The following is a 56,694-nucleotide window of genomic DNA, read 5'->3' as shown; positions in this document are numbered from 1 at the left end:
GCTGCGACGGCCTGTTCACCGCCGGCAACGACCTGGACGATTTCCGTGCCCGGGCGACCGATCCGGATCCCAAACCGTCGGCGGGTCTGGCGTTCATCGAGCGACTGATGCGTTGCGATACGCCGGTGATTGCCGCCGTGGAAGGCATTGCCATCGGCATTGGCACCACCCTTCTGTTTCACTGCGACATGGTGATCGCGGCTGCCTCGGCCCGTTTTCGCACGCCGTTCGTCGACTTGGGCCTCTCGCCGGAGGCCGCCTCGACAGTGATGGGCCCGCTGCGCATGGGTTACCGCCGCGCGACGGATCTGCTGGTGTTTGGCGAGACGCTGGATGGCAAGGCCGCCGTGGAAGCCGGACTGGCCACCGGTTGTGTGCCGGACGGCGAGGCCGAAGCCGTGGCCCTGACCGAGGCCCGTAAGCTGGTGGACAAGCCCCGGGACGCCTTGCGGGCCAGCAAGCGGCTGATGCATGCCCCCTGGGAAGACCAGGCATTCGCGGCCCTGGAGCGGGAACGCGATGTGTTTGCCGGGCGGCTGCGGTCGGATGAATGTCGGGCGGTTCTGGACCGGATGGGGAAGCGATAACCCCCGAAGTTTAATAGCAATGTAGCAGACGCTTCAGCTTCTGAGCCGCCCAAAGGGCGGCCATTGACGCTCCGAATTTGAGGCGTATGCCCATTGGGGCATCGTAGAATGCACTCAAAACACACATCGGGAGTCTGAAACCAATGGGTACCATCGCTTCCGTCGCCTAAGAGGGCCGTCCATGGCCGCTGATGCGACGAGGACATCCTGTCCTCTGCTCCAGCGATGGCACCCATTGGTTTCGATCAGGCTTTCTTGCCATACCCTCATCCAACTTTTGGGATGCCTATGCTTGGAATAGGGATGAGGTTAGCGATGAGCATGTAGCCGACGCTTTAGCTTCGGAGGGCCCGTCAGGGCCCTTTTGTTGACGTTACGTCTGGGGCAGGAAGGCCGCCCGTTGGGCGGCTCAGAAGCTGAAGCATCTGCTACATGTGTGTGGGGGATCACTGCTTCCAGTAGGGCGCCCGCAGTTCCCGTTTGAGCACTTTGCCGATGGTGCTGCGGGGCAGCTCATCGCGGAATTCGATGCCGGCCAGCCGTTGCGATTTACCCTGCCTGGCGTTGGCCCATTCCAGCAGCTCGCTTTCAGTCAGGCTCTCGCCCACCTTGCGCACCACCAGTCCCAGTGGCGTTTCGCCCCAGTGCTCACTGGGGATGCCGATGACCGCGGCATCCGCCACGGCGGGGTGTTCCAGAAGGACCTTTTCCAGGTCCACCGCATAGATGTTGAAGCCACCGGAGATGATCATGTCCTTGCGGCGGTCGAGGATATAAAGGAAGTCGTCGGCGTCGAGCCGGCCCATATCGCCGCTGCGGTAGAAACTCAGACCCTCCGGGCTGGTCCAGAGCATGGCGTCGGTCTGCTCCTGGCGATGGTAGTAGCCGCGCATCATCGCGCCGGCCCGGCCCACGATTTCGCCGATCTCGCCCTGGGGTAGCTCATGCCCGTCTTCGTCGATGATCCGCACTTCGGCACCTTCGGTGGGCTGGCCCACGGAATCCCACTTATCCGGGAATGCACCGCAGTCGAGGCTGGTGGAGATGCCACCCTCGGTCAGCCCATAGACCTCACGGATATTGCCCGGCCAGCGTTTCATGGCCTGTCCGATAACGTCGGCCCGTAACGGTGCGCTGGTGGACAGCTTCAGCTGGAAGCTCGACAGGTCGAAACGGTCGAAGTCCGGCTCCGCCAGGATTCGCTGATACTGCACCGGCACCAGCATGGCGTGGGTCACCCGGTGCTGCTCCGCCAGTTCCAGGAACCGGTGGGCGTTGAATTTGCCCATCAGCACCAGCGTGCCCCCGTGGAACAGGGTGGGCAGGGCGGAGACCAGCGTGGTGTTGGAATACAGCGGGGTGGACACCAGGTTGATGGCCTCGCTGTTCAGCCCGTAGCTTCCCATGCGCCGCATCTGACGGTAGCGGAACCGATGGTCATGGAGGATGCCTTTGGGTGTGCCGGTGGTGCCGGAGCTGTAGATGATGTTGAACGGATCATCCAGCGACAGCGGGGCCGGGTTGGCGGTGTCGTCAATGTCGCCCAGCCAGCTGTCGAGCGTTACAGCATTGTCAGACGGTGCGTAGTCGATGCCAATCCGCAGGTCGGCCGTGACGTTTGCGAGCTGATCGCGAATCTCGTCATATAAAGACGCGTTCTTCTGTGAAACGAACAGGAAGCGGGCGTCGCAGTCGTTCACCATCAGTGCCAGCGTTTCGCCGCTCGCCATGCCCGACAGCGGCACCATGCAGCCACCTGCGGTCAGCACACCCAGATACAGCATCATGTAGTCGGCGCTGTTCTCCGAAAGACCCGCAACCGTGTCGCCGGTTTTCAGTCCGGACGCGCGCAGCCGGTTGGCCATGCGGTTCACGCGGGACACCAGGCCGGCCCAGTCGGTGTCGCCTTTCTCGTCGATCAGGGCGATTTTGTCGGGTTGGGTGCGGGCGAAGGTCTGGATCTGTTCCCCGATAGGCAGGAGGGTTTCGTCGGCTACCAGCGGGGCATGTTGGGGCATGCTTTTCACATAGTCGTTCATTTTGACACTCATGATGATTGTTGTGTTTTAACTAGTGAAATTAACTTCCGAATATATTGACTCAAAAGTGTCAGGCGTGACAAATTAAAACCCGAATTCCTATTTGCGGTTCCCGGCTTCGTGATCTGGCACAGCTGGGAGGCCCTTTATAAGGGTGACCAAGAACAACAAAAGGAGCATCCGCATGATGCGTTTCAAGAGACGGGTGGCGATGGTCACCGGCGCGGGTAGCGGTATCGGACGAGCCACGGCCCTGCGACTGGCGCGGGAAGGAGCTTACCTGGTTTTGGTGGATCAGGCCGAAGCCGGGTTGATGGAAACCACCAGCGCTCTGCCGGAAGGTACCGAGTACCTGCGCAAAGTCATGGATGTGTCCGACGAGGCGGCTGTCGAGGCGCTGGTCAAAGACACCATCAAGCGCTGGGGGCAGATCGACGTCCTCTGCAACAACGCTGGCGTGGCGGGTTCGCACCCGCCGATCACCGACCAGAATCGCGACGAGTGGGAGCGCATCCTGGGGGTGAACCTGATCGGGCCGATGCTCTTCATCAAGCATGTGGCACCGCACATGCAGTCCCGCCGTCTGGGCAGCATCGTCAATACGGCATCCGTAGCGGGGATCCGCTCCGGCGCGGGCGGCAATGCCTATAGCGCGTCCAAAGCCGGCGTGATCAACCTGACCCAGACTGCTGCCTGCGACCTCGGTGGCGACAACGTCCGCGTCAATGCGGTGTGCCCGGGCCTGATCGAAACCGGCATGACCCAGCCCATCTTCGATTACGCCCGCGCCAACGAGAAAGCCCACAAGCTGGGCGCGCGCTGTGAACTGCGACGCTACGGCAACCCCGAGGAAATCGCCGCCGCCATCCTGTTCCTGGCCAGCGACGATGCCAGCTACATCACCGGGCAGGCGCTGCCCGTGGACGGAGGCAATACCGCCTCCCTGAATCTGCCGGGAATGAAAGTCTGATGTCTGACGTCACCACCCCTGAATATCTGGATAGCAAGGATCTGCCGGGTTTCCACAAGGTGCTCGGCTATGAGCAGGCCTCCTGGGAAGAAAACGAAGCGGTGATCACTGTAAAGCTGCAGCCGCATCACCTGAATCTGGCCGGCGTCATCCACGGCGGGGTGCTGACCTCGCTGCTGGATATCGCCCTGGCCCAGGCCGGTACCTATTGCCCGTATCCCGGTCGCATGCGCAAGGCCATTACCCTGTCGCTGACCACGTCGTTCACCGGTCAGTGCAGCGGCGGCACCATCACCGTCACCGGCACCAAGCGTGCCGGCGGCAGCCGCATTTTCAACAGTACCGGCGAAGTCCGCGATGACCAGGGCAACCTGCTGGCCATCGGCGAAGGCACGTTCCGTATCCGTTCCGGCAGTGAATCACCGGAAGGCGTGCCCATCTGACGGCGTCACCACCCCTGAACTGCCCCAACAACGACAGCAAGAGGCACAACGACATGTTTGAACTTTCCGAGAAAGCTCAGGCTCTGCGCGAGCAAGTGCTGGCCTTTATGGACGAGCACATCTACCCGAACGAGCACCTGCACCACGAGCAGATCGAGAACGCGGAAAACCGCTGGGCGCCGACCGCGATCCTCGAGGAGCTGAAAGGCAAGGCCAAGGCCGCTGGCCTGTGGAACCTGTTCCTGCCGGAAAGCGACTACGGCGCTGGCCTGACCAACTTCGAGTACGCCCACCTGTGCGAAATCATGGGGCGCTCCCACATGGCTCCGGAAGTGTTCAACTGTTCCGCGCCGGACACCGGCAATATGGAAACCATCGCCCGTTACGGCTCGCCCGAGCAGCAGAAAGAGTGGCTGGAACCGCTGCTGGCCGGTGAGATCCGCTCCTGCTTCTCCATGACCGAGCCGGCCGTGGCCTCGTCCGACGCCACCAACATTGGCTGCGAGATTCGTCGCGAGGGCGACGAGTACGTCATCAACGGTCGCAAGTGGTGGTCCTCCGGCGCCATGACCACCACCTGCAAGATCGCCATCGTCATGGGCAAGACCGACCCGTCGGCGGAAAAGCACAAGCAACAGTCCATGATCCTGGTGCCGCTGGACACCTCGGGCGTGAAGATCATCCGTCCGTTGACCGTGTTCGGCTACGACCACGCGCCGCACGGCCACGCCGAGATCGAGTACAACAACGTCCGCGTGCCGGCCAGCAACATGCTGCTGGGCGAGGGTCGCGGTTTCGAGATCGCCCAGGGTCGTCTGGGGCCGGGCCGGATTCACCATTGCATGCGCACCATCGGCGTCGCCGAGCGCGCGCTGGAAGCCCTGTGCCAGCGGGTCAACGAGCGGGAAGCCTTCGGCAAGCCGCTGGCCCAGTTCGATTCCATCCGCAAGGACATTGCCCGCTCCCGTCTGGAGATCGAGCAGTGCCGTCTGCTGACCCTGAAAGCGGCGCACATGATGGACACCGTCGGCAACAAGGTGGCCCGTCAGGAAATCGCGATGATCAAGGTCGCCGCACCGAGCATGGCGCTGCGCATTCTGGATCGCGCGATCCAGGTCCACGGCGCCATGGGCGTGTGTCAGGACACCTTCCTGGCGGCGGCCTGGGCCCAGGTCCGTACGCTGCGTCTGGCGGACGGTCCGGATGAAGTGCATCTGGATTCGATTGCCAAACTCGAACTGCGTAATTACCCGAAAACACACTGATCAGGAGGCCCGAGCATGAGCAATCCATTGTTTGATATGACCGGCCGGGTGGCCCTGATCACCGGTTCCACCAAGGGCATCGGCCGCTCCATCGCCGAGGAGATGGCCCGCGCCGGCGCGAAAGTCGTGATTTCCAGCCGCAAGGCCGAGGTCTGCGAACAGGTCGCCGGCGAACTGAAAGAGCAGGGCTTCGAGGCGATTGCCGTGCCCTGTCACGTAGGCCGCAAGGACGACCTGCAGAACCTCGTGGACAAGACCCTGTCCACCTGGGGACGCATTGATGTGCTGGTGTGCAACGCCGCCACCAACCCGGTCTATGGCCCCACCCAGGACATGACCGACGACGCCTGGGACAAGATCATGGACACCAACGTGAAGGGCACCTTCTGGCTGACCCAGATGGTGCTGCCGCACATGGCCGAGCGCGGTGATGGGCAGGTCATCCTGCTGTCCAGCATCGCCGGCATCCGCGGCAACACCGTGATCGGTACCTACGGCGTGTCCAAGGCGGCGGAAGCGGCCCTGGCCCGTAACCTGGCGGTCGAGTGGGGGCCGAAGGGTATCCGGGTCAACGCCATCGCCCCGGGCCTGGTACGCACCGACTTCGCCAAGGCGCTGGTGGAAGATCCGGAACGGCTCAAGCGGGTGGAAGAGAAAACCCCGCTGCGTCGCATCGGCGAGCCGGTCGACATCGCCGGGCTGGCGGTCTTCCTGGCAACACCGGCCAGCGCCTACATCACCGGTCAGGTGATCGTGGCGGACGGCGGCGAAACCGCGGGGTGAGGTGACGATGTCTGTGCACGCGAATCTCGACCCGGAGCTGGTGGACGTCCTCGACGCCCACCGGTTCGACGAGCAACAACTGAAAGCCTGGCTCCGGCAGGCGATGCCGGACATCGGCGATCGGCTTGAGGTGAAACAGTTCCAGGGCGGGCAGTCCAACCCCACCTTCCTGCTGGACACCGACAGCGGGCGTTATGTCCTGCGCAAGAAGCCACCGGGCAAGACCCTGCCGTCCGCCCACATGGTGGAGCGGGAATACAAGGTCGTCCGGGCGCTGTCCGACCACACCGATGTGCCCGTGCCGCAGGCGCGGGTGCTGTGCGAGGACGCGTCCGTCATCGGCACACCCTTCTATATTATGGACTTCACGCCGGGCCGGGTGGTCAGTCACCCGGCGTTGCGGGCGCTGGACCGGGAAGAACGCCGGCCGGTGCACGAGGCGGCGATGGACACCCTGGCCCGGCTCCACGCGGTGGACGTGAACGCCGTCGGCCTGGGCGACTTCGGCCGTCCTGAGGGCTACGTCGCGCGCCAGGTATCCCGCTGGACCAAGCAGTACCTGGCGGCCAAGACTGACGAGATGCCGGCCATGGACAAGCTGATGGCCTGGCTGCCGGATCACCTGCCGGCCACCGACGAAACGGCCATTGCCCACGGCGACTATCGTCTCGGCAACCTGATGCTGGCCCCGGACGAACCCCGGGTGGCGGCAATCCTGGACTGGGAGCTGTCGACGCTGGGGCACCCCCTGGCGGACTTGGCCTATTACTGCCTGCCTTATCATTTGCCCATGGACCTGGAAGGTTCGCGCGGTATCGTTGGTGAGGATCTGGAAGCCCTGAACATTCCCGACGAGCAGGAAACCATCGAACGCTATTGTCGTCAGTCCGGTCGCTCCGGCATTGCCGACTGGCACGTGTTCCTGGCGTTTTCCCTGTTCCGTCTGGCGTCCATCGTCCAGGGCGTCTACGCCCGGGCCTTGCAGGGGAATGCGAGTAACGCCGATGCCCTGCAAGTGGGCAAGCGGGCGAGCATGCTGGCCGACGCCGGCTGGCGGATCGCCCAACAGGGCAACCGGGGAGTCGCGGAATGAGTGAACCCATTGTACGTCGCATCCTGATCACCAACGATGACGGCATCAACGCGCCGGGGCTGGCGGTCCTGGAAAAGATCGCCCGTCATCTGGCGGAAGAAGTCTGGGTCGTTGCCCCGGAGCACGATCGCAGTGGCGCGGGGCAGAGCATTTCCCTGCATTCACCGCTGCGGCTCTACGCCCAGGACGGCAGCGAACGCCGGTTTGCCCTGTCGGGGACGCCGGCGGACTGCGTGCTGTTTGCCATGGCGGAATGGTTCGGCGAAACGCCGCCGGACCTGGTGCTGTCGGGCGTGAACTGCGGCGCCAACATCAGTGACTCGGTGCAGTATTCCGGCACCGTGGGCGCGGTACTCACCGCCCAGCATATGGGGGTGCCGGCGATGGCCCTGAGTCAGGCCTTCCTGAATCGCGATGGCATTGACTGGTCGCCGGTCGAGCAACATGGCGAATCCGTGATCCGATCCTTGTGGGCGCCGGACGAGCACCCGCAGCCCTGCTGGAACATCAATTTCCCGGCCTGTGCAGCCGGGGATATCAGCGAAGTGCGCTGGGCGCGCCAGTCCAGCGGTTCCATCCAGCGCACGCGACTGCTGCCCGGCCAGGACGGGCGCAGCCTGCCCTACTGGTGGCTCAGCTTCGAGCGCAGTTCCAAGCATATTATCGCGCCGGATATGGACGTCACCGTCCTGCGCGACCAGGCCGTGGCCGTCACACCACTGCGTAGCCAGGCACCGCTGCCCGGTGGTCCGGCCGCGTTTGCCATTGAATCGGTTTAACAGACGATAGTTGGTCCGGCTGTCCGGCCGGAGAGGGGAGAACAACACTATGTTTACACGACACCACGGGGTCTGGCCGAGCGATCTGCCCAAGACCATGACGCTGCCCAACACCAGTGTGTTTACCAACCTGGCGATTTCCGCCCTGCGTTATCCGGATCACCCGGCCATCATCTACTACGACACGGTGATCACCTACCGGGAACTGCTGGATGAGGTCGAGGCCCTGGCCGGCTACCTGCAGGCGCAGGGCCTGAAGAAAGGCGACCGGGTGCTGCTGTACATGCAGAACTCGCCCCAGTATGTGATTGGTTACTACGCCATCCTGCGCGCCGATGCGGCGGTGATCCCGGTGAACCCGATGAACCGGGCCGCGGAGCTGGAGCACTACATCAGCGACACCTCAGCCGAGTTCTGTCTGGCCGGCCAGGAGCTGGCAGGCTTCATCGCGCCGCTGGTGGGCGAGACGCACCTGAAGGAAGTGGTGGTCACCGCCTACAGCCGCTACCTGCGTGAAGAAACCGACCTGAACCTGCCGCCGGAAGTGGCGGCGCCGGCCGAGCCGGTGGAAGGCACCGGCCTGACCGACTGGCAGGACGCCATCCGCGCGAACAAGGCGCCGGCGCCCCATACGGCCGGTCCCGACGACATCGCGGTGATCCCGTTCAGCTCCGGCACCACCGGTGCCCCCAAGGGCTGCACCCACGTGCATCGGGGCGTGATGGCGACTGCCGTTCACCGCGCGTTCTGGAACCTGAGCACGGCGGATACCGTGCAGCTGGCGACGCTGCCGTTCTTCCACGTGACCGGCATGACCGGGTCCATGAACAGCCCGATCTACAGTGGCTCCACCTCGGTCATCATGACCCGCTGGGACCGCAATACCGCCGCCAGACTGATCGAACGCTACCAGGTCACCGGCTGGACCAACATCGTCACCATGGCGGTGGACTTCCTGTCCAACCCGGAACTGGGTAACTACGACATCAGCAGCCTGAAGACCATCGGAGGCGGTGGCGCGGCCATGCCGGCGGCGATCGCTGACAAGCTGAAGAAACTGACCGGCCTGGACTACATCGAGGGCTACGGTCTCTCCGAAACCATGGCGGCCACCCACATCAACCCGTCCGATGCCCCCAAGGCCCAATGCCTGGGCATTCCGGTGTTCGACGTGGACTCCCGCATCATCGATGTGGAAACGCTGCAGGAGAAAGGCCCGGGTGAGGTCGGCGAGATCGTCAGCAACGGCCCTCAGGTGACCATCGGTTACTGGAACCGTCCGGCCGAAACCGAAGCGGCGTTTGTCGAGATCGATGGCAAACGGTTCTTCCGCACCGGTGACCTGGGTTACTACGACGAGGAAGGCTACTTCTTCATGGTCGACCGGGTGAAGCGGATGATCAACGCGTCCGGCTTCAAGGTGTGGCCGTCGGAAGTGGAAAGCCTGATATACCGCCATCCGGCCATCCACGAATGTTGTGTCATTTCCGCGCCCGATCCCAAGCGGGGCGAGACGGTCAAGGCGTGCATCGTGCTGACGCCGGAGGCGGAAGACACCACCACGGTCGACGACATCGTGAGCTGGTGCCGTGAGGAGATGTCCGCCTACAAGGTGCCCCAGCATGTCGAATTTGTCTCCGAGCTACCCAAGTCCCCCACTGGCAAGGTGATGTGGCGGGCACTGCAGGAGCAGGAGTGGCAAAAGGAGGCCTGACCGGGCGCTGAATGCGTCCAGAATTAGGCTCTATCCCATCCCTAAACGGGTCTTTCCCCGGAATGACCGGTTTTGCCGGCCGTTCCGGGCTATGGCCCCTTTTGCCCCGATTCAGTTTCACTATAACGGTAAAAAACTTATCAATGGTCCGCACAGTGGAATTGCATTCTGTATATTGACAGAGTTTCTGCTGAGTGTACTCTTGATAAAAGGTGAAACAAAAACTAAAACGTCTCAAAACAAAAAACCAAACCTGCGGTTCCAATTTTGATAACAACTTCCGCTGGTCAAAAAACCTGCGGCATCCAATAACAACAACTTGCCAGGAAGGAGGCTGATTTGAACCTCTTTTTCCAGAACATCGTAAACGGGCTGACACTCGGTAGCATCTACGGACTCGTGGCTCTCGGTCTGACGCTGGTCTACGGTATCCTGCATATCCCCAACTTCGCCCATGGCGCGCTCTATATGGTCGGCGCGTTCATGTCCTACTTCTTCATGGTGGATCTGGGTGTCCATTACTGGGTCGCCATGCTGGGCTCGGCCGCCGTCGTCGCGGTGCTGGCGGTTCTCTGTGAACGCCTGGTCTTCCATCCCCTGCGCCACTCGCCACCGATCCACGACAAGATCGCCGCCATCGGCATCCTGCTGTTCCTGGAAGCGGTGGTGCAGATGTTCTGGGGCGCGGATTTCCGCCGCATGTCGTCGCCGTTCACCGGCATCATGAACTTTGACGGCCTGATCATTCCCGAGCAGCGGGCCCTGATCATCGTCGGCGCCATCGTACTGGTCGTAGCGCTGCAGCTGTTCCTGCGCAAGACCATGACCGGCGCCACCATCATCGCCATGGCGCAAAGCCGGGAAGGGGCCTTCCTGGTGGGCATCGACGCCAACCGCGTGGCGATGATGACGTTCGCCATCTCCGGCATGCTGGCCGCCTTTGCCGCAACCCTCTACGCACCGATCAACCTGGTCTACCCGGCCATGGGACACGTGGTGATCATGAAAGCCTTCGTCATCATCATCCTCGGTGGCATGGGCAGCATACCCGGCGCCATCGTCGGCGGGATGATCATCGGCTTCGCCGAGGCCTTCGGCGGCTTCTACATCTCCAGCAGCTACAAGGACATCATCGCGTTCGGTCTGCTCGTGGTGATCCTGTCTGTACGTCCGCAAGGCCTGTTCGCGAAGGGGGCGCACTGATCATGTTGAAACTGGCTTCCTTTATGACCCGTCCGGCGGCGAAGTACCTGCTGATCGTGCTCGCCCTGGTGTTCCCGTTGATCGCCAGGAACGAGTACCAGGTGTACGTCATGGCGTCGGCCTTCATCTGGGCAATCGCCGTCTACGGCCTGAACATCATCACTGGTTACTGCGGCCAGCTGAACCTGGCCCACGGGGGCTTCTTTGCCCTCGGGGCCTACACCCTGGGGCTGCTGACGGGGGATTACGGCTGGAGCTTCTGGCCGGCGTTCGTCGGGGCTCTGCTGATGACGGCGTTCATCGGCTTCCTGGTGGGCGTGGTATCCCTGCGTTTGAAGGAACATTACTTCGCCATCTTCACCCTGTGCGTCGGCTTCATCATGTACATGCTGACCGACAAGTGGGAGGAACTGACCCACGGCCCGATCGGCGTACGTGACATCGCCGCGCCGCACGGCTTCGGAATCGTGGACTTCACCGAGACCACGCCCTTCTATTACCTGGTGCTGGCGTTCCTGATCTTTGCCATCTGGTTCATGGGCAAGCTGTCCCGCTCGCTGCTGGGCCGCACCTTCATGGCGATCCGCAACGGGGACGATCTGGCGCAGTCGCTCGGCATCAACCTGATGCGCAACAAGACCCTGGCGTTCGTGCTGTCCACCACCTACGCGGGGATGGCCGGAGCGCTCTACGCGGGCATGGTGCGCTTCATCGGGCCCGAGGACGGCAACATCCTCCACACCTTCGACATGATCACCTACCTGCTGGCGGGCGGTATCGGCACCCTGTCCGGTCCGCTGGTCGGCACCGTGGGCATCGTCTGGCTCACCCAGTCCCTGCAGTTCCTGGAGGAGTACCGGATGATCCTGTTCGGCCCGCTGCTGGTGGTGCTGGTCATCTTCTTCCCCCGCGGCATTGTCGGTTCGTTCCTGGGCTGGCTGCACCGCAAGACGCTGGACGCCGGTTTGCCGGCGGCCAAGCAGAAAGAGAGCCGTATCGCCACGGGTAAGGGGGTCGAGAACAATGCTTAAGATCGAGAACCTGACCAAGATGTTCGGTGGCCTGGCGGCGGTGAACGACGTGTCCGTCGAGTTCGAGGCCAACCGCATCAACGCCATCATCGGGCCCAACGGCGCCGGCAAGAGCACCTTCTTCAACCTGGTGGCCGGCACCCACAAGCCCACCTCCGGGCGCATCATCCTTGACGGTGAGGACATCACACCGCTGCGCTGCGACTACATCGCCCAGCGCGGCGTGGGCCGCACCTTCCAGACCACCAACCTGTTCGAGCAGGCCTCGGTGCTGGACAACCTGATCGTCGGCCACCGGCTGCGCACCAAGTCCGGTCTGTGGGACGTGCTGATCAACTCCAAACGCCTGCAGTGGGAGGAGAAAGCCTGCCGCGACAAGGCGCGGGAAGTGCTCGACTTCGTTGGCCTGAACCATGTGGAAAACCGGCTGATCGCGGACATCACCCAGGAAGAGCGCAAGCGCGTGGCCTTCGCCCTGGCGCTGGCCACCGATCCCAAGATCGTGCTGCTGGATGAGCCCGCCGCCGGGGTGAACCCGGAGGAGACCGAAGGGCTGGCCGACCTGATGCGCAAGATGGTCGACCACGGCCTCACGGTCTGCCTGATCGAGCACAAGATGGACATGATCATGGGCTTGGCCGACAAGATCATGGTGCTGGATCACGGCGAGAAAATCGCCGAAGGCACCCCGACGGAGATCCGGGAAAACCCGGTTGTGATCGAAGCCTACCTGGGGAGTGACGAAGATGCTGCAGCTTAGGAATGTGGATGTCTGCTACGGCAGCTTCAAGGCGCTGACCAACGTCTCGATGAGTGTCGACTCCGGCGAGCTGGTGGTGCTGCTGGGCGCCAACGGTGCCGGCAAATCGAGTCTCTTCAACGCCATCAGCGGCCTCAACAAGCCGGCCGCGGGCGAAATCGAGTTTGAGGGCAAGCGCCTGGACGGCCTCAAGCCCAGCGCGATCGTGTCGTCGGGCGTCGTGCAGTGTGCCGAAGGCCGCAAGCTGTTCCCGATGATGAGCGTCCAGCAGAACCTGATGATGGGCGCTTACGTCCATCGCCGGGACAAGGCCGGCAACCGGCAGCGCCTGGAAGAGGTGCTGGAGCTCTACCCCATCCTGCGGGAGAAGGCGGACCAGCCGGCGGGCTCCCTGTCCGGCGGCCAGCAGCAGATGGTGGCCATCGGCCGCGCGCTGATGAGCCGTCCGCGCCTGCTGATGCTGGACGAGCCCTCGCTCGGCCTGGCGCCGCTGATCGTGCGCCAGATGTTCGAAACCATCCAGAAAATCAATCGCCTCGGCACCACCGTGCTGCTGGCGGAACAGAATGCGTTTGCCGCCCTGAAGATTGCCACCCGGGCCTACGTGATGGAGAACGGCCAACTGGTCATGGAAGGCGACCGGGACACCATGTTGGGCAATGAAGAGGTGCGCAAGGCATACATCGGCGCCTAGTGTGCCGACGACACAACGTGATCTACCTGGACAAGCGATAAATCCAACAACAAGACAGACGCAATACCCTAGGAGAAAACAATGAAAATGCTGAAAACTCTTGGTCGTGCGGTCGCAGTCGCGGCACTGGGTGCGGGTCTCTCCACCGGTGCCATGGCGGAATCCACCGTCAACATCGGCTTTACCGGCCCGCTCAGTGGCGGTGCCGCCCTGTACGGTGAGAACGTCCTGTCCGGCCTGCGCATGGCCGCGGGTGAAATCAACGACAACGGCGGTTTCAAGATCAACGGGGAAACTTACAAGGTCAATCTGATCTCCCTAGACGATCGCTATTCCCCGGCCCAGGCGGCGACCAACGCCAAGCGCCTGAAGCAGGAATCCAACGTGCCGGCCATCTTCGTGCCGCACTCCGGTGGCGTCTTCGCGCTGCAGGACTTCAACGAGAAAGACGACTTCATGGTGATGGCGTACACCAGTGTCCCGACGGTTACCGAGAAGGGCAACAGCCTGACCATCCGGATTCCGCCGACCTTCGACGGCTACGTCCGGGCATTCAGCAGCTATGCCCTGAAGCATGAAGGCAAGGGGTGGCGCAACCCACGAGTACGCCAAGATCTGGGCCAAGATGATCAAGAACGAGTGGGAGTCCAGGGGTGGCGAAGTGGTGGCCGAGAATGCCATGGACTACAACAAGTCCGCCGATTTCTACACCGGGGTCAGCCGCCTGGTGGCGTCCCAGCCGGACGTGATGTTCGTTGGCGGCGCTTCCGAGCCGACCGGCCTGGTGGTGCAGCAGGCGCGTCAGCTGGGTTTCCAGGGTGGCTTCATCGTCATGGATCAGGCCAAGTTGGATGAGATGGCCGACGTGGCCGGCGGTGTCGACCAACTGGAAGGCGCTATCGGCGTGGTGCCGCTGTCGATCTACGGCACCGACGCGGCGAACGACTTCATCAAGCGCTACAAGGCCGAGTACGACAAGACGCCGGGCTCTGAAGCAGCCTACAACTACTCCGCGATGTACGGTCTGGTGAAGGCCATGCAGCTGGCCGGCACGACCGATGCCAAAGCGGTTCGTGGCAAGATGAGCGAGGCCATGCAGAAGCTCAACGAGGCGCATAACCCCTATCAGGTCTCCGAAGTGACTGACAAGGGCGGCTTCGTCACTGAAACCACGCTAGCTGTGGTGGAAGACGGCAAGATCGAGCAGAAGCCGATCGAGGAGTAAGTTGCCTAAGTGAAAAAGGGGCCTTTCGTGGCCCCTTTTTTGTGGACGCTGAGCTGCGGTTGATGGGGCGGGCAGCCTTGCAGGCTGCTCCGAAGCTAAAGCGTCGGCTACACCGTTACGTTAACTCGAGTCTGTAGCAGACGCTTCAGCTTCTGAGGCGCCGCAAGGCGCCCCCGGTCGACATCTAATAGGGCTCAGCGCACGTACATCACCAGATTTTCCGCCACGCAGGCCGGCTTGTCCTCACCGTCGATCTGCACCGTGGTGGTGTAGGCGGCCAGCACACGCTGATCGTCCACGGCGGTGACCTCTTTCAGGGTCACTTCCGTACGAATCGCAGAGCCGGACTTCACGGCGGCGGGAAAGCGCAGCTTGTTGAGGCCATAGTTGATGCTGGCGCTGGTGCCGGTCACGTGGATGACACCCTGGTTGAGCAGGGGAATCAGCGATACGGTCAGGAAACCATGGGCGACCGGGCTTTTCCAGGGCGCCTCCCGTTTGGCACGCTCCACGTCCACGTGGATCCACTGATGGTCGCCGGTGGCGTCGGCAAAGGCCTGGATCATGTCCTGGGACACGGTTTTCCAGGGACTGTGGCCGATCAACTGGCCGGTGTATTGAGAGAGGTCAGCCAGGGCAATCTCTTTCATGTCACGTCCTTTTTGTTGGAGTTAGTTTCGCACTGTAATACTTGATTTCAAATTCATTCTCGCCAACCCGCCAGCCGGGTGCAACCGGTTTGGCGTCATCGATAAAGGAGAATATGACCATGGCCACGAATCAGCAGATTATCCTCGCCGCCCGCCCCACCGGCATGCCGGACGAGCGCCACCTGGTCCTGCAGGAGGCGCCCATGCCGGAGCCGACGGAGGGTGAAGTGCTGCTCAGGACGATTTACCTGTCGCTCGACCCCTACATGCGGGGGCGCATGTCGGACGCGGCCTCCTACGCGAATCCGGTGTCTGTGGGCGATGTGATGACCGGCGGCACCGTCAGCGAAGTGGTGGAAAGCCGTTTCGATGGCCTCGAACCGGGCGATATCGTCTTCAGCCATGCCGGCTGGCAGACCTACGCGACAGCTCCGGGCAAATCGTTGCGCAAGCTGGATCCGAAGGCCGCACCGATCAGAACCGCCGTAGGCGTGATGGGGATGCCCGGCTTCACCGCCTACGTGGGCCTGCTCGACCTGGGGCAGCCGAAGGCGGGTGAAACCGTGGTGGTTTCGGCGGCGGCCGGTGCCGTTGGGCAGGTGGTCGGGCAGATCGCCAGGATTAAGGGCTGCCGCGTGGTCGGCGTGGCCGGCGCCGAAGACAAGTGCCGGCACGTGGTCGAGGCCTACGGCTTCGATGCGTGTGTGAACTACAAGGACGATGACTTCGAAGCGCAGTTGGACAAGGCCTGCCCGGACGGCATTGATGTCTATTTCGAGAACGTCGGCGGCAAGGTATTCGATGCGGTGATGAAGCGGGTGAACGTGTTCGCCCGGATTCCGGTCTGCGGCCGGATTGCCCACTACAACCAGACCGAACTGCCGGAAGGGCCGGACCGCCTGATTCCGTTCATGGGCAAGGTGCTGGTCAAGCGGCTGATGCTGCGCGGCTTCATCCAGACCGATCACATCGAGCGTCAGCCGGACTTCCTGAAGGACATGGCAGGCTGGATACAGAGAGGTCAGGTCAAGTATCAGGAGGACATCGTGGACGGGCTGGAGAACGCGGTGAGTGCGTTCCAGGGGCTGCTGGAAGGGAAGAATCGGGGCAAGATGCTGGTTCGGGTGGCTGAGGACCCGACTCGCAAGGCCTGATCATAGCTTTTAATGTAGCCGACGCTTCAGCTTCGGAGCGGACGACAGTCCGCCGGGGTCATTCGGGAGCCTGGCGGCTCCTCCGAAGCTAAAGCATCGGCTACACCCTCGGGAGCGCCTTAAACGGCGTACCCCGGATTCTTGCTGTCCAGCATCCGCAACAGGGCCGGCCAGGTCAGCCTGGCCGCCTTACCCAGCGACTGGGACTGCTCGCGGGTGGTCTCGATCGCCGTATCCGACGGCATGAAGGTCGGTCCACAGGCCTGCGCCTTCACCTGGATTTCACAGGCCTTCATCAGGAAATAGAGGTAGGTGAAGGTCTCCGGCACGTCGTGACCGGCGGTTAGAATGCCGTGATTGCGCAGGATCAGCATCGATTTGTCGCCAATATCGTTGATCAGGCGATCGCGCTCGTCCAGGTTCAGGGCGACACCCTCGTAGTCGTGGTAGGCCACGTGATCCAGGCACAGCATCGCGGTCTGGCTCAGCGGCAATAGACCGTCGCGGTGGGCGGATACGGCCACGCCATCGGCGGCGTGCAGGTGCATGACCGCACCGGCGTCTTCGCGGCCCATGTGAATCGCGCTGTGAATGGTAAAGCCCGCCGGATTGACCCGCGCCAGTCCGCCGGCTTCCACCACATTGCCGTCCTGATCCACTTTCACCAGCGAGGACGCGGTGATCTCGTGGAACAGCAGGCCATAGGGGTTGATCAGGAAATGGTGCTCCGGTCCGGGCACCCGCGCGGACAGGTGGGTGAACACCAGATCGTCCCAGCCAAACAGTGCCACCAGACGATAGGCGGCCGCCAGATCGCAGCGGGCCTGCCATTCCTGCTTCCGTAATGCCTTGTCTTGCTCTTGTTCTTGATGGACTTGCATAAGGCCTCCTTCATGAGGTGGAGCCGGAGTGTCTCCGGCTATATCACTTTGATTGTGATTCGGTCATTTCATGATGAACGGAGTCGCTCTATCTCGTCAGCCGGGAAGAAGCGAAGGGATGTTCATGCTGAAGGAGGGACATGGACGTCCCGGCCGTCTAATGCAACGTAGGCAAGGGCATCCCTTCGCTTCCTGCACTGAACTCAGCAGGCTACAAACCACCTGTCACCGCCATGATTAAAAAAGGGCAGCAAAAGCTGCCCCGAAATGGGTCTCTAAGGGGTATGACATCCAGAGGATGTCTGAGACCCGGCTCCTCGCACAGAGAACGTGCCTGGTTACGAGGCCTGCAGCAGGCTCGCGTACTGTTCCAGGTGGAAATCGTCATCACCGAACTGGTGATTGATCATGATCAGACGCTTGGCGTAATGCGCCAGGCTGTATTCCCAGGTCATGCCGATACCGCCGTGCAGTTGGATGGACTGCTCGGCGATGAACTGACCGGCGCGGCCGATGACGTTCTTGGCCGCGGCCAGGATGCGGTCGCGCTCGTCGCTGGCGTCATCGTTAGCCACGCTGGCGGCCAGGATCGACATGGAGCGGGCCTGCTCCAGTTCCGAACTCATGTCCACCATGCGGTGTTGCAGGACCTGGAACTTGCCGATGGGCACACCGAACTGCTTGCGGGTCTTGAGGTAGTCCAGGGTCAGCTTGATCGCTTCTTCCATCGCGCCCACCGCTTCGGCACACAGTGCCGCCACGGCACGACCGGTCTGGTAGTGGATGGCTGCCCCTGCCTGGCCTTCCTCGCCGATCAGCGCGTCAGCACCGACCTGGACGTTGTTCAGGAACACATCACAGCCCTTGGCGCCGTCCATGGTCGGGTAGACCCGACGCTCAACGCCTTCGGCGTTGGGATCAATGGCAAACAGGGACAGGCCGTCCGCATCGCGGCTGTCGCCGCTGGTACGGGCAGAGACCAGGATCAGGTCGGCCGCGTGACCGCCGATCAGGACGCCCTTGCGACCGTTCAGAACGTAGCCGCTGCCGGATTTTTCAGCGCGGGTCTCGACGTCGTTCAGGTTGTAGTGACTCTGGGGCTCGTCCAGGCCCACGGCAATCTTGATCTCGCCGGTGGCGATGCGGCTCAGCCACTCTTCTTTCTGGTTGTCGTTGCCGGCCTGGCTGATCAGGCCGCCGCCGAGAACCACCGTCTGCATATAAGGCTCCAGGCACAGGCCGCGCCCCAGTTCGGTCATGACCGACTGCACGTCCACCCCGGAGCCGCCGAAGCCGCCCAATTCTTCCGGGAAGGGCACGGCGCACAGGCCGAGTTCGCCCAGCTGCTTCCAGAACTCTTCGCTGTAGCCCAGCTCGCTTTCGCTGTACTTCAGACGCTTTTCGAATTCGTACTCACCGCGGACCAGGCGCGCCACGGTGTCCTGCAGCATCTGCTGCTCTTCATTCAGGTTGAAGTCCATGGGTGCCTCCTTACAGTCCGAGAATCATCTTGGTGACAATGTTCTTCTGGATCTCGTTGGATCCGCCAAAGATCGACAGCTTGCGCATGTTGAAGTACTGCGGTGACAGCGCAGCGCCGTCCGGATCGGACAGGTGGTCGCCTTCAAATTCCAGAGCCAGCTCTTCTTCCACGAACGGCTGGGCGTAGGGACCCAGGGCGCGACGGGACAGATCGGTAATGGCCTGACGCAGTTCCGTACCACGGACTTTCAGCATGGAACTCTCGGCACCCGGGACACCGCCGCCTTCGACAGAAGCGATGATGCGCAGGTTACTGATGGAGGCCGCCATCAGGTCGATTTCCACCTGGGCCACGCGCTGGGCAAAGGTCGGATCCTCGATCAGCGGACGGCCGTTCTTCTTCTGGCGGCCGGCAATGGCTTTCAGGTGGCTCAGGGCCGCCTTGGAAGCACCGATGCCCGCCAGACCGGTGCGCTCGTAGGTGAGCAGGTACTTGGCGTAGGTCCAGCCTTTGTCTTCGTCACCGACGAGGTTTTCCACCGGCACTTTGACGTCGTCGAAGAAGACTTCGTTGACCTCATGCTCGCCGTCCAGGGTGATGATCGGACGCACGGTCACGCCCGGGGTTTTCATGTCGATCAGCAGGAAGGAAATGCCTTCCTGGGCCTTCACCTCGGTGTTGGTGCGCACAAGGCAGAAAATCATGTTGGCGTGCTGACCCAGGGTGGTCCAGGTCTTCTGGCCGTTGACGATGTAGTGGTCGCCCTCGCGCACCGCACGGGTCTTCAGAGACGCCAGGTCAGAACCGGAGCCGGGCTCGGAGTAACCCTGACACCACCAGTCCTCACCGCTCAGGATGCGCGGCAGGTAATGCTGCTTCTGCTCTTCGCTGCCGAACTTGATGATGACCGGGGCGACCATGTTGACCCCGAACGGGATGGAGCGGGGCGCGCCGTAACGGCAAGACTCTTCGTCCCAGATGTGCTTCTGAACGGCGGTCCATTTCACACCACCGTACTCTTCCGGCCAGTGGGTGGCGTACCAGCCCTGCTTGACCAGGATCTGTTGCCAGCGCTCGTGGTCGGCCCGGCTCATCCGGCGGCCCTCTTTGACCTTGGCAGCAATATCGGCCGGCAGTTTCTCCTCGAGGAAGGTCCGGACTTCATCCCGGAAGGCCAGTTCGTCGGCCGTGTAGTTCATGTTCATTGATCAACCTCTCGGTTCATTGTTCTGTCTGTCGACATCTTCACGCCGTCGATGGCGCTTATTTGTGTTGTGAAAGATGGTACCGCATAGCAGAATTAAACGAAGGATGAATCATGATTGTTCTTGTGTCAATCGCTGTGAATGTGCCAAATCGTCGATACCTATACGTCGATCAGCAAAATTTAGTTTTAAAAGGTTGTGAATGGAAACTGCTTTGTCTATATTCGGAATTGCAGAAGCTGGTATTGCTAGGCGAAACTAGTGCTCACTTAGATACCGCTTGGCGAAACATAACGTTGAATAACAAACCAAAAGCCAGCCGAAGTAATAAAAATAAAGACGCACCCAAGGGAAGCCCGTCCATCGCTGGTGGCAGACAGGCTGCCGGAAGCTGGCCGGACTCCGGGTTTCCAAACACAACAAGACATAAAACGAGGTTTGCAATGACAATAAGAAACGCGTCATTCAGCGCACGTCTCCTCACCCGCGCCATTGCCCTGGCAGGCCTGCCGCTGATGGCCGTCATGTCCACCGCCACTTTCGCCCAGGATTCCCAGAGCGCACAAAGCGATGAAGTGGAACAACTGCGCCAGCGCGTGGACCAACTGGAAAAGACGCTTAAAGGTGCCGTGGCATCGGCTCCGGAGCTGAATGAAGACAATCCCTATATCCTGCGTGAGGGCGACGGCCTGAAGATCGGCGAGACCACGATTTCATTCGGTGGTTTCATCAAGGCCGATGTGATTACCGGCTCTGGCGGCGATGGCACGCTGAACACCTACTCCGTTGGTCTACCCAGAACCTTTGCCAAGGCTGCGGCGTCCGATAACAACAGCTGGAAGACCGGCTTCTCGGCGCGCGAGTCGCGTCTGAGCATCGGTACGGAAACGGACGATGTGGCCGGTCACGACTTGCGCACCTATCTGGAGATGGACTTCAACCAGGCCATCGACGCGCCGGGCAACGAAGTCGTTTCCAACAGCTACGCGCCCCGCCTGCGCCAGGCCTACGGTAACTGGAACGGATGGGATTTCGGTCAGACCTATACCACCTTCACCGATCTGGCGGCCCTGCCGGAAATCCTGAACCAGGGTAAGATGGCGGCGTTCATCTACACCACCCAGCCGATGATCCGCTACAGCATGGCGGCGCCTGGCGGTAAATTCATGGTGGCCCTGGAAAACCCGGAAGACGGTTACGGAAGCAATTCCTACGATGACCAGTCCTATCCGGACCTGACGGCCCGTTACCAGATTCGCGGTAAGTACGGCTTCTACTCCGTCGCCGGTGTCCTGCGCAACCTGGAAGACGATGCATCCGATGACGAGCAACTGGCCGGTGCCGTCTCGCTGAGCGCCCGTATCCCGACCATTGGTCGTGACGATCTGCGTATGCAATACAGCTACGGTGCACTGGGTCGCTACATGGGTCTGTTCACCTATCCCGACGTGGATCTCGCGGCCCAGGGCGGCGGTGAGGTCAAGGCGCTCAAGAGCTACGGTGCCACGGTGGCCTATCGCCACTACTGGTCTGCGACCTGGCGTTCGAACCTGGTGGGTTCGCACACGGAAATCGTCAGCGACCTGACCAATCCGGTGGCCACACCCGGGGCCAACGGCACGCTGAGCTATTTCGACACTTCCACGTCGGTTCACGCCAACCTGATCTGGCAGGCGAATCGCAAACTGCAACTGGGTCTCGAGTACGCCTATTGGGACTTCGGCAACATTGCCGACGGCGGCAGCAGTCAGTACGAGCAGGTCATGGCCTCGGCCAAGATGTCGTTCTGATTCCGGCCGGACTGGAGAAAAACGTCTAACGGGCCGGTCCGACCGGCCCACCTTCAGGTTACTCTGTTGTTTTGCCTATTGCGCCCCGACTCTGCCTCGGGGCTTTTTTATGCCCGGGGCTGCGGTATCGTCGACGCCATGATGCCCCGCCGTGGGGTTAGCGTCGCAGTGCAAACGCCACGGTCTTCACCAGCACCGTCACTTCCTGCCCCGCGTCCAGTGCCAGTTCCTCAAACGATTTCCGGGTCAGGCGCGCCCGCAACGACTGGTTGCCCAGTTGCAACCGGACTTCGATGGCGGTCGGATTATCGGGTAGCACGGCCGTGTCGGTGATGGTGGCCTGCAACTGGTTGCGGTAGGAGGAGCCGGAATGGGGGGCGAGTGCCAGGGCGACATCGCGGACCGGTATCCGCAGTCTCAGCCGTTCGCCGACAGCGGCATCCACCGCCGGGATGGTCAGATGCTGGCCATCGTTCAGCGTCAGCAACGTCAGGCCATAGTTGACATCCTGCCCGACCACTTCAGCCTCGATCACCGAAGCCGCATCGAACCCACCCAGCTCCGCCGTGAGATCGAACCGCATCAGCAGGTCGTCCAGCGGCCCGCTGGCCAGGACCCGGCCCTCATGCATCAGGACCAGGTGGTCGGCGATCGCCGTCAGTTCTTCCGGGTCGTGGCTGACATATAGGATGGGAATTGCGATCTCGCGGGTCAGGCGCAGGATGAAATGCAGCAGTTCTTGCTTGCGTGGGCCATCCAGGCCGGTCAGGGGCTCATCCATCAGCAGCATGCGCGGTTCGCTCAGCAGGGCGCGGCCGATGGCAACGCGTCGGGCCTCGCCGCCGGACAGGGTTGCCGGGAAGCGATCCAGCAGGTGGTCGATACCCAGCAGGGACACGATGGATGCAAACCGCTCCGGATCCGGTCGGGGCATGCCGTAGGTCAGGTTGCCGCGGACCCGGTAATGCGGGAACAGGCGGGCTTCCTGGAACACCACCCCCAGGCGGCGTTTGTGGGGCGGCACGAAGGTCCTGTTGCCGGTATCCACGAGGCAGTCGCCACCGATGTGGAGGGTTCCGCTGTCCGGCCGGTCCAGGCCCGCGATCAGTCGCAGCAGGCTGGTCTTGCCACTACCGGAAGCCCCGAACAGGGCGGTGACACCGTGGGCAGGGAGGTCCAGGGCCGTTTGCAGGTGGAAATCGCCGGGGCGATGGTCCAACTGAAGACGCAGTCCGGCATCCTTCGGTTGCCTATCCGTCATCCCGCCCCCGCAGTCGTTGCCGCGCCCGCCGCGCAAGCCATTCTGAAATCATCAGTGACGCCATGGCGATAGCGATGGACAGGATGCACAACCTGGCGGCGGCGCCCTCGGCTCCGGGCGTCTGTATCAGGGTATAGAGCGCCAGCGGCAGGGTGCGGGTCTCGCCGGGAATGTTGGCGGCGAAGGTGATGGTGGCACCGAATTCCGACAGGGCACGGGCGAATGCCAGCACGGCGCCGGTCAGCAGGCCGGGCAGGGTCAGTGGCAGGGTGATCGTGCGGAACACCCGCCAACGGCTGGCCCCCAGTGTGCTCGCGGCTGCTTCGAGCTGTGTGTCCACGGCCTCCAGGGATAGCCGGACGGAGCGTACCAGCAGGGGGAAGGCCATCACCCCGGCCGCCACGGCTGCGCCCTGCCAGGTAAAGGGCAGTTGGATGTTGAAGGTCTGGTCGAGCCATTGCCCGATAACACCGCGCCGTCCCAGGGCGAGCAGCAGCAGGTAGCCAACGACCACCGGTGGCAGCACCAGCGGCAGGTGCAGCAGGCCGTCCAGTGCTGACTTGCCGGGGAAATCCCGCCGCGCCATCAGCCAGGCCAGGGCGATACCGGGCACGATGATCCAGGCGACGGCACTGCCGGCGACCTGCAGGCTGATGCGGATGGCGTCCCATTCGGCGGCGCTCAGCATAACGGTCGGTCAGTGGTCTTTGGCCGGCGCCGGCGAGAAGCCGAAGCGCTGGAAGATGGCCATGGCCTCGGGGCCGGCCAGCCACTGGCGGAAGTCGTTCAGGGCGCTGCTGCGGGCCGGGACGATCAGGGCGGCCGGATAGGTAATGGTCTTGTGGCTGTCCTCCGGGAACAGGCCCAACTGGCGGACGGCTTGGCTGGCTTTGGCGTCGGTCTGGTAGACGATGCCAACCGGTGTTTCGCCACGCTCCACCAGCGCCAGGGCGGCGCGGACGTTGTCGGCCCGGGCCAGGCGGTCCTGCAGTTCGTGCCATTCTCCCAGGCTCTGCAGGGCCTGTTCGGCGTAGATGCCGGCCGGTACGTGGGCCGGATCGCCGGTGGCGATGCGCTCCCCTTTTTGCAGCAGCGAGACGATGGGCTTGCCAGTACCCGGTGTGAAGTTGTCGACCGGGCTGTCTTGCGGGGCAATCAGGGCCAGCCGGTTTTGCAGCAGGTCACCGCGTTCGTTGAGTTCGATACCCTGCTTGCCCAGCCAGTCCATCCACTTTTCGTTGGCGGAAACGTACAGGTCGGCCGGTGCGCCATTGGCGATCTGGCGGGCGAGGGTGGAAGACGAGGCGTACACCGGCACGATATCCACGTCGTGCTTGGCTTCATAGGCGCTGGCCACGGCGTCCATGGCGTCAGTCAGGGAGGCGGCGGCATAGACGCTGATGCTTGTCGCGGCCAGGGTCGGCGTCGCCAGAAACAGGCTGGCCAGGAAGAGCAAAAGAGCGCGAACGAACATGTTGGATTCCGTTATGTATAAATGGAAATAGCGGGATCACTATAGCCGCTCATGTCTTCAGCGCCAAGCCGGGGTTATGGATCCGGTGCATCCGATGGCGCGAGGAGATTCAGTAATGCCTGGGTTTCGGGGGCGTTTTCGGCGGTGAGGCGAGTCTGCAAGGCCCGGTACTGCTCCAATACCCGGTGACCGAAATCGGTCAGCTCGGCACCACCCCGCTGGCTGCCGCCAGAGACGGTGGCAATGACCGGCGCGGCGAAGTGCTCGTTCATGGTGTTGATCAACTGCCAGGCTTTCTTGTAGCTCAGGCCCATTTCCCGGGTAGCGCTCGATATCGATCCGGTGCGGCCGATGGCGTCGAGCAGGTCGGCCTTGCCGGGCCCGATCACGACATCCTTGCCGGACACCAGGCGGAGCTGGAAGCGGGGATGTTGATGATGCGTACGAGTCATGGGGGTGTCCGCGTTGGAAATGTCTGGTTCTAACACGGATGGGAAGGGATAGACAGGGGGAAGCCAGTCGCTTTGATTTTCTCGACGACGGATAGAGAGCTCGTGCAAGGGAGCGGATGAACAGCCTTGCCGAAGGAGGGACAAGGACGTCCCGGTCGCATTAGCCGGCCAAGGATGGCCGTCTAATGCAGCGAAGGCAAGGCTGTTCATCCGCTCCCGGCAAACTTTGCAGTTAACGCTATTTGGTCTAACCCGCGACCCGCTCAATCACCGCCGCAATTCCCTGGCCGACACCAATGCACATGCTGATCAGGGCATAGCGGCCGCCGGTGCGTTCCAATTGGCGGGTGGCGGTGAGGGCGATGCGGGCGCCGGAGGCTCCCAGCGGGTGGCCGACGGCGATGGCGCCGCCGTTCGGGTTCAGGCGGGAGTCGGTCGGGTCGATGCCCAGTCGGGTGGTGCAGCCGAGCACCTGGGCCGCAAACGCCTCGTTGATTTCGATGACGTCCATATCCGCGATGGTCAGGCCGGCACGGGCCAGGGCCTTCTCGCTGGCGGGGACCGGACCGTAGCCCATCACCCGGGGCGAAACGCCGGCAATGGCAGCGGACACGACCCGCGCTCGGGGCTGTACGCCCGCCTTCTCGCCGGCTTCCCGGGATCCGATGATCAGGGCCGCCGCGCCGTCGTTGACGCCGGAGGCATTGCCCGCGGTGACGACGCCGCCTTCAAACAGCGTGCGCAGGCCGGACAAGGCTTCCAGGTTGGATTGCGGGCGCGGGTGTTCGTCTTTGTCTACGGTGACCGGGGGCTTCTTGCGGCCCTGTGGCACACCGATGCCCAGGATTTCCTCGTCGTAGAAGCCGTCCTTCAGGGCGGCGTCATAGCGGGCCTGGCTCTGGGCGGCGAAGCGGTCCACGACGTCCCGGGACAGGTCCAGCTCGCGGGCGATGTTATCCGCGGTCTGGGGCATGGTGTCGTTGCCGAATTCGTTCTCGACCCGTGGGTTGGGAAAGCGGGCGCCGATGGTGCTGTCGAACAGGCGGAAGTCGCGGCTGTAGGGCGCTTCGCTCTTGGCCATGACAAACGGCGCCCGGCTCATGCTTTCGGCGCCGCCGGCGACGAACAGTTCACCTTCGCCACAGCGGATGGCCCGCGCGGCGTCGATGATGGCGGCCAGGCCTGAGCCGCACAGCCGGTTCACGGTCAGGCCGCCGGTTTCCACCGGGAGGCCCGCCATCAGGCCGGCGTGGCGGGCAATGTTGCGGGCGTCTTCCCCGGCCTGGTTGGTGCAGCCGGCAATCACGTCCTCATAGAGGGCCTTGTCGAAATCGTTCCGTTCGACCACGGCCTGGATCACGCTCGCCAGCAGGTCGTCCGGCCGGACTTTGGCCAGGGCACCGGCGTGGCGCCCGAACGGGGTTCTCAGGCCGTCGTAGATATAAGCGGACATGACGTCTCCCATCATCTGCGCCCCCGTCCGGCCGAAGGAACCGGAGAGGGGCTTGTATCATCGTGAATGTTGCTGTAATTGTTGATATGGTTTCATTGAGCGAAACTTAGTTTTGTATTTTGATCAGATTAAAGCGGAGGCTGCCTGAATGCAAGCGCTGGCGATGGCCGTTAAGGGCCGTAGATGACGGGGTATTTCCTGGCGTTTGCCGTGGTCTGTGAGCTTATGGCGCTGCTGACTGGCTTTCAGAGACTGAGCCTGCTTTCCGGGGCGGTTTTCCTGTTCTATTTCCTGCTGCATGTGCCCCGTCTGGAGGGTTATGCCCGCTACCTCATGCTGGTGACGGTCGCCGTGCTGACCGGGCTCACGGTAACGGGGCGCCTGTCGGCCGGGGAACTGGCGGAGTCCGCCCGGGCGGCGGCGTTCTATGGGGCCTTCCTGGGCAGCCTGGGGACCATGCAGTGTCTGGTGCGGCGCTTCGAGGTCCTGCGCCGGATCCATGACGTGCTGTTGGGTGGGCGCATGGCCTGGCTCTATCCGAAGTATGCCCTGACCAGCTGCGGCATCGCTTCGGTGCTGAACTTCGGTGTCATGAACCTGCTCTGTGGCTCGCTGGCGGACACGCTGGACCAGCGCGGTATGACCGGTGAAGCGCGTTTACGCTGGCTGCGCTCGGTGCTGACCAGTACCCTGCGTGGCTTTGCGCTGGTGCCGCTGATCGCGCCGACCAGTGTGGCAGTGGTGATCATCACCCGGGAGGTGACGACCCTGACCTGGTCCCAACTGATTCCGTTCAGCCTCTGTGCCGCCGTGTTACTGATCGGTGTGGGCTGGTGTCTCGAGTATCGGCGGTTCAGTCAGGTCAGCGCCGAGCGGGTGCGTCTGGACGGCTGGCCACCGGGAAGCGCCCGGCTGGTGATGGTCATCGGCGCGGTGTTCGCGTTGATGGCGCTGCTGGTGCTGTTCACGCCGCTGAACGTCTCCCGTGCCGCCATGCTGGCGGTGCCGGCGGTGACCGGCCTCTACATGTGGCACCAGGAGGGGCGTGTGCGGCCGGTTGTGGCCGAGGTCACGGAGAACATGGCGGGCCTGCACAACGAGATCTGCATTTTTGCGGCATCCGCCGCCCTGGGAGTTGCCCTGTCGAGCCAGGTGCCGCCGGAAATGCTGGCGCGGCTGCTCGACGGCCGGACCAACGAGTTCATGCTGATCGCGGCCGGCGTGCTGATCCTGCCGGCCTTTGCCTCGGCAGGCATCGCGCCGATTACGGTGCTCAGTTTCCTGTCGGGGTTGCTGGGGCAGTTGGTGGCGACCGGGCTGGATCCTTTGCTGTGGTGGCCGTGGCCCTGGTGATCGGCTTCTCGCTGGCGATGATGCTCTCGCCGTTCGGGCCGTCCGTCATGCTGTTGTCCCGCTTTGGCCAGATTTCCCGTTGGGTGGTGGCGTTCGGCTGGAACGGGCGCTACGCGTTGATGGCGGTGCCCCTGATGCTTGGGTTCCTCTGGGTATGCCTCACGGTGCGCTCGATGTAAGGGGTTTGCCGGACTGGAAAGGTTGTTGAAGTCAGCTAGCCTGTTTCGCGTGACAGAATAAAATATCGGCAATAGCTGTTTGTATATCGCAGTGGCTTCCTGGCGGAATCGTAATGAAACAAAAGGGAAGAGTGTTTCATATTTGGCACGACTTTTGATTAAAAGTCGGTGGTACTTGAATGGGACTCACCGTAAAATAGGACAAATTTCCAAACATCGGAGCACGTGAACCACCGTAGCTGCCGGACGTTGGCGCCAAGGGGCCCGAGTGGCGGTCCAGGCTGTGGCGACCATCGGCAAGGAAGAGGTTGCATCGGTTGCGACAGCGTGTCGATTCAGGGTGCATCCCTTAGGCTGTGGGAAACACAAGGCTATTTATGACTGCAAAAGAAAAGATCAAGCCGGACCTGAGCATTGACGGCAAACCGACGGGCCCTGAAAAGGATCGTAAATTCGTCGAGGCCCTGTCTCGTGGTCTGGATGTGCTGCGGGCATTCAGTCAGGGATCGGTGATCCTGGGGAACCAGGATATTGCCCGGTTGACCGGCCTGCCCAAGCCGACCGTGTCGCGGATGACCTATACCCTGACCAAGTTGGGTTACCTGAGCTACAACCCGCTGCTGGAGAAATACCAGCTCAGTTCCGGCGTGCTGGCCCTCGGCTACGCCTACGTGTCGAACCTCAAGGTGCGCCAGCTGGCCAAGCCCTACATGGACGAGTTTGCGCGTCGCACCAACATGTCCGTGGGCCTGACCTGCCACGACCGGTTGCACATGATCTACGTCGAAAACCGCATGCCGCCGGAAGCCACCCTGCTGCGGATGGAAATCGGTCTGCGCCTGCCCATGGCGACCACCTCGGCCGGCCGCGCCTACTGTGCCGCCGTCAGCGAAAGCCAGCGCAAGATCCTGATGGACGGCATGGCCAAGAAGTACGGCGATCAGTGGCCGGAGAAGCGGGAAGGTCTCGAGCGCGCCATGGAAGAGTACAGGACCTCCGGGTTCTGTCTGTCCCTGGGGGAATGGGATCGCAACATCAACTCCGCCGGCGTGCCGGTCCACCTGGAAGACGGCACCATCATGGTGCTGACCTGTGCCGCGCCGTCCTACCTGATTTCCGGCGAGAAGCTGCGCGACTCCATTGCCCACCAGCTGGCCATGCTGGCGAGCGATATCGAGGCGCTGGGCGTGTAAACCGCTTCGGTATCTCGTCATAACAGAAAACCGCAGGTTCCGGTCTGCGGTTTTTTTGTGCCTGAATGTCCGATAACCGCGTGGGTTGGGGCGTCCTGCGTCAGTCCGCTTACCCGGCCTCATCGACGGCGTGACGCGTTGTCTACGCTTCCTTAATACCGACTTGCCCGATTCGCCTTTCGATGCTGTGTCTCAATTTTCTGTTGAAACATCCGCTGAAAATGGTTTAAATCGTATTCAAGTTTCGCTTAATAAAACTATATTCCATGGAAAAGCGTTTGGACACGTATAAGGAGAACGCTATGTCAGAGGTCGTCACCTACCAACGCGAAGGCGCTGTCGGCGTCATTACCGTGAACTACCCGCCGGTCAACGCCCTCGGTCATGCCGTGCGCTCCGGCCTGCTGGCCGCGCTGGAACAGGGGCAGCAGGATGCCGAGGCCAAGGCGCTGTTGCTGGTCTGCGAAGGCCGTACCTTTATTGCCGGGGCCGACATCCGTGAATTCGGCAAGCCGATGCAGGAGCCGGGGCTGCCGTCGGTGGTCGAGGCCTTCGAGAGTTCCGACAAGCCGATCATCGCGGCCATCCATGGCACGGCCCTGGGCGGCGGCCTGGAAATGGCGCTGGGCTGTCACTACCGCGTTGCGCTGGAAAGCGCCAGGGTGGGGCTGCCGGAAGTGAAGCTGGGCCTGCTGCCCGGTGCCGGCGGTACCCAGCGCCTGCCGCGTCTGGCCGGTGCCCAGGTGTCGCTGGATATGATCACCTCCGGTAACTTTGCCTCCGCCGCTGAAGCGCTGCAGGACGGGATCGTCGACGCGGTCGAGTCCGGTGACGATGTGAAGGCCGTCGGTCTCGCTTTCGCGCAGAAGGTCATAGACGAAGGCAAGCCGGTCCGCCGGGTTCGCGACCTGAACGACAAAGTTGAAGCCGAGAAAGGCAGCGGGATTTTCGACCAGTACCGCGCCGGCCTGCAGAAGAAGGCCTGCGGCCTGTTCTCGCCGTTCAAGTGCGTGGACGCCGTGGAAGCCGCGTTCCAGCTGCCGTTCACCGACGGCATGAAGCGCGAGCGTGAGCTGTTCATGGAATGCATGGAATCGCCCCAGCGCGCCGGTCTGGTCCACGCCTTCTTCGCCGAGCGCGAAGTCTCCAAGGTCCCGGGCTTGCCCAAGGATACGCCGGTGCGTGACGTGAATACCGTCGGCATCATCGGTGCCGGTACCATGGGCGGCGGCATCGCCATGAACTTTGCCAACGTCGGCATTCCCGTGCGTCTGCTGGAAGTGAAGCAGGAAGCATTGGACAAGGGCCTGGCGATCATCCGCCGCAACTACGAGAACACCGCCAGGAAAGGCCGTATCACCCAGGCCCAGGTGGAAGAGCGCATGGCGCTGATCCAGCCCACACTGAGCTATGACGACTTCGCCGATGTCGACCTGGTGATCGAGGCCGTGTTCGAGAACATGGGCGTCAAGAAAGAGATCTTCGGCACCCTCGATAAGGTCTGCAAACCGGGCGCGATCCTGGCGTCCAACACCTCGACGCTCGACATCGACGAGATCGCCTCCGCGACGAGCCGTCCGCAGGACGTGGTGGGCATGCACTTCTTCAGCCCGGCCAACGTCATGAAGCTGCTGGAAAACGTCTGCGGCAGCCAGACCGCGGACGACGTGAAGGCGACCGTCATGGCCGTGGCCAAGCGCATCAAGAAAGTCGGCGTGCTGGTGGGCAACTGCTACGGCTTCGTCGGCAACCGCATGCTGCACCAGCGCGGCGCCGAAGCCACCAAGCTGGTCAACGAAGGCGCGTCCCCGCAACAGGTGGACAAGGTGCTGACCGACCTGGGCTTCCCCATGGGTCAGTTCGCCATGTCTGACCTGGCCGGCATCGACGTGGGCTACCGCATCCGTGAAGAACGCCGCAAGGCGGGCGAAGACGTGCCGGCAAGCTGGATGGACAAGCTGGCGGAAGAAGGCCGACTGGGCCAGAAAACCCAGGCCGGCGTCTACCTCTACGAGGAAGGCAGTCGCAAGCCGGTGGTGGATCCGAAGGTCGACGCCCTGATCGCCGAGTTCCGCAAGGAGCAGGGCATCGAGCCGCGTGAGATCAGCGACCAGGAAATCCTGGAACGCTGCATGTACGTGATGATCAATGAAGGCGCCAAGATCCTGGAAGAGGGCATCGCCGCCCGCGCCCTGGACGTGGATATCGTCTGGATCTACGGCTACGGCTTCCCGGCCTACCGCGGCGGCCCGATGTTCTGGGCCGACCAGGTGGGCGTGAAGGAAATCTACGACACGGTCAAACGCTTCCACGACACCCTCGGTGGCGACCAGTGGAAGCCGGCCGCTCTGCTGGAGCGCCTGGCCGGCGAAGGCAAGACCTTCGGCAGCCTCTGATTCCCCAGGCCAACAACGACAACGCGTTATCCCCCGGGGTAGCGCGTTTCACGCTAACAACCAGAAAACGCTTCTCAGGAGGCTCTCATGTCAGATGCCGTTATCGTCTCCACCGCCCGCACCGGTCTGGGTAAATCCTACCGGGGTGCCCTGAACAATACCCACAGCGTCGACCTGGCCGGTCACGTGATCCAGCACGCCGTCCAGCGCGCCGGGATTGATCCCGCCATCGTCGAGGATGTGATCCTGGGCGCGACCTTCCATGAAGGCGCCCAGGGCAAGAACATGGCCCGCCTGGCGGCGATCCGCGCCGGTCTGCCGGTCACCACCGCCGGCCTGTCCATCAACCGCTTCTGCAGCTCCGGCCTGCAGTCCATCGCGCTGGCGTCCCAGCGGGTGCTGTCCGAGAAGGTCCCGGCCATGGTCGCCGGCGGCGTCGAGTCCATCAGCCTGGTGCAGAACGACAAGATCAACCAGTTCCACGCCACCAACGAATGGCTGATGCAGAACAAGCCGGAACTGTACCTGTCGATGATCGAAACCGCCGACGTCGTGGCCCAGCGCTATGGCGTCAGCCGTGAAGCGCAGGACGAGTACTCCCTGATCAGTCAGCAGCGCACCGCGGCCGCGCAGGAAGCCGGTAAGTTCGACGACGAGATCGTCCCCTACGACGCCACCATGCTGGTGAAGGACAAGGAGACCGGCGAGGTCAGCGAAAAGCAGGTCACGCTCACCAGGGACGAGTGCAACCGTCCCAACACCACGTTGGAAGGTCTGGCGGGCCTGAACCCGGTACGCGGTGACGACCAGTTCGTGACCGCCGGCAACGCCAGCCAGCTGTCCGACGGCGCGTCGGCGTGTCTGGTCATGGACAGCACCTACGCCGAGAAGAACAACATTGAACCGATGGGCATCTTCCGCGGCTTCGCCGTTGCCGGCTGCGAGCCGGATGAAATGGGCATCGGTCCGGTCTTCGCGATTCCGCGTCTGCTGGAGCGCACCGGCCTGACCATGGACGACATCGACCTGTGGGAGCTGAACGAAGCGTTCGCATCCCAGGTGGTCTACTGCCGAGATCGTCTGGGCATTCCGATGGAGAAACTGAACGTCAACGGCGGCTCCATCTCGATCGGCCATCCGTACGGCGTGACGGGCTCCCGTCTGACCGGCCACGCGCTGATCGAAGGCAAGCGCCGCGGCGCCAGGTATGTGGTGGTCACCATGTGCATTGGTGGTGGCCAGGGGGCGGCCGGGTTGTTTGAGGTCGTTTAAGACCTGGGTAACCAGAAGGGTTAAGGTGCCTGACGACGCCGCGGTGATGGCCGTCGCGGGCGCCGATGGCGCCTCAGAAGCTGAAGCATCTGCTACATGCTCGAGTGGGCGGCCCAATGTAGCCGACGCTTCAGCTTCGGAGCAGCCCGAGAGGGCTGCTGTTCACACCCTCGAGCGCCCGGGTGAAAACGACTCAAGAAATCCACGTCTTTGCAGCAACACCAAAAATAACAGGTCAACGCCATGCAGCAGCGCATCATCAATCCCCACGATCTCGCCTTCCAGCTGTTCGAACTGCACCGCACGGAAGATGTCCTCCAATACGACCGCTACGCCGACCACAGCCGCGAAACGCTTGAGGCGGCGCTGGATCTGGCCCTGAAAGTGGCCGCGGAAGAATTCGCGCCCCACGCCCGTCTGGTGGATGAGGAAGAGCCCACCTTCGAGAACGGCCGGGTCGAGATGCGTCCGGAAGTGAAAAGGGCGCTGGACGTGCTGCGCGAGACCGGTCTGATGGCCGCCGGCCAGGATTATGAACTGGGCGGTATGCAGCTGCCCGCGGCCGTGGCGCAGATGTGTGTGGGCCTGCTCAAGGGCGCCAATGTCGGCACCCAGGGTTATGCGGGCCTGACCATCGCTGCGGCCAACCTGATCCTGGCCCACGGCAGTGAGGAGCAGAAGGAGCGCTACGCCCGTCCTATGCTGGCGGGACGCTTCTTCGGCACCATGTGCCTGACCGAACCCCACGCGGGCTCGTCGTTGGGCGACCTGAAAACCCGGGCCGAACCGGCCGGGGACGGCAGTTATCGTCTGAAGGGCAACAAGATCTTCATCTCCGCCGGTGACCACGAACTGAGCAAGAACATCGTGCACATGGTGCTGGGTCGACTGCCGGACGCGCCGGCGGGTGTTAAGGGCATTTCCCTGTTCCTGGTGCCCAAGTTCCTGGTGAACGATGACGGCTCTCTGGGCGAGCGCAACGATGTGGCGCTGGCCGGATTGATCCATAAGATGGGCTATCGTGGTACCACGTCCACCATGCTCAATTTTGGCGAAAAAGACGGCGCCATCGGCTACCTGGTGGGCGAACCCCACAAAGGCCTGGCCGCCATGTTCCACATGATGAACGAAGCCCGCATCGGGGTCGGTCTGGGAGCGGTCATGCTGGGCTATACCGGTTACCTGCACGCGCTGGACTACGCCCGCGACCGCAAACAGGGTCGCCCCATCGGCGAGAAGGATCCGAATACCGGCCAGGTGCCGCTGACCCGGCACGCGGATATCCGGCGTATGCTTCTGACGCAGAAGGCCTATGTCGAGGGTGGCCTGTCCCTGTGCCTGGAAGGCGCGCGCCTGGTCGATGAGAAGAAATTTGCTGACAGTGACGCCGCGAAAGCCGAGGCGGCCGGCCTGCTGGATCTGCTGACGCCGCTGATCAAGTCCTGGCCGTCCCAATTCTGCCTGGAGGCCAACAGCCTGGCGATCCAGGTGCACGGCGGCTATGGCTATACCCGGGAGTACCCGGTGGAACAGTTCTATCGCGACAACCGCCTGAACCCGATCCACGAGGGCACCCACGGTATCCAGGGTATGGACCTGCTGGGTCGCAAGGTGATGCAGGCCGATGGCCAGCACTACCGGGCGCTGCTCAAGCGCATTCGCCGGACGATTGACGAAGCGCTGGCGGTGCCGTCGCTGGCGGACAACGCGGTGCGGCTCGACAGGGCCCTGGCGCAACTGGTGCAGGCGACCGATGCCATCAACGTCGTGCGTGTCTCCGGTGCCACCGAGCGAGCCCTGGCCAATGCCTCCCTCTACCTGGAGGCCTTCGGCCATACGGTGGTCGGCTGGCTGTGGCTGCGCCAGGCCCAGGTGGCACTGACCGGAATCGACAACGGCGGCCCCCAGCCGGAAGCTTTCTATCGTGGCAAGCTGCGGGCCTGCGACTATTTTGCCCGCTATGAACTGCCACGGGTCAGCTCCCTGGCCGGATTGTTGGCCGAGGTGGATACGACCGCCCTGGACATGACGGAATCGGAGTTTTAACAGTTGACGTCGGGGCCTGACGCCGCGTTTACCCCCTAAGATAGCGGGGCGCGAATGGTCACCCTGGCCGGAGGAAGCACAAGGACGTGCTGGTCGGAATAGCGGCCAGGGACGGCCGTCTATTCCAGCGTAGGCCAGGGTGACCATTCGTGTCCCTGGCACGGACTGGAAGTCTGGGACGACATGGCAAAGTAATCAGGCGAAAACAACAAAGGAGATCGGACGAATGACACGTAATGCAAAAGCCGTGGTCTGCCGGGAATGGGGCCAATCCATCACCGTCGAGACCATCCAGGTGGCGCCGCCCAAGCGCAACGAAATCACCATCAAGGTGGCCGCCTGCGGCGTCTGCCACAGTGACCTGTCCGCCACCACCGGCAAGATCCAGTATCCGCCGCCCCTGGTGTTGGGCCACGAAGCCGCCGGCGTGGTGATCGAAGTGGGCGAGGGCGTAACCGACTTCAGGGAGGGCGACCACGTCGTCAGCTCCTTCATTTCCATGTGCGGCAAGTGCCGCCAGTGCGTGCGCGGCCGCCCGGTGCTCTGCGAAAACGCCCGCAAGGCCATGTTCACCCTGCCGGACGGCACCGTGCGCACCACCGATGCCGAGGGTAACGACCTCAACGTGTTTGGCGCCTGCGGCGTGATGGCGGAATACGCCACCCTGCATGTGGATAACGCGGTCAAGATCGAGGAAGGCGTGCCGTTGCAGAACGCCGCGCTGGTGGGCTGCGCGGTGATGACCGGCGTCGGCGCCGTGTTCAACACCGCCAGGCTGGAGCCGGGCTCGCGGGCCGCGGTGTTCGGCATCGGCGGTGTGGGCCTCAACGCCATCCAGGGCTGCGCCACGGCCGGCGCCGAGATGATCGTGGCCGTCGACACCAATGCGAAGAAACTGGAAATGGCCAAGGAATTTGGCGCCACCCACACGGTCAACATCAACGAGGTGGACGATGCGGCCAAGGCGGTCAAGAAGCTGACCGGCGGCGTCGACTACGCGTTCGAGTGTGTGGGGGCCGGCGCGGTGGTGGCCCAGGCCTACAAGTGCCTGGGACGTGGCGGTACCGCCGTGGTGGTGGGCGTTGCCGACCCGAAGGACAAGACCGAAATCGGCACCCTGTCCCTGCCGGCGGACGAACGCACCCTCAAGGGCAGTTGGCTGGGCTCGGCCCGGCCGCAGCACGATTTCCCCCGCATCCTGGCCCTCTACAAGGCCGGCAAACTCAAGCTGGACGAGCTGATCACCCAGACCTACAGCATCGACCAGGCACCCCAGGCATTCGATGATATGGTGGCTGGCAAGAACGCCCGTGGCGTTATCGTGTTCGACTGAGGTCAACCAAGGAGCGAATCATGAAAGATCTGAGCAAGCTTTACATCGATGGCCAGTGGGAAGACTGGGCGGGCGAGACCTTGGACGTTCACGAGGCCGCCACCGGCGAGGTGATGGCCAGGGTGCCGGCGGCGGGTCGGGACGAGATGGAGCGGGCGATTGCCGCCGCCCATTCGGCCTTCGACAACTGGTCGGAGTCGTCCCTGGGCGAACGCCTGAAAGTGCTCGAACAACTGCTGGACGGCCTCAAGTCCCGTGCCGACGAAATCGCCGAAACGGTGAGCCGGGAAGTGGGCATGCCGCTCAAGCTGGCCGGCCAGATCCAGGCGGGCATGCCGATCGTCACCACCAAGACCTACCTGAAGCTGCTGCCCGAGTTCGCCTTTACCGAGCAGGTGGGCAACTCCGAGGTGCAGTACGCGCCGGTGGGCGTCGTGGGTTGCATCACACCCTGGAACTACCCGCTGCATCAGGTGATGCTCAAGATTGTTCCGGCGATTGCGGCCGGTTGCACCGTGGTACTCAAACCCAGTGAAATCGCGCCCGGCACCGCCTTTATCCTGGCGGAGATCCTGGATCAGACTGACCTGCCCAGGGGCGTGTTCAACATGGTCTGCGGCCTGGGCCAGACCGCCGGCGACACCCTGATCAAGCACCCTCAGGTGAACATGGTGTCCTTCACCGGCTCCACCCGCACCGGCCACCTGATCGCCCACGCCGCGGCGGACGACTTCAAGCGGTATGCCCTGGAAATGGGCGGCAAGTCCGCCTCCGTGATCCTGCCGGATGCCGACCTCAAGGCCGCGGTGAAAGGCACGGTCAACAACTGCCTGCTGAACTCCGGCCAGACCTGCACGGCGCTGACCCGCATGCTGGTGCCGGTCAGCCGGCACGATGAAGCCTGCGAGCTGGCGGCCGAAGCCGTGGCGAAGATGACGCCGGGTAACCCGCTGGAGGAAACCACCCGTCTGGGACCGCTGGCTTCCGCCCAGCAGCGGGACAAGGTCTTCGACTACATCCGCCTGGGGCAGGAAGAAGGCGCCACCCTCGTGGCCGGTGGCGCGGGGGCGCCTGATGGGCTGGAACAGGGTTACTTCGCGAAGGCCACCGTCTTTGGCAACGTGAAGCCCGACAGCCGGCTGGCGCAGGAGGAAATCTTCGGCCCGGTGCTCTGCGTGATTCCCTATACGGATGAAGCGGAGGCGATCCGCATCGCCAACGGCACGGCCTACGGCCTGTCCGGGGCGGTCTGGTCCGGCGATGCGGACAAGGCGAAGCAGGTGGCCGGCAAGCTGCGTACCGGTCAGGTGTTCGTCAACGGCGGCGCCTTCAACCCGCAGGCGCCGTTTGGCGGCTTCGGTCACTCCGGCGTGGGGCGTGAGTTCGGCAAATGGGGGCTGGAGGAGTTCCTAGAGGTCCGTTCTCTCCAGCTCTGATTGGTGGTTTAATAGGTCGCTAATCAAAATGAGGCTTATCGAGAGGACCAACGACAATGAGCAGTATCTGGACGCGGACCCCGACCGTCGAGGCGATGACCGAAGGTTCAGCCGGCACCGCCGTGCGCTCCCTGGGCATCGAATACCTGGAAGTCGGTGATGACTTCATCAAGGCGAAGATGCCGGTGGACGAACGCACCCGGCAGCCGTTCGGCATCCTCCACGGCGGCGCGTCCGTGGTCCTCGCCGAGACCCTCGGCAGCATGGCGGCCAACTACTGCCTGCGCAGGCCGGAACAGGTGGCCGTGGGGCTGGAGGTCAACGCCAACCACATCCGTTCGGTGTCCTCGGGCTGGGTCTACGGCACGGCCCGGCCCTTCCACATCGGCGGCAGTACCCAGGTGTGGGAAATCCGGATCGAGAACGGGGACGGCAAGCTGACCTGCGTCTCCCGGATCACCATGGCGGTCATCAACAAGCCCGGCTGATCCGGGATTCAGGGCCCGGATTCTCCGGGCCCTAGTCTGCCGTGCCGCCCAGCAGGATACGCACGGCCCGGCAGGCGTCTTCCAGCTCTTCCTGACGCGGCGCACGACCGCTGATCACATCGCTGTACAGGCAGGATTCCGCCAGTCGCACCATGAAATAGGACAGGCTCTCGACCTTCATGGAGGGCTTGGGCAGGTGACCGGCGTCGATCTGCTCCCACAGCATGCGGGTGTTGGCCTGCACCACCCGGTTATGCAGCGTGGAACTGGCCGATGTGAGGATGCGCAGGGCGTATTCCGGGTCCTGGCTGATGAAGCGCCGCAGGGCTTTGTCATTGAGCAGGATGGAATTGATCCGGTGATAGACGCCGGCAATGTAGTCGATGCCCTGTCCCGGCGTTTGTTCCCGGGCGTACTCGCGGATCGGCATATACAGCGACCAGAGGATCTCCCCCAGCAACAGGTTCTTGTTCCCGACCCAACGGAACAGGGTCGCCCGGCCGATGTTCAACTCTTCGGCCAGTGAGGCCAGATGGATCCGCTCGCCAGCGAGCCAAAGCTCCCGGGCGCGGTTGAAGGCGTCATCGGGCGTGGCCCGGGTAGGTCGTTCCGCCGCCTGTCCGGGCGTCGAACGGAGTGAGTTCGCATGTCGTACCACAGTTACCTTTCCTGTCCGATCGGTTGTTGTTTTGGGGTATCGGGTTGCTCACGGTCGGCGTCGTCCGCACTGCGAAACCAACCATACCATGCTTTGGCGGCCACCCACCGCTTCCGTGGTGGTCCGGCCACCGGAATGTGATCTGAAAATCATCATTCCCGGGAGCTGCCAGTTGACTTAGGGCATGTCCGGCTGATGGTTCCGGGAACCTGCCCCGGATATCCGTGTCTTGAGTATGTCGGGCAGTGAGGCGATGGCGCCAGGCTGTCTTGCGACTGGAGTGTTCTCATTGCTCCCAGCCCTCTTTTGGCGGGCATGTGCCCTGCCCGCCTTTTTTCTCTCTTTTCCCTGCCTTCGGTCCGTTGATTCTGCTCGTCATAGCATTAATAATGAAATCTAGTTCCAATAAACAAAATAGGCGAATCATTTTTTATTCGGGGTGCCCATGAAGACACGAATCACCGAACTGTTCCGGATCCAACATCCCATCATCCAGGGCGGCATGCACCATGTGGGATACGCCGAACTGGCATCCGCGGTTTCCAATGCCGGCGGGCTCGGCATCATCACTGGCCTGACCCAGCCCACGCCGGAGGATCTGGCCCGGGAAATCGCTCGCTGCCACGAGATGACCGACAGGCCGTTCGGCGTGAACCTGACCTTCCTGCCCAGCTTCAAGGCGCCGCCCTATCCGGAATACATCCAGGCCATCGTCGAAGGGGGCGTGAAGGCGGTGGAAACCGCCGGTCGCAGCCCCGAGCAGTACATGCCGGCACTGAAAGCGGCGGACATCAAGGTGATCCACAAGTGCACCTCGGTCCGTCACGCCCTGAAGGCGGAAAGGATCGGCTGCGATGCCGTCAGCGTCGACGGCTTCGAGTGCGGTGGCCACCCCGGCGAAGACGACATTCCCAACTTCATCCTGCTGCCGCGGGCCGCGGAAGAACTGACCATCCCCTTCGTCGCCTCCGGCGGCATGGCGGATGGCCGCAGCCTGGTCGCGGCCATGGCGCTGGGTGCGGAAGGCATGAATATGGGCACCCGCTTTATCGCCACCACCGATGCGCCAGTGCACGAGAACGTCAAACGAGCCCTAGTGGAGGCGGACGAGCGCCAGACCCGGTTGATCATGCGCGGCCTGCGCAATACCGAGCGGGTGATGAAGAACGCGGCGGTGGACGAAATCATCCGCATCGAAGCCGCGAAAGGCGCCGATGTCAGCATCGACGATATCCGCCACCTGGTGACCGGCGTTAAGGGCCGCAAGGTGCTGCAGGAAGGGCAGATGGACGAAGCGGCCTGGAGTTGTGGCATGGTGGCCGGGCTGATCCACGACATTCCCAGTTGCGCCGACCTGCTGGCGCGCATCATGGATGACGCCGAGACCCTGATCCGCCAGCGGCTCGGCGGCAGTCTGTAAGGAGGTTCGTTATGGCTAACCTGGAACCGTTTGTTGAAGGCGGCACCTTCTTCGAGGGCCCGCGCTGGCACGAGGGGACCTGGTGGGTGTCGGATTTCTACGCGCATACCGTCAGCCGTATCGACCCGGATGGCACGATGGAGACGGTGCTGGAGGTCCCCGGCCAGCCGTCGGGGCTGGGTTGGCTGCCGGATGGCTCGATGCTGGTGGTGTCCATGCTGGACCATCGGGTGCTGCGTCGCTGGCCGGATGGGCGTGTGACGACGCATGCGGATATCGGCGGGCTGGCCACCGGCCATGCGAACGATCTGGTGGTGGCGCCGGACGGCAGTGCCTGGGTCGGCAACTTCGGTTTCGACCTGATGGAAGGCGAAGCCATGCGGCCCACCTGCCTGGCGCGCGTTGCCCCGGATGGATCGGTGAGCCGGGCGGTCGACGATCTCTACTTCCCCAACGGCGCCGTCATCACGCCGGATGGCCGGACGTTGATCGTGGGCGAAACGTTCGGCAACGGCATGACCGCGTTCACGCTGAACGGCGACGGCACGCTCACCGGTCGCCGCGACTGGGCCCGGTTTGGTCCCCGCCCGGAGCCGGGTAGCGATCGCCCGACATTGCTCAGGCAATTGGCGGTGGGTCCGGATGGCTGCTGCCTGGACGCGGAAAACCACCTGTGGATTGCCGACGCCTTCAACCAGCGCTGCATCCGGGTGGCACCGGGTGGGGCGATTGTCGATGAACTGAAACCCGCTAACGGCCAGGGGGTGTTTGCCTGCATGCTGGGCGGCGCGGATGGCCGCACCCTGCTGGTCTGCGTGGCGCCCGACTCCAGCGCGCGCCGGCGCAGGGCGGTGCGGGAGGCCAGCCTGTGGACGGCGCGAGTGGTGGTGCCGCACGCCGGGCGGCCCTGATCTCCCGTCTCCTCGTCAACGGGCTGCCCTGGCACCAGCCGGGGCCGGCCCTGAGCGCTGCGGTTTCAACAAAAAAAGCCCCCGCGGCGGACGGAGCCGGGAGGCGAAAACACTTACCCCAATTTCCAAGTATTGCAATCGTGGTGTCTGTTGATCACCGGTTGTCTGTCAGTGCTTGTGTCTCGTGCCCTTGTGCGAATCCCGGTAGATGAAATAGCCCACGCCTCCAAAGAAGGCGAACATCAGGGCCACTGTGGCGATGCCGGCGATCACGAATGCATCCACATACATAATGGCTCCCCCCAACTTTCATTTGTCATGCTCACCTTATGGCCGGATACGTGGTCGGGTATTGATCTGTGTCAACCGCGATACCGATCGTCGCGAATGGTCCCCCGCTTGCGCTGGATCAATGTGACGCTTGCGTCATTTTGTTATTGCTACAGTCAGCGGTCACAGGGGAGGGAGTATGGAACTACAGTTTCTCGGCGGCGTCGGCACCGTCACGGGATCCCGCTATCTGGTGTCTGATGGCCGTTCCCGGCTGCTGGTGGATTGTGGTCTCTATCAGGGGGTGAAAACCCTGCGGAAACGCAACTGGAACCGTTTCCCCGTTGACCCGGCCACGCTCAATGCGGTGGTGTTGACCCACGCCCACATCGACCACTCGGGATATCTCCCGGCTCTGGTGAAACAGGGATTCAGGGGGCGCATCTACGCTACCGCAGCGACCTGTGCCCTGTGCCGCGTCCTGTTGCCCGACGCGGGCTTCCTCCAGGAAGAGGATGCCCGTTACGCCAACCGGAAGTCCTATTCACGCCACCATCCGGCAGAACCCCTGTTTACCGAGCTGGACGCGCGCAAGGCGCTTGAGCGGTTTGAGTCCATGCCTTTCCAGATCCCGTTCGAACCGGTACCGGGTCTGCGGGTCCGGTTCAGCCATGCCGGGCACATCCTGGGTTCCGCCTGCGTCCACGTCACGGAGATCGGCACCGGCCGAAACCTGGTGTTCAGTGGCGATGTGGGTCGTCAGCGCGAGTTGCTGATGCACGCGCCGGAACCGATCGATGAGGCGGATGTGCTGGTCTGCGAATCGACCTACGGCGATCGGCTGCACGGCAGCGAGGATCCGGAGGAGACCCTGGCTGCGGTCATCGGCCGGACGGTGGAGCGGGGCGGCCTGGTGTTGATTCCGGCCTTTGCCGTGGGCCGGGCCCAGGCGATCCTCTACCTGATTCACAAGCTGATGGACCAGAAGCGGATCCCGAACCTGCCCGTTTTCCTCAACAGCCCCATGGCCATCCGGGCCACCGAGATATTCTGTCATTTCCACAAGGAACACCGCCTGACACCGGCGCAGTGCGAGCTCATCGACGACCACACCACCTATGTGCGGACGGTGGATGAGTCCATCGAGCTGAACCGCAGGCGCTCTCCCTGCATCATCGTATCGGCCAGCGGCATGGCCAGTGGCGGTCGCGTCCTGCATCACCTGAAGACGCTGCTGCCGGATCCCCGTAACAGCGTGATCTTCGCCGGTTATCAGGCGCCCGGCACCCGGGGGGATGCCCTGGTCAACGGCGTCCAGCGGGTGAAAATCCACGGCGAGTACTGGCCGGTGAAGGCGGAAATCCTCAACATCGACACGCTCTCGGCCCACGCCGACTACCAGGAGATCCTGAACTGGCTGGGGCAGGGGCAACTGCGCCCGGAGCAGGTCTACCTTACCCATGGGGAGCCCCTGGCCAGCGATCTGATGCGCAAGCGGATCGAAGAGCGTTTCGGCTGGAAAGCGGACGTTCCCGACCTCTATGAGGTGGTGTCGGTCTGAGCCGGACCCAGACGGTCGCGCCATCAAACGGAGCGGATCAGTTGCGGTGCCTTGGGTTGCTGCCCAGCAGCCGGGCCGGGTCGTAGCGGGAGCGTGACGACTCCATCGGTCGAGCGCGTGACTCGCTGCTCTCCTCCTGCTGGGCGGGTGCTACCTGGACACTGTTTCGACCGCTGCTCTTGGCCCGGTAGAGCCCTTCATCGGCGCGGTTGACCAGCGTGTCCGGACTGTCACCGGAACACCAGACCGCCAGGCCGACGCTGATGGTGACGGGGCGGGGGATGGAAAAGGCGTGGCGCTCCGCCGTTTGGCGCAACTGCTCGGCCACGTTACGGGCGCCGCTGAGGTCGGTTTCCGGCAACAGGATAAGGAATTCCTCGCCACCCCAGCGGCCGGAGATGTCCGCGGCCCGCAACTCCCGGCGCAACAGGTCGGCCAGCGCACGCAGGACGTCATCACCGGCGCCGTGGCCGAAGGTGTCGTTGACCTGCTTGAAGAGGTCGATATCGATCAGCAGCACGGCCAGGTCGTTGCCGTAACGTTCGCAGCGCAGGATTTCCTGGCGCAGGTTGCTTTCCACCTTGTGCCGGTTGAACAGCCCGGTGAGTCGGTCGTGCAGGGCCTTGTATTCGAGGGACGCCAGCAGATCCCGGCGGGTTAGGGCGTGGCTGATCAGTGTGCCGATCACCCGTAGGGTGTTGATCATCGAAGGGTGCCATGGCATGCCGGCATCCAACGCATCGAAGCCGAGAATACCGCGCAGGCGTTGATCCCCATAAAGTGGGATGAACAGCGCGCCGCGGGTGGCGGCGGTGCCGGTCAGGGCCTGGATCCGGGCATCGCTGTTGCCGGGTTTGCTGTCGAAGATCGAGTAGCCGTCCTCCTGCAGGGCTTCCAGCAGGGGCGCCAGCTCGTCCGGATGGGGCGCATCGCCAATGGGCAGCGGTTGCGCATCGTGGCCGGACGTCCAGTGATAGCGGCGGGTGAAGGGCCCGTCCACCCGGTCCTGTTCATAGACGTAGGCGTGGTCCAGTCCGAGATAGTCGCCCACGGTATCCAGCACCTCCTGGATACCGGCGCCGTCCTCCGGACTGTCATCCTCCAGCAGCGACGTACTCAACTGTCGAAGCAGGTGCTCCTGGGCCATGCTGCGCTCCAGTCGCTCCCGCGTCAGCGCATCCTCCAGTGCCAGGCTGGCGAGGTAGAGGGGCTCGGTCAGCGCATCGATGGCGTCGCCGCCGGGCTCCCAGGGCTCGGTGTGGTAGACGCAGAAGGTCCCCAGCACCTCTCCACTACTGGACAGGATGGGTTCCGACCAGCAGGCGTTGAAACCGGCCTCGTCGGCGGCGGAGAGGAAGCGGGTCCAGCGCGGATCCTGGTGGATGTCCCGCGAGACCACCCGGGCCTTGATGGCTGCGGCCGTACCACAGGCCGCTTGGCCGAACTGCATCGCCAGACCGTCGGTGGCCTGGCGGAAGCGGGCCGGCAGCCGTGGTGCGCTGACCCAGCTCAGGGCCTGCTGACCCTCGTCGGCCAGCATGACGCCGCAATGGAAATCCGGGTGGGCGGATTCCACCATCGCCACCACCTGGTTCAGGGTTTCCGGTAGGGCGCGGCGACTGGCCAGGGCGGTCAGTACCCGGTTGCGGCGCTCGCGCTTGGCATCGGCCAGCTTGCGTTCGGTGGTGTTGACGGCGGTCGCCAGCAGACAGGGCTTTCCGTTGAACAGCAGGTGGTTCAGGGAGACCCGATGCCAGCGGGCGTAGGCCGGTGCCCGGACGAAACACCACTCGAACTGCACGAAACCCACCTGGTTGGCCTGGTCCAGGAGGTCCTCGAAGCGGCGCAGGTCATAGGGTTCGTCCGCCCAGGCATCGGGTTTGACCAGGATGTCGCCATTGAGGGTGCCCAGGGATGGGGTGCCGAACGCTTCCAGGGCCAGGCTGTTGGCGTACTCGGCCTGGTGGCTCTGCTTGTCCAGGATCACCACGGCAATGGCCGTATGATCGAACAGCACCGCCAGTTCGCGGGACGTGTTGCGGAGCTGGCGTTCCTGTTCCGCCACCTGTCCCTGCAGCTGATGAATGGCCCCGAGCGACTGCCGCCGGCGCCACTCACCGATCAGGCCGAGGCCGGCACCGACCAGACCCACGCCCAGGGCGACCGGCCCCAGGGCATCCAGCGTTGTGCGTATAGCCAGCTCCATATCCATGGGCTTCCATCCCTCAGTTGACGACCTTGATGTCCTCAATCAGCACCGCATGTCCCTGGTCGGCGTTGGTGACCGTGACGGACATGCCGCCCAAACCCACCCCTAGCGTTTGCAGCAGGGGCGACACGATGGCCTTCAGCAGGCTGCCGACGACGTCATCCAGTAGATTGTTGATCAATGACGTCAACGGGGCCAGCAAACCGGAGACATCGATGGAGTCAGCCAGCTCCAGCCTGGTGATATCGACGTTTGGGTCCAGGCCATCCAGTGCCGCATCGCCATCGTCATAGCGGGTTTCGGTGCAGCCGCTCTCCGGTGAGCAATAGAGCGGATAATCGGTGGCGACGGTTGCGGTGGAATGCACACCGGGTACGGTCGCCTGCAACGCGGCTTCCAGGTCGATGACGCCGGAGCTGCTGGCCACGCCAAACACCTCGATCTGGCCGACACTGGCTGCCAGCGGTGCGAAATCGACATCGCCGCTGCCCAGGCCAATGCCACCGGTGGCCATGGTGGCGACGGAACGGTCCAGATCGACGTCGAACGCCACGTCATTGCGGGTGGCCCGTGCGCAGCGTGCGGTCACCAGTGAACCTTCGCCGCCGCCGATATCGATGGCCAGGGGAACCTTGAGGCTGGCGATGGTGAGCTTGACGCCCGGCAGCAGGGTCATGGGGAGAATCTCGGCATCGGCAACCAGGCGCAGGCTCATGTCCGCGGAGTGGAACCGCGTCATCCATTCCCCGTTGAGGTCCCTGCGGGCCGGCCCCAGGCCAATGTCCGGCGCCCGATCCACGAACACCTCCAGATCGACCGACTTGATGTTGGCGATCAGCGGGATATTGAGGTCGCTGATGGTCAGCGGCACGCTCAGCAACTGCCCCTCTCCGGCGGACTGGCTGCGGGCGATATTGAGCACAAGGCTGATGAGCAGGTCGTAGGTCTCGAAAGAACTGTCCCTGGGCACCCGGGTGGTACTGGCGGCGTTCAGGATGTCACTGACCCGGACGGTTTCGATGCCGTTGCTGTCGAGCAGGTCGTCGAACAGTTCGCCGACCGGCGTGAGCGAGCCCGTGGTGTCGCGTACGGCGCGGGCCAGGGTATCGGCGCGCAACGGCAGCAGGTCAGCCAGGGAATCCACGCCGGCCTGTTGCAGCAGGTCGCCCAACTGCACGGTGGTATTCTGCAGGCTCGACAGGCTGGTCGCATCCAGGCTGTAACCCGGTTGCCCCAGCACCGCCCCCAGCAGGCTGCCGAGCAGGCCGTTATCCACCGTGAGCGTTGAGCCGCCAGCGCTCAGGGTGGCGATCACCTCCTTGCGGGCGGCGGCCTGCGCCGTCAGCGTGACATGGCCGAACAGGTCCGGGAGAAAGCGGGAAATGGGCTCCTCGCGGGAGTAGGCCACCAGCACGGCGTTGCTCTGGTCGAGATCGGCGACCGGTACCAGGGCCAGCTCGTCGTTGCTGGTCCCCTGGGTCTGGAGTACACCGGGTGTGATCTGCAGGTCGGACAGCTCACCGTCGAAACCCTGGGCGTTGGCGGCCACCAGGGCGCGGTTGCGGATGGTCGCCAGCGAGACCTCGTTGCCGCCGCAGGCCTGGGCGCCGTCTGCCGCCGCGATGGCCGCCGCATTGACCTGGCCCTGCATGCGCCCCTTGAGGGCATAGAGCCGGGCGCCGTCCAGGCCCATCACCGTAAACAGCAGGACCACGGTGATGATCAGCGGTGTGGCCACCGTCAGGGCACCCCTTTGCCCGGCGGGGTTACTTCTTCTCGCGAGTGGATTCACGGATATCGTCCGGGATGGGGCGGCGGAAGGATTCAGCCAACCGCTTCTGGGTATCGACGAACAGCTCCAGGGACAGCTCCTGTCCGGGCCGGCTATCCCGGACCTGGCGATCCAGCAGTTGCTCCGTTCGTGTGTTCTTGGCGGTCCCCACGACATCACCGGACAGTCCATGATCCGGTGGATCAGCCGCCATCGCCATGGCGGGCAGGCAGAGCAGGATCAACAGGTGTGTCTTCATGGTTGCCCTCCCAGCTCTCGGGCGAGTTTGCGGGCGTAGGCGTACTCATCCACGCCGAAGTGGTAGCGATCACGCAGCAGGTCCAGACCGGCCTGGTTCTGCGTGAGCATGTAGGCGGTGGCCAGGTTCTGGCGTACGGGGCCCTTACCCGAATTGAGTTCCAGGGCCGTGCGCAATTCGGTGGCGGCCTCGTAGGGGCGATGGGCGAGCAACAGCGCGTAGCCATAGTCGTTACGGACATCGGCGGAGGCCGGCGCCAGAACCCGGGCTTTCTCCAGGTAGGGCAGGGCCTCCTCGAGCCGTGACTGTTTCAGCAGCGTCATGCCCAGACCATGGTAGCTGCGCCCCGAGTGGCATTGGTCCACCAACTGCCGGAAGGTGTGCTCGGCCTGGCTCAGGTGGCCGGTCATGGCGAGCAACTGGCCCCGACGCAGCCAGTGATCCTCTGTCGAGAGTCGTTTGCTCTCGAGCTGGGCCAGGGCCGCGTAGGGCTTGCCCCGATCGATCATGGCGTCCACCAGATCCAGGTGAACCTGCATTTCCGGCTGGATCTCGGTCATGCAACTGACCCGTTGTCGGTCGGCACCCGGCGGGGCCTCCGGCGTGGCGGCGCAGCCTGCGAACAGGGCGTTGAGGCCGATCAGACAGGCGAGTCGGAATCGGGATGGCGGCATGGTGCGTTCAACCTCCTGCTGTGGTTCTGTGGCCGTCGATGGGTGTTTCATGAGCCCCCCATCGCGTCGGCAATGGAAATCAGGGCCGGCCCGCCGATCAGGATGAACAGCGCCGGCAGCATGAAAATCATCATGATGACGGTCATCTTGGCGCCCAGGCGATTGGTGTCTTCCTTGAGGCGCGTGCGCTCGGCGTGCTGGGCTTCCTGCACGATCTGCCCGAGGCTGTCCGAGACCCGGGCGCCGAGCTTGCTGCTCTGTTTCATCAGCGTCACGTAGTTGCGCAGCACGGTAATGCGTTTGTTGCGGCCCAGCTCGTCCAGCGCCGCCGTGCGCTCGGCGCCGGATTCCATCATCCGGTTGAAGCGGTCCAGGCGCATGACCAGCCGTGGCATGACCGGCCGGGCCTGGGTGGCCACCAGCCGCAGGGTGCGTTCCACCGACAGGCCGGCTTCCATCAGCATGCGCGTCATCTGGCACAGCTCGATGGCTTCCAGGTTCTGCTCGTACTCGGCGCGGCGGCCTGCTGTGCGGATCGCCTTGCGGGGCAGCACGAAGGCCAGGCCGGCGATCAGCAGACCACCGCCACTGCCGAACGCGGCAAAGCCACCAGCGATCACCAGGGCCGGCACCAGCCAGCACACCAGCAGGTAGACCCGTTGGGCCCGGGACAGGGACAGGCCGGCGGTTTCCAGCGCCACGCCCTGCTCGCTGAAGTCGGCGGCGATCCAGCGATGACGGGTGAAGCGATCCATCCAGTGCTGCAGCAGGGAAGTGAGCTTTTCGTCCTCGTCCAGCGGCAATCGATCCAGGCGGGCCCGTATGCGCGCCCGCAGGGCCCATTGCGGCGCCTTGTAGAGGGCCAGCCAGATGGCGCAGACGGCTGCCGCCATGGCACCGGCAAACCAGGGATTAATCACGGCCCACCCCCTGGATCATGCGCCAGATCATCAACATGCCGCACAGCTGCAAGGCGCCGGCAACGGCCAGCATGGTGTGGCCGGTGGCGGTATCGAGCAGCACCGCGGAATACTCCTCGTTGATGGCCGTCATGTAGACGGCGAGACCGGGCGGCAACAGGGCGAAGGTCGCCGCCGTGAAGCGGGTTTCCGCCGTGGCGGCCAGGAACTCCTGGCGCAACGCCTGCTGGGAGCGCAGGGCATCGGCCACCTGCCGCAGCAACGGTTTGACCGACGAACCGAAGCGGGCGGAGGTGCGCAAGGCAAGGGCGACCAGCACCAGTGCCGCCACCCGGTAGAGTTCGGCGAAGTCCTCGAACAGGCGGGTGTAGTCACGGCCCGCCTCGACGGCACTGCGGACCCGGAAGTTCAGGGGCCCGAAGATAGGCGAGGCGTCCGCCAGGGCGTCCGTGAGGGCCTGCTCGAGGGAGCGCCCGGCCTCGATGTAACGCAGTACCGCGTCGATCATTTCCGGCAGTTCGCTGTAGATCTTCTGGCGCTGCTTCTGGAAACGCACCCGCCAATAGACATAACCGGCGGACGCCACGAAGAAGGCGCACACCAGCGCGACCACCGGGCCCCTGGCCATGCCGGTCAGCAGCAGGGCCAGACCCGCCAGCAAGCCGACGACAACCACCTGGCGCGATGAAAAGCGCAGGTTGGCCCGCAGGAGCAGGACATCGAGACGACCGGGCCGGTAGCGTGCGCCCTGCTCGGCCGGCAGTTCACGGGTATCCTCCAGGCGCTGGCTGATGCGGCGCCCGAGCTGGCGACGGACACTGCGGGCCTGCCAGATCCACTGGGCGGCGACCAGGGCCAGGGCCGCCAGGGCGAAGATCAGGGCGGCGTTAAGCCAGAGCGGATTCGCCATGGCTGGCCCCCCGATAGAGATGGTGCATCCGATAGGGATCGTCCGTATCCGGGCGCATCTCGACGATCTCACTGACGTAGCGCCGGCCATCCGGCTGGCGGGCGAGTTGCACAATCACGTCGATGGCCGAGCCAATCAGCCGCCCCACGGCGCGCTCACTGGCGTCATAACCGTTGACCGCGAGCAGGGTTTCGATGCGCACCATGGCATCCCGGGCACTGTTGGCGTGGATGGTGCTCATCGAGCCTTCGTGCCCGGTGTTCATCGCCTGCAGCAGCTCGATAATCTCGCCGGAGCGAACCTCACCGACGATGATCCGGTCCGGGCGCATGCGCAGGGCGTTGATCACCAGGTCCCGGGCGCTCACCCGGCCGGTACCCTCGGTGTTGGCCGGCCGCGTCTCCAGGCGCACCACATGGGGATGGTCCAACGCCAGTTCGGCGGAGTCCTCGATGGTGACGACCCGCTCCTCCCGCGGGATGTGCTGGCTCATCAGGTTGAGGATGGTGGTCTTGCCGGTCCCGGTGCCGCCGCTGACCAGGACGTTGCGGCGGTCGGTCACCTGCGCCAGCAGCGTCTCCAGGCCCTCCCGAGTCAGCGAGCCGCCCTGCAACAAGTCGTTGGCGGTCAGGTGGTTCTTGGTGAACTTGCGGATACTCATGGACGGCCCATCGAGGGCGATCGGCGGAATGATGGCGTTGACCCGGGAACCGTCCGGCAGGCGGGCGTCCACCATAGGGCTGGATTCGTCCAGGCGCCGGCCCAGCGGCGACAGGATCCGCCGGACCACGCGGATCACGTGGTCGTCGTTGATAAACCGGGTGTTGGCGCGTTGCAGCAGGCCATCGATTTCCACGAACACGTCCCCGGGACCGTTCACCAGGATGTCGTTCACCGAGGGGTCGGCCAGCAACGGTTCCAGCGGTCCGAAACCGGCGACCTCGTCGAGAATCTCGCGGGACAGCAGGCTCAGGTCCTGGGTGGACAGGGGTACCTTGTTGGCCGTCAGGTAGTCGGACACGCTGACCCGCACGAAATCGGCCAGTGTGGACTTGGCGGCCTTGCCCACTTCAATGCCTTCCTCGTCCAGCCGCTCCACCACCGCGCGGTGAACGAGTTCTTTAAGATCCTGGTATTCCTGGTCAATCCGGGATGCCATAACCTGTTTACCCCCTCACTCGTTCAGGCCAGCCGCAGCCGCTGTAGCAGGCCCGTCCCCCGGGTCGTCGACGGTTCGCCGGTGTGGTTTTGTGGCCCGTTGAAGCGTTTCAACAGATGCTCGAACTGGCGGGCGTAGGCGTTCTTGCGGGGAAGCCGGTGCAATGGAATGCCGGCGTTGATGGTCAGCAGGCGATTGTTCCAATCCAGCGGTAGGGCGCCGAGGGCCTCGATACCAATGGTCTCTTCCAACTGTGTGAGGGTCGGCGACACCTTGCCGTCCGCGCCGTCGGCGACCAGCACCTGGCGGCATGCGGTACCCAGGCTGCTGCGCCAGCGTTCGATCTGGCGCCGCGCGCGGTGCGCCTGATACACGATCGGATGCAGGGTCATGACCAGCGTGCTGGTATGGGGGCCGACGGCGCCGATCCAGTGGTCCGCGACGGCCGGATCCACGTTGACCACGATGTGGTCGAACAGGTGCATCAGCTGGCTGATGACGATGAACAGGTCGGCGTTCCGGTCACCGCCCAGGTCACTGTCATCCAGCTGTCCGCCCAGTAGTCTCAGACCCTCGCGGTATTCCTCCAGCGCCGTTTCGATCAGGGTCTCATCGGCGGCATTGGCGTTGGCCAGGAAGTTCTTCAGGGTGAAGCGGTTGTTCACTTCCAGGTAGAACACATTGCGCCCTTCGGCGGCGGTGTCGATGGCCAGGATCCGCTGGTCCGGGTTGTCGCGGTTGAGGGCGAACGCCAGGTTCTGGGTCAGGAAACGGGTGTCCACCGTTGGGTCGGCGGGGGCCACCAGGGTCAGGTTGTGAGGCAAAGCATCCCGCTGGCGGGACTCGGGGGACACCTGCTCGCGGTAGAGCAGGTCGTTGACCTGGGCCCGCAACTCTTCGGCATCGCTATCGGCAAGCAGGCAATCGCGGGCCCCGGCCCGCATGCTGCGCAGCAGGTACTCCTGGTTGAGTCGCCGGGCCACCGTGATCACCACCAGCGATGGATGGGCACGGTGGACGGCTTCGATGGTCCGCAGGGAGCGTTCCGGGGCGTTTTCGTCGATGGCGACGATCGCCAGCCGTGCGCGGGTCGCTTCGACCAGGTTGACGACTCTTGAAAGGTCAGCGTTGCCGACGCATTCAAGACGCCACGCATCCTGCAGCGCACGCTCCAGCCAGACCCGGATGCCCAGGTCGTCGGTGATGCAAACGATAATGTCCTGATGGTCCATGGGTCACCAACTCAAGCCGTGATGGATGGGATGTTCGCCGCCGCGGGTCTGGGTGGCCATGTCGAGCCAGCCCATGCTGCTGTTGTGGTAATCCGAAGCGGGCAGGTCGGTGATCCGGTCGCCGGCCTTGCCCGGGGACACGATATGAGGCGTGACCACCATGATCAGCTCCTTGTCCTCGCGGGATATCCGGTCGGAACGGAACAGGGCTCCGAGGACAGGGATATCGCCCAGTCCCGGGATGCGGTCGCTGTTATTGATGGTGCTGCGACTGACCAGGCCGCTGATGATGAAGGTCTCGCCCGGCCCCATGGATACCGTGGTCTGGGCCCGGCGCACCCGCAGGCCGGGTACCGAGACGCCGGCCGTGGTCACCCCGGTGGAAAAGTCGAGCTCGCTGACCTCCGGGGCCACCTTGAGGATGATCTGTTCCGGGTCCACGACGGTCGGCGTCAGGCTGAGGCTAACGCCGAATTCCTTGTATTCCACCTCGATGCTGTCGCCGTCCGTGCTCACCGGAATGGGAAACTCGCCGCCGGAGAGGAAGGTGGCGTTCTGTCCGCTGATGCTGGTCAGCGACGGCTGGGCCAGGGTATAGGCAAAGCCACCGGATTCCAGGGCATTGATGATGGCCAGGGAATTGGCGCCAAAGCTGAACAGGTTGAAGCCGTCCGTGGAGATCGGGGCACTCGCCTGGCCCGGGCCGGTGAAACCGCGATACCCGCTGCCCGGCGGTGCCACGCCGATGGCGGAATTGCCGCCGTCGAACAGACGGGCGTAGTAGAACCCCAGCTCGTTGAGCTGGCTGCGGCTGACCTCGAGGATGCGGATATCCGTCTGCACCTGGGTGCCGAACGGCATCTTTTCGCCCTGGGTGGGCGCCACCACGATCGGGGCTTTCAGCGGATCGTCGGCATCCCTGAGCCAGACCGACAGGATCGCCGAGCCTTCGGCTTTCCCGGTCAGCAGCAACTCGCGGGTGCCAGACACCGTAACGGCGGCGATATCGGGGGCGGAGGTGGCGACCTTGGCCAGTGCGGACGGAAAATCCAGCACACGCTGCTCGCCCTTGCCGAGGCTGATCATGGCGCCGTTTTCCAGGGCTGCGGCAGGCAGCACCACCAGGCCCAGCAGGAGACCGGCCAGCAAACGTGTTTTCAGTCGATTAGCGAACATAGACCTTCCTGCTCTCGGAACCTTCGAAAACCTCGACCTTGTTGGCCGGTGCGCGACGGACGGGTTGGGATTTGGGCGGCGCTGGCGGTTTGGGGAACAGGTCGGCCAGGGCCATGCTGGCAGCGCTATCGGTGGCGGTGTCCTGCGACCGGGTGTCCTCCGGGGCGGCAATGGCGGCCAGGCGCACCTTGCCTTCGTTGGACGCCAGCAGCACCGCCGGCACCCGGGCATCCGGGATCAACAGGACGATGGAGTCGTTGCGACGCTCCTTGTCGGGCGCATCGCTGTCGCTGCCCAGGGAGCCCTGGACCGCCAGTACCGGCGCACCGCGTACCACGGTGACGGCGGTGGGAGTGGCCTGTCGATCGCGCTGGAAGGTGGCGAGCACATTGACCCGGTCGCCGGGCTTGAGTAGTCCGCCGACGCCGGTGACTTCATCCATCTTCAGGGCAATGGCCTGATGCCCGGGCTTGATGCGGGGAGTGATCAGGCTGGTACTCGACAGCAGGTCGCGGGTCAGGATGGCCCCGGGCTGGATAGGACCCACGGCGGGTGTACCGAACTTGAAACGGTCCGCGCTGATGGCCCCTTTCACTTCCTGTGCCGTGCCCACACGGCTGACCTGGTCTTCGCCGATGGGTTCGCCACTGGCAATGGGGCGGGTCACGACCAGGTATTCGAACAGGGATGGCGCAGCCTGCTCCATGGTGGTGGTTTTCGCTGGTTCATGGGGCAACGTCTGAACCGGTGGCTCATTATTGGCAAAGCCGATGCCCGCCAGTATCAATGCGATGAGCGCGAGTACGATCGCTGGCAGGGCGTAAAGTGCTCTGGATCCCACGTTGGACTCCCGACGTTAATGGTTGTGATACTCCGTGCCGGTGCGGTTCCCGGTTGCGTCGTCAGAACGCCACGAAGGCTTCGGCCTGCAAGCGGCTTGGCATGGGCGGAAACTGCCCCAGCCAGCCGAAGCTGATCAGTGGTAACAGGCTGCTGTCGCCGCCGGCGATCCCAACGCTGCAGCGCAGCATCTCCACGTTGCTGACCGTGCCCACCGTGCAACCGGTGAGATCCGGTTGCACCGCTTTGCGGAAACGGTCCGGCAACGTACCGAGCAGTGAATCGAGGGCCTGAGAGGAACGGCTCTCCACAACCCCTTTCAACTGGTCGGCCTGATAACTGGACCGATCGATCGTCAACGACAGGTTGGCGGCCTGGGTCACCGCGTCCTGCATGCGATACTGGTTGAAAAACAGGACGCTGTAGCTGGCCGCCGCATAGAGCGTTGCCACGATAAACGGAAACAGCAACAGGAACTCGAGTGCGACGGCACCGCGCTGGATAGCGCCCGAAGACGACAGACTCATCTGGACTCTCCTGATGTCCTGGCAAGACGCCGGGCGCGTCAGGCGCCCGGATTTGCTGCGTCGTCGAACAATCCTTCAAAAGCGCCGGTGAAGGTGGTGCCGACATCCGTCTGGGTGATCAGGAGCGTGACGATGCCGATGATAGCGGCGGCCAGCACGATGTACTCCAGGGCGCTGGCCCCTCTCTGGGAGCCGGGTTTACCGGCCCGGAACGTCTGGGCACGGACAAACAGGGCTGTGGGAGAAACGTTTTTAGGCATTGTTGTGCGTTTCATTTTGTGTACTCCTTGGTCACATGTGCTTCCCTACACCTCATAGGAATAGGGTTAAGTGGTGCATTTGTGCAAATAAAGATTTGTGCCGAGGTGTAACTTTTTGTGACTTTTGTCAGGTTGTCATTGGCCCAATTGGCATGGGTGTTCCGGCGCCAAAGTGGCCTGAAAAGATATTTCACCGGAAAAGCAATAGGTTGCAAATCATGTAATGCGGTGATTTTTTATACGCAGCAGGATGGCGGACAGACGCCGGGATGGTGATTGGATGACCGCTGGTCCATCGGCCCGTCCGGCGGACGCATCAAAGTGGGCATCCTGGTGGCCGGAATGGTCTGTTTCCGTGCAGGCGCTGGTTGAAGAAGGCATGTCTCGCCATGGTTCTTGGGCACCAGGCACGTGGGTCCAGGGTACAAGGATTTTCCTGAACGGTTGGCCAGTTTTTTGCTCAAGTACCTGACGGTGCTGATTCTCGCCCGGGCCTGCTATCTTTGATCGGATGACAGGTTAAACTGGCGGGCTACGAATGAGTCGCTCAAAAAAGAAAGTGACATAACAGGAGACGGTGCGAATGCGCTTTTTGAAACGACTGGCTGTGCTGGCGGCCTTGGTTATCCCCATGCACGCTTTTGCGGACGATCCATTGAAAGTCGGTTTTATCTACGTGGGGCCGATTGGTGATCACGGCTGGAGTTACCAGCACGATCAGGGGCGTAAGGCCCTGGAAGAGCACTTCGGCGACAAGGTTCAGACCACATACGTCGAGAACGTGAACGAGGGCGCGGATGCCGAGCGCACCCTGCGCCGCCTGGCACAGGCGGGCAACGACGTGATTTTCGCCACGTCCTTCGGCTTCATGAATGCCGTCGCCCGCGTGGCCAAGGACTATCCGGACAAGGTGTTCCTGCACGCGACCGGCTACAAGCGCGCCAAGAACCTGGGCACCTACCTGTCCGTGACCTATGAGGGCCGTTACGTCAGCGGCACGGCAGCGGGCCTGGTGACCCAGTCCAACAAGATCGGTTTCATCGCGTCCTTCCCGATCCCGGAAGTTATCCGTGACATCAACGCCACCTTCCTGGCCGCGCGCAAGGTCAATCCGGACGTCGAGTTGAAGGTGGTCTGGGTCAGCACCTGGTTCGATCCGGCGAAAGAGGCGGATGCCGCCAATACCCTGATGGACCAGGGCGTGGATGTGATCATCCAGCATACCGACAGCCCTGCAGCCATGCTGGCGGCCGAAAAACGCGGCAAGTGGGCCGTGGGCCAGGCCTCCGACATGTCCCATTTCGGTCCACACGCGCACCTGTTGTCGGTGGTGGACGACTGGGCCCCGTACTACATCCAGACCGTCCAGGACGTGATGGATGGCACCTGGAAGTCCGAGGACTACTGGGGCGGCATCAAGGAAGGCGACATCAAGATCGTGGGTCTGAGCGACCGCCTGACCGACGAGCAGACCAGCAAGGTCAACGACACCATCGAGGCGATCCGCACCGGGAAGCTGCATCCGTTCACCGGTCCGATCTACGACCAGGCCGGCAAGCTGCGCATCAAGGAAGGCGAAGTGGCCACCCACGAACAGCTGTCCAGCATGGACTGGTACGTTCACGGGATGACAGCGACCTATCCGCAGTAAGTGATGCAGCAAGGCGGAGTCCGGCTCCGCAGAGGATTGCTGTCAGGCCCGAAGCGTCGTGCGACGGGCCTTTTTTGGTGCGCCAGGCATGGCGCGTAGCGCCTTGACGGGCGCTGTTCTGGTACAGGTGGTGCTGGCCGGATGACTTGGGGGTGCAAGTCCCCTGTGGGCCCGGTAAGGGGAACCACTAGCCGAACGGCA

General features: G+C 63.3%; 52 protein-coding genes and 1 pseudogene (1 of these 53 only partly in view). 29 read left to right on the top strand and 24 right to left on the bottom strand.

Features of this window, described 5'->3' with window-relative positions; translation table 11 throughout:
* Positions 1–587, top strand: the 3' portion of a protein-coding gene (locus EZI54_RS16750) for an enoyl-CoA hydratase/isomerase family protein (RefSeq protein WP_131483031.1). 154 nt of this gene lie to the left of the window's left edge; 587 of the gene's 741 nt are visible here — the last part of the coding sequence; its start codon lies off the left edge, out of view; the stop codon is at positions 585–587.
* Positions 588–1,033: 446 nt separating this feature from the next.
* Here EZI54_RS16750 and EZI54_RS16745 read toward each other — a convergent pair whose 3' ends face one another.
* Positions 1,034–2,626 (bottom strand): class I adenylate-forming enzyme family protein, encoded by a 1,593-nt coding sequence (locus EZI54_RS16745; protein WP_131483030.1) that lies wholly within the window; start codon positions 2,624–2,626, stop codon positions 1,034–1,036.
* 184 nt (positions 2,627–2,810) lie between these two features.
* Here EZI54_RS16745 and EZI54_RS16740 point away from each other — a divergent pair, with 184 nt between their 5' ends.
* The 13 genes and pseudogenes from EZI54_RS16740 (at position 2,811) to EZI54_RS25300 (ending at position 14,586) form a co-directional block, all read left to right on the top strand.
* The gene (locus EZI54_RS16740) at positions 2,811–3,596 is read left to right on the top strand and encodes an SDR family NAD(P)-dependent oxidoreductase (RefSeq protein WP_123635588.1); all 786 of its coding nucleotides are present in this window, start codon (positions 2,811–2,813) and stop codon (positions 3,594–3,596) included.
* The gene (locus EZI54_RS16735; protein ID WP_131483029.1) at positions 3,596–4,039 is read left to right on the top strand and encodes a PaaI family thioesterase; all 444 of its coding nucleotides are present in this window, start codon (positions 3,596–3,598) and stop codon (positions 4,037–4,039) included. Before EZI54_RS16740 ends, EZI54_RS16735 begins: the two co-directional genes overlap by 1 nt.
* Positions 4,040–4,092: 53 nt before the next feature.
* Positions 4,093–5,304 (top strand): acyl-CoA dehydrogenase family protein, encoded by a 1,212-nt coding sequence (locus EZI54_RS16730; protein WP_131483028.1) that lies wholly within the window; start codon positions 4,093–4,095, stop codon positions 5,302–5,304.
* A 15-nt stretch (positions 5,305–5,319) separates the two neighbouring features.
* The gene (locus EZI54_RS16725) at positions 5,320–6,087 is read left to right on the top strand and encodes an SDR family NAD(P)-dependent oxidoreductase (RefSeq protein ID WP_131483027.1); all 768 of its coding nucleotides are present in this window, start codon (positions 5,320–5,322) and stop codon (positions 6,085–6,087) included.
* Positions 6,088–6,094: 7 nt separating this feature from the next.
* On the top strand, positions 6,095–7,180 hold the full coding sequence (locus EZI54_RS16720; protein WP_131483026.1) for a phosphotransferase: 1,086 nt from the start codon (positions 6,095–6,097) through the stop codon (positions 7,178–7,180).
* A complete protein-coding gene (gene surE / locus EZI54_RS16715) occupies positions 7,177–7,959 on the top strand; it encodes a 5'/3'-nucleotidase SurE (protein WP_131483025.1) in 783 nt (260 codons plus the stop codon). The genes EZI54_RS16720 and surE overlap by 4 nt, the downstream gene beginning before the upstream one ends.
* A gap of 49 nt (positions 7,960–8,008) precedes the next feature.
* Entirely contained in the window at positions 8,009–9,673 is a 1,665-nt protein-coding gene (locus EZI54_RS16710) for a long-chain fatty acid--CoA ligase (RefSeq protein ID WP_131483024.1), read from the top strand.
* Positions 9,674–10,012: 339 nt separating this feature from the next.
* Positions 10,013–10,876, top strand: coding sequence for a branched-chain amino acid ABC transporter permease (locus EZI54_RS16705; RefSeq protein WP_131483023.1), 864 nt, complete (start codon positions 10,013–10,015; stop codon positions 10,874–10,876).
* A 2-nt stretch (positions 10,877–10,878) separates the two neighbouring features.
* Positions 10,879–11,907 (top strand): branched-chain amino acid ABC transporter permease, encoded by a 1,029-nt coding sequence (locus EZI54_RS16700; protein WP_131483022.1) that lies wholly within the window; start codon positions 10,879–10,881, stop codon positions 11,905–11,907.
* Positions 11,900–12,667: an ABC transporter ATP-binding protein gene (locus EZI54_RS16695; RefSeq protein WP_123635579.1), complete on the top strand. Its 768-nt coding sequence runs from the start codon at positions 11,900–11,902 to the stop codon at positions 12,665–12,667. The genes EZI54_RS16700 and EZI54_RS16695 overlap by 8 nt, the downstream gene beginning before the upstream one ends.
* Positions 12,654–13,361 carry an ABC transporter ATP-binding protein gene (locus EZI54_RS16690; protein WP_131483021.1) on the top strand — a complete coding sequence of 236 codons (708 nt, stop codon included), beginning with the start codon at positions 12,654–12,656 and terminating at the stop codon, positions 13,359–13,361. Before EZI54_RS16695 ends, EZI54_RS16690 begins: the two co-directional genes overlap by 14 nt.
* 81 nt (positions 13,362–13,442) lie before the next feature.
* Positions 13,443–13,886: pseudogene (locus tag EZI54_RS25305) on the top strand (ABC transporter substrate-binding protein); the annotation flags it as partial.
* Positions 13,887–13,935: 49 nt separating this feature from the next.
* The gene (locus EZI54_RS25300; RefSeq protein WP_278248731.1) at positions 13,936–14,586 is read left to right on the top strand and encodes an ABC transporter substrate-binding protein; all 651 of its coding nucleotides are present in this window, start codon (positions 13,936–13,938) and stop codon (positions 14,584–14,586) included.
* A 194-nt stretch (positions 14,587–14,780) separates the two neighbouring features.
* Here EZI54_RS25300 and EZI54_RS16680 read toward each other — a convergent pair whose 3' ends face one another.
* Positions 14,781–15,236, bottom strand: a complete 456-nt coding sequence (locus EZI54_RS16680; protein ID WP_131483020.1) for a MaoC family dehydratase — start codon at positions 15,234–15,236, stop codon at positions 14,781–14,783.
* A 119-nt stretch (positions 15,237–15,355) separates the two neighbouring features.
* Between EZI54_RS16680 and EZI54_RS16675 the strand changes: the two genes are divergently transcribed.
* Positions 15,356–16,390, top strand: a complete 1,035-nt coding sequence (locus tag EZI54_RS16675) for an NADP-dependent oxidoreductase (protein WP_207389248.1) — start codon at positions 15,356–15,358, stop codon at positions 16,388–16,390.
* 119 nt (positions 16,391–16,509) lie between these two features.
* Here EZI54_RS16675 and EZI54_RS16670 read toward each other — a convergent pair whose 3' ends face one another.
* From EZI54_RS16670 to EZI54_RS16660, 3 genes are all read right to left on the bottom strand, one after another.
* The gene (locus tag EZI54_RS16670; RefSeq protein WP_131483018.1) at positions 16,510–17,271 is read right to left on the bottom strand and encodes a class II aldolase/adducin family protein; all 762 of its coding nucleotides are present in this window, start codon (positions 17,269–17,271) and stop codon (positions 16,510–16,512) included.
* Positions 17,272–17,609: 338 nt separating this feature from the next.
* Positions 17,610–18,752 carry an acyl-CoA dehydrogenase family protein gene (locus EZI54_RS16665; protein WP_131483017.1) on the bottom strand — a complete coding sequence of 381 codons (1,143 nt, stop codon included), beginning with the start codon at positions 18,750–18,752 and terminating at the stop codon, positions 17,610–17,612.
* Positions 18,753–18,762: 10 nt separating this feature from the next.
* Positions 18,763–19,959 (bottom strand): acyl-CoA dehydrogenase family protein, encoded by a 1,197-nt coding sequence (locus EZI54_RS16660; RefSeq protein WP_131483016.1) that lies wholly within the window; start codon positions 19,957–19,959, stop codon positions 18,763–18,765.
* 443 nt (positions 19,960–20,402) lie between these two features.
* Here EZI54_RS16660 and EZI54_RS16655 point away from each other — a divergent pair, with 443 nt between their 5' ends.
* Positions 20,403–21,749, top strand: a complete 1,347-nt coding sequence (locus EZI54_RS16655; RefSeq protein WP_242674504.1) for a DcaP family trimeric outer membrane transporter — start codon at positions 20,403–20,405, stop codon at positions 21,747–21,749.
* A gap of 157 nt (positions 21,750–21,906) precedes the next feature.
* Here the strand turns inward: EZI54_RS16655 and modC are convergent, their stop codons facing one another.
* The 5 genes from modC to EZI54_RS16630 form a co-directional block, all read right to left on the bottom strand.
* Complete coding sequence (gene modC, locus EZI54_RS16650; protein WP_131483015.1) at positions 21,907–23,010, bottom strand: molybdenum ABC transporter ATP-binding protein; 1,104 nt, start codon at positions 23,008–23,010, stop codon at positions 21,907–21,909.
* Positions 23,000–23,698 carry a molybdate ABC transporter permease subunit gene (gene modB, locus EZI54_RS16645; RefSeq protein WP_131483014.1) on the bottom strand — a complete coding sequence of 233 codons (699 nt, stop codon included), beginning with the start codon at positions 23,696–23,698 and terminating at the stop codon, positions 23,000–23,002. Before modB ends, modC begins: the two co-directional genes overlap by 11 nt.
* 9 nt (positions 23,699–23,707) lie before the next feature.
* Positions 23,708–24,484 (bottom strand): molybdate ABC transporter substrate-binding protein, encoded by a 777-nt coding sequence (gene modA, locus EZI54_RS16640; protein ID WP_131483013.1) that lies wholly within the window; start codon positions 24,482–24,484, stop codon positions 23,708–23,710.
* 74 nt (positions 24,485–24,558) lie between these two features.
* Positions 24,559–24,936, bottom strand: a complete 378-nt coding sequence (locus EZI54_RS16635) for a winged helix-turn-helix domain-containing protein (protein WP_131483012.1) — start codon at positions 24,934–24,936, stop codon at positions 24,559–24,561.
* 247 nt (positions 24,937–25,183) lie between these two features.
* Positions 25,184–26,389, bottom strand: a complete 1,206-nt coding sequence (locus tag EZI54_RS16630; RefSeq protein WP_131483011.1) for a 3-oxoadipyl-CoA thiolase — start codon at positions 26,387–26,389, stop codon at positions 25,184–25,186.
* A gap of 183 nt (positions 26,390–26,572) precedes the next feature.
* Between EZI54_RS16630 and EZI54_RS16625 the strand changes: the two genes are divergently transcribed.
* From EZI54_RS16625 to EZI54_RS16590, 9 genes are all read left to right on the top strand, one after another.
* Positions 26,573–27,742 carry a hypothetical protein gene (locus tag EZI54_RS16625; RefSeq protein WP_242674503.1) on the top strand — a complete coding sequence of 390 codons (1,170 nt, stop codon included), beginning with the start codon at positions 26,573–26,575 and terminating at the stop codon, positions 27,740–27,742.
* Entirely contained in the window at positions 27,721–27,921 is a 201-nt protein-coding gene (locus EZI54_RS25100; protein WP_242674502.1) for a hypothetical protein, read from the top strand. The genes EZI54_RS16625 and EZI54_RS25100 overlap by 22 nt, the downstream gene beginning before the upstream one ends.
* Before the next feature lie 377 nt (positions 27,922–28,298).
* The gene (locus EZI54_RS16620; RefSeq protein WP_131483010.1) at positions 28,299–29,114 is read left to right on the top strand and encodes an IclR family transcriptional regulator; all 816 of its coding nucleotides are present in this window, start codon (positions 28,299–28,301) and stop codon (positions 29,112–29,114) included.
* Positions 29,115–29,416: 302 nt separating this feature from the next.
* On the top strand, positions 29,417–31,510 hold the full coding sequence (locus EZI54_RS16615; RefSeq protein ID WP_131483009.1) for a 3-hydroxyacyl-CoA dehydrogenase NAD-binding domain-containing protein: 2,094 nt from the start codon (positions 29,417–29,419) through the stop codon (positions 31,508–31,510).
* An 87-nt stretch (positions 31,511–31,597) separates the two neighbouring features.
* Entirely contained in the window at positions 31,598–32,782 is a 1,185-nt protein-coding gene (locus tag EZI54_RS16610; protein ID WP_131483008.1) for an acetyl-CoA C-acyltransferase, read from the top strand.
* Between the two features lie 243 nt (positions 32,783–33,025).
* On the top strand, positions 33,026–34,828 hold the full coding sequence (locus tag EZI54_RS16605; protein ID WP_131483007.1) for an acyl-CoA dehydrogenase: 1,803 nt from the start codon (positions 33,026–33,028) through the stop codon (positions 34,826–34,828).
* Positions 34,829–35,054: 226 nt separating this feature from the next.
* Positions 35,055–36,161, top strand: a complete 1,107-nt coding sequence (locus EZI54_RS16600) for a zinc-binding dehydrogenase (protein WP_131483006.1) — start codon at positions 35,055–35,057, stop codon at positions 36,159–36,161.
* Between the two features lie 20 nt (positions 36,162–36,181).
* Positions 36,182–37,597, top strand: coding sequence for an aldehyde dehydrogenase family protein (locus EZI54_RS16595; protein ID WP_131483005.1), 1,416 nt, complete (start codon positions 36,182–36,184; stop codon positions 37,595–37,597).
* A gap of 56 nt (positions 37,598–37,653) precedes the next feature.
* Positions 37,654–38,085 carry a hotdog fold thioesterase gene (locus EZI54_RS16590; protein WP_131483004.1) on the top strand — a complete coding sequence of 144 codons (432 nt, stop codon included), beginning with the start codon at positions 37,654–37,656 and terminating at the stop codon, positions 38,083–38,085.
* Positions 38,086–38,116: 31 nt separating this feature from the next.
* On the opposite strand, the gene EZI54_RS16585 is transcribed toward EZI54_RS16590, so the two are convergent.
* A complete protein-coding gene (locus EZI54_RS16585) occupies positions 38,117–38,743 on the bottom strand; it encodes a QsdR family transcriptional regulator (RefSeq protein WP_131483003.1) in 627 nt (208 codons plus the stop codon).
* 445 nt (positions 38,744–39,188) lie between these two features.
* On the opposite strand from EZI54_RS16585, the gene EZI54_RS16580 reads away from it, so the two are divergent.
* Both EZI54_RS16580 and EZI54_RS16575 read left to right on the top strand, forming a co-directional pair.
* Positions 39,189–40,163: an NAD(P)H-dependent flavin oxidoreductase gene (locus EZI54_RS16580; RefSeq protein WP_131483002.1), complete on the top strand. Its 975-nt coding sequence runs from the start codon at positions 39,189–39,191 to the stop codon at positions 40,161–40,163.
* Between the two features lie 11 nt (positions 40,164–40,174).
* Entirely contained in the window at positions 40,175–41,074 is a 900-nt protein-coding gene (locus EZI54_RS16575; protein WP_131483001.1) for an SMP-30/gluconolactonase/LRE family protein, read from the top strand.
* A gap of 168 nt (positions 41,075–41,242) precedes the next feature.
* Here the strand turns inward: EZI54_RS16575 and ccoM are convergent, their stop codons facing one another.
* Positions 41,243–41,365, bottom strand: coding sequence for a cytochrome c oxidase subunit CcoM (gene ccoM, locus EZI54_RS25295; protein WP_278248730.1), 123 nt, complete (start codon positions 41,363–41,365; stop codon positions 41,243–41,245).
* A gap of 178 nt (positions 41,366–41,543) precedes the next feature.
* Between ccoM and EZI54_RS16570 the strand changes: the two genes are divergently transcribed.
* Positions 41,544–42,905: an MBL fold metallo-hydrolase RNA specificity domain-containing protein gene (locus EZI54_RS16570; RefSeq protein WP_131483000.1), complete on the top strand. Its 1,362-nt coding sequence runs from the start codon at positions 41,544–41,546 to the stop codon at positions 42,903–42,905.
* A gap of 37 nt (positions 42,906–42,942) precedes the next feature.
* Here the strand turns inward: EZI54_RS16570 and EZI54_RS16565 are convergent, their stop codons facing one another.
* The 12 genes from EZI54_RS16565 to EZI54_RS16510 all read right to left on the bottom strand — a co-directional run bounded on the left by EZI54_RS16565 (position 42,943) and on the right by EZI54_RS16510 (position 54,857).
* Complete coding sequence (locus EZI54_RS16565) at positions 42,943–45,117, bottom strand: sensor domain-containing diguanylate cyclase (RefSeq protein WP_131482999.1); 2,175 nt, start codon at positions 45,115–45,117, stop codon at positions 42,943–42,945.
* Between the two features lie 13 nt (positions 45,118–45,130).
* Entirely contained in the window at positions 45,131–46,906 is a 1,776-nt protein-coding gene (locus EZI54_RS16560) for a Tad domain-containing protein (protein ID WP_131482998.1), read from the bottom strand.
* Positions 46,881–47,144 (bottom strand): hypothetical protein, encoded by a 264-nt coding sequence (locus tag EZI54_RS16555; RefSeq protein WP_131482997.1) that lies wholly within the window; start codon positions 47,142–47,144, stop codon positions 46,881–46,883. The genes EZI54_RS16560 and EZI54_RS16555 overlap by 26 nt, the downstream gene beginning before the upstream one ends.
* Positions 47,141–47,818: a tetratricopeptide repeat protein gene (locus EZI54_RS16550; RefSeq protein ID WP_207389247.1), complete on the bottom strand. Its 678-nt coding sequence runs from the start codon at positions 47,816–47,818 to the stop codon at positions 47,141–47,143. The genes EZI54_RS16555 and EZI54_RS16550 overlap by 4 nt, the downstream gene beginning before the upstream one ends.
* 47 nt (positions 47,819–47,865) lie before the next feature.
* Entirely contained in the window at positions 47,866–48,738 is an 873-nt protein-coding gene (locus EZI54_RS16545; RefSeq protein ID WP_207389246.1) for a type II secretion system F family protein, read from the bottom strand.
* On the bottom strand, positions 48,731–49,648 hold the full coding sequence (locus tag EZI54_RS16540) for a type II secretion system F family protein (protein WP_131482996.1): 918 nt from the start codon (positions 49,646–49,648) through the stop codon (positions 48,731–48,733). Before EZI54_RS16540 ends, EZI54_RS16545 begins: the two co-directional genes overlap by 8 nt.
* Complete coding sequence (locus EZI54_RS16535) at positions 49,626–50,807, bottom strand: TadA family conjugal transfer-associated ATPase (protein ID WP_131482995.1); 1,182 nt, start codon at positions 50,805–50,807, stop codon at positions 49,626–49,628. Before EZI54_RS16535 ends, EZI54_RS16540 begins: the two co-directional genes overlap by 23 nt.
* Positions 50,808–50,830: 23 nt before the next feature.
* Positions 50,831–52,039 carry a CpaE/TadZ family protein gene (locus EZI54_RS16530; RefSeq protein ID WP_131482994.1) on the bottom strand — a complete coding sequence of 403 codons (1,209 nt, stop codon included), beginning with the start codon at positions 52,037–52,039 and terminating at the stop codon, positions 50,831–50,833.
* Between the two features lie 3 nt (positions 52,040–52,042).
* On the bottom strand, positions 52,043–53,215 hold the full coding sequence (locus tag EZI54_RS16525) for a type II and III secretion system protein family protein (protein ID WP_131482993.1): 1,173 nt from the start codon (positions 53,213–53,215) through the stop codon (positions 52,043–52,045).
* Positions 53,205–54,056 carry a Flp pilus assembly protein CpaB gene (gene cpaB, locus EZI54_RS16520; RefSeq protein ID WP_131482992.1) on the bottom strand — a complete coding sequence of 284 codons (852 nt, stop codon included), beginning with the start codon at positions 54,054–54,056 and terminating at the stop codon, positions 53,205–53,207. The genes EZI54_RS16525 and cpaB overlap by 11 nt, the downstream gene beginning before the upstream one ends.
* Before the next feature lie 61 nt (positions 54,057–54,117).
* Positions 54,118–54,582: a TadE/TadG family type IV pilus assembly protein gene (locus tag EZI54_RS16515; protein WP_131482991.1), complete on the bottom strand. Its 465-nt coding sequence runs from the start codon at positions 54,580–54,582 to the stop codon at positions 54,118–54,120.
* Positions 54,583–54,620: 38 nt separating this feature from the next.
* Complete coding sequence (locus EZI54_RS16510; protein ID WP_131482990.1) at positions 54,621–54,857, bottom strand: hypothetical protein; 237 nt, start codon at positions 54,855–54,857, stop codon at positions 54,621–54,623.
* A gap of 568 nt (positions 54,858–55,425) precedes the next feature.
* Here EZI54_RS16510 and EZI54_RS16505 point away from each other — a divergent pair.
* Positions 55,426–56,493, top strand: a complete 1,068-nt coding sequence (locus tag EZI54_RS16505) for a BMP family ABC transporter substrate-binding protein (RefSeq protein ID WP_207389245.1) — start codon at positions 55,426–55,428, stop codon at positions 56,491–56,493.
* The last annotated feature ends 201 nt before the right edge of the window (positions 56,494–56,694 follow it).

Source organism: Marinobacter halodurans, from assembly GCF_004327985.1.
Taxonomy (GTDB): domain Bacteria; phylum Pseudomonadota; class Gammaproteobacteria; order Pseudomonadales; family Oleiphilaceae; genus Marinobacter_A; species Marinobacter_A halodurans.
The sequence above is the reverse complement of the archived record's forward strand: the minus strand, read 5'-3'. Positions and strand labels throughout refer to the sequence as shown.

What these genes read in the sequence shown, in the direction of transcription:
- EZI54_RS16745 (WP_131483030.1), bottom strand. Translation starts at nt 2,626, where the DNA reads ATGAACGACTATGTGAAAAGCATGCCCCAACATGCCCCGCTGGTAGCC.
- EZI54_RS16740 (WP_123635588.1), top strand. Translation starts at nt 2,811, where the DNA reads ATGATGCGTTTCAAGAGACGGGTGGCGATGGTCACCGGCGCGGGTAGC.
- EZI54_RS16735 (WP_131483029.1), top strand. Translation starts at nt 3,596, where the DNA reads ATGTCTGACGTCACCACCCCTGAATATCTGGATAGCAAGGATCTGCCG.
- EZI54_RS16730 (WP_131483028.1), top strand. Translation starts at nt 4,093, where the DNA reads ATGTTTGAACTTTCCGAGAAAGCTCAGGCTCTGCGCGAGCAAGTGCTG.
- EZI54_RS16725 (WP_131483027.1), top strand. Translation starts at nt 5,320, where the DNA reads ATGAGCAATCCATTGTTTGATATGACCGGCCGGGTGGCCCTGATCACC.
- EZI54_RS16720 (WP_131483026.1), top strand. Translation starts at nt 6,095, where the DNA reads ATGTCTGTGCACGCGAATCTCGACCCGGAGCTGGTGGACGTCCTCGAC.
- surE (WP_131483025.1), top strand. Translation starts at nt 7,177, where the DNA reads ATGAGTGAACCCATTGTACGTCGCATCCTGATCACCAACGATGACGGC.
- EZI54_RS16710 (WP_131483024.1), top strand. Translation starts at nt 8,009, where the DNA reads ATGTTTACACGACACCACGGGGTCTGGCCGAGCGATCTGCCCAAGACC.
- EZI54_RS16700 (WP_131483022.1), top strand. Translation starts at nt 10,879, where the DNA reads ATGTTGAAACTGGCTTCCTTTATGACCCGTCCGGCGGCGAAGTACCTG.
- EZI54_RS16695 (WP_123635579.1), top strand. Translation starts at nt 11,900, where the DNA reads ATGCTTAAGATCGAGAACCTGACCAAGATGTTCGGTGGCCTGGCGGCG.
- EZI54_RS16690 (WP_131483021.1), top strand. Translation starts at nt 12,654, where the DNA reads ATGCTGCAGCTTAGGAATGTGGATGTCTGCTACGGCAGCTTCAAGGCG.
- EZI54_RS25300 (WP_278248731.1), top strand. Translation starts at nt 13,936, where the DNA reads ATGAAGGCAAGGGGTGGCGCAACCCACGAGTACGCCAAGATCTGGGCC.
- EZI54_RS16680 (WP_131483020.1), bottom strand. Translation starts at nt 15,236, where the DNA reads ATGAAAGAGATTGCCCTGGCTGACCTCTCTCAATACACCGGCCAGTTG.
- EZI54_RS16675 (WP_207389248.1), top strand. Translation starts at nt 15,356, where the DNA reads ATGGCCACGAATCAGCAGATTATCCTCGCCGCCCGCCCCACCGGCATG.
- EZI54_RS16670 (WP_131483018.1), bottom strand. Translation starts at nt 17,271, where the DNA reads ATGCAAGTCCATCAAGAACAAGAGCAAGACAAGGCATTACGGAAGCAG.
- EZI54_RS16665 (WP_131483017.1), bottom strand. Translation starts at nt 18,752, where the DNA reads ATGGACTTCAACCTGAATGAAGAGCAGCAGATGCTGCAGGACACCGTG.
- EZI54_RS16660 (WP_131483016.1), bottom strand. Translation starts at nt 19,959, where the DNA reads ATGAACATGAACTACACGGCCGACGAACTGGCCTTCCGGGATGAAGTC.
- EZI54_RS16655 (WP_242674504.1), top strand. Translation starts at nt 20,403, where the DNA reads ATGACAATAAGAAACGCGTCATTCAGCGCACGTCTCCTCACCCGCGCC.
- modC (WP_131483015.1), bottom strand. Translation starts at nt 23,010, where the DNA reads ATGACGGATAGGCAACCGAAGGATGCCGGACTGCGTCTTCAGTTGGAC.
- modB (WP_131483014.1), bottom strand. Translation starts at nt 23,698, where the DNA reads ATGCTGAGCGCCGCCGAATGGGACGCCATCCGCATCAGCCTGCAGGTC.
- modA (WP_131483013.1), bottom strand. Translation starts at nt 24,484, where the DNA reads ATGTTCGTTCGCGCTCTTTTGCTCTTCCTGGCCAGCCTGTTTCTGGCG.
- EZI54_RS16635 (WP_131483012.1), bottom strand. Translation starts at nt 24,936, where the DNA reads ATGACTCGTACGCATCATCAACATCCCCGCTTCCAGCTCCGCCTGGTG.
- EZI54_RS16630 (WP_131483011.1), bottom strand. Translation starts at nt 26,389, where the DNA reads ATGTCCGCTTATATCTACGACGGCCTGAGAACCCCGTTCGGGCGCCAC.
- EZI54_RS16625 (WP_242674503.1), top strand. Translation starts at nt 26,573, where the DNA reads ATGACGGGGTATTTCCTGGCGTTTGCCGTGGTCTGTGAGCTTATGGCG.
- EZI54_RS16620 (WP_131483010.1), top strand. Translation starts at nt 28,299, where the DNA reads ATGACTGCAAAAGAAAAGATCAAGCCGGACCTGAGCATTGACGGCAAA.
- EZI54_RS16615 (WP_131483009.1), top strand. Translation starts at nt 29,417, where the DNA reads ATGTCAGAGGTCGTCACCTACCAACGCGAAGGCGCTGTCGGCGTCATT.
- EZI54_RS16610 (WP_131483008.1), top strand. Translation starts at nt 31,598, where the DNA reads ATGTCAGATGCCGTTATCGTCTCCACCGCCCGCACCGGTCTGGGTAAA.
- EZI54_RS16605 (WP_131483007.1), top strand. Translation starts at nt 33,026, where the DNA reads ATGCAGCAGCGCATCATCAATCCCCACGATCTCGCCTTCCAGCTGTTC.
- EZI54_RS16600 (WP_131483006.1), top strand. Translation starts at nt 35,055, where the DNA reads ATGACACGTAATGCAAAAGCCGTGGTCTGCCGGGAATGGGGCCAATCC.
- EZI54_RS16595 (WP_131483005.1), top strand. Translation starts at nt 36,182, where the DNA reads ATGAAAGATCTGAGCAAGCTTTACATCGATGGCCAGTGGGAAGACTGG.
- EZI54_RS16590 (WP_131483004.1), top strand. Translation starts at nt 37,654, where the DNA reads ATGAGCAGTATCTGGACGCGGACCCCGACCGTCGAGGCGATGACCGAA.
- EZI54_RS16580 (WP_131483002.1), top strand. Translation starts at nt 39,189, where the DNA reads ATGAAGACACGAATCACCGAACTGTTCCGGATCCAACATCCCATCATC.
- EZI54_RS16575 (WP_131483001.1), top strand. Translation starts at nt 40,175, where the DNA reads ATGGCTAACCTGGAACCGTTTGTTGAAGGCGGCACCTTCTTCGAGGGC.
- ccoM (WP_278248730.1), bottom strand. Translation starts at nt 41,365, where the DNA reads ATGTATGTGGATGCATTCGTGATCGCCGGCATCGCCACAGTGGCCCTG.
- EZI54_RS16570 (WP_131483000.1), top strand. Translation starts at nt 41,544, where the DNA reads ATGGAACTACAGTTTCTCGGCGGCGTCGGCACCGTCACGGGATCCCGC.
- EZI54_RS16565 (WP_131482999.1), bottom strand. Translation starts at nt 45,117, where the DNA reads ATGGATATGGAGCTGGCTATACGCACAACGCTGGATGCCCTGGGGCCG.
- EZI54_RS16555 (WP_131482997.1), bottom strand. Translation starts at nt 47,144, where the DNA reads ATGAAGACACACCTGTTGATCCTGCTCTGCCTGCCCGCCATGGCGATG.
- EZI54_RS16550 (WP_207389247.1), bottom strand. Translation starts at nt 47,818, where the DNA reads ATGCCGCCATCCCGATTCCGACTCGCCTGTCTGATCGGCCTCAACGCC.
- EZI54_RS16540 (WP_131482996.1), bottom strand. Translation starts at nt 49,648, where the DNA reads ATGGCGAATCCGCTCTGGCTTAACGCCGCCCTGATCTTCGCCCTGGCG.
- EZI54_RS16535 (WP_131482995.1), bottom strand. Translation starts at nt 50,807, where the DNA reads ATGGCATCCCGGATTGACCAGGAATACCAGGATCTTAAAGAACTCGTT.
- EZI54_RS16530 (WP_131482994.1), bottom strand. Translation starts at nt 52,039, where the DNA reads ATGGACCATCAGGACATTATCGTTTGCATCACCGACGACCTGGGCATC.
- EZI54_RS16525 (WP_131482993.1), bottom strand. Translation starts at nt 53,215, where the DNA reads ATGTTCGCTAATCGACTGAAAACACGTTTGCTGGCCGGTCTCCTGCTG.
- EZI54_RS16515 (WP_131482991.1), bottom strand. Translation starts at nt 54,582, where the DNA reads ATGAGTCTGTCGTCTTCGGGCGCTATCCAGCGCGGTGCCGTCGCACTC.
- EZI54_RS16510 (WP_131482990.1), bottom strand. Translation starts at nt 54,857, where the DNA reads ATGAAACGCACAACAATGCCTAAAAACGTTTCTCCCACAGCCCTGTTT.
- EZI54_RS16505 (WP_207389245.1), top strand. Translation starts at nt 55,426, where the DNA reads ATGCGCTTTTTGAAACGACTGGCTGTGCTGGCGGCCTTGGTTATCCCC.